The organism is Microbacterium sp. 8M (assembly GCF_902506375.1).
Lineage (GTDB): Bacteria > Actinomycetota > Actinomycetes > Actinomycetales > Microbacteriaceae > Microbacterium.
The window spans coordinates 789,420-843,006 of sequence record NZ_LR733284.1 but is presented as its reverse complement, the minus strand read 5'-3'; the positions used below and the strand labels follow the sequence as shown (position 1 = coordinate 843,006).

The 53,587-nt window shown below is 70.5% G+C and carries 59 protein-coding genes and 3 pseudogenes (1 of these 62 running past the window's edge); 26 read left to right on the top strand and 36 right to left on the bottom strand.

Features of this window, described 5'->3' with window-relative positions; all coding sequences use genetic code 11:
* Positions 1–92: 92 nt before the first annotated feature.
* Together AERO9AM_RS03990 and AERO9AM_RS03985 are read right to left on the bottom strand one after the other, a co-directional pair.
* Positions 93–695 carry a bifunctional 4-hydroxy-2-oxoglutarate aldolase/2-dehydro-3-deoxy-phosphogluconate aldolase gene (locus AERO9AM_RS03990; RefSeq protein ID WP_159574994.1) on the bottom strand — a complete coding sequence of 201 codons (603 nt, stop codon included), beginning with the start codon at positions 693–695 and terminating at the stop codon, positions 93–95.
* A 55-nt stretch (positions 696–750) separates the two neighbouring features.
* Complete coding sequence (locus AERO9AM_RS03985) at positions 751–1,653, bottom strand: sugar kinase (RefSeq protein WP_159574993.1); 903 nt, start codon at positions 1,651–1,653, stop codon at positions 751–753.
* A gap of 80 nt (positions 1,654–1,733) precedes the next feature.
* Between AERO9AM_RS03985 and AERO9AM_RS03980 the strand changes: the two genes are divergently transcribed.
* From AERO9AM_RS03980 to AERO9AM_RS03965, 4 genes are all read left to right on the top strand, one after another.
* A complete protein-coding gene (locus tag AERO9AM_RS03980) occupies positions 1,734–2,987 on the top strand; it encodes an alanine racemase (RefSeq protein WP_159574992.1) in 1,254 nt (417 codons plus the stop codon).
* A 141-nt stretch (positions 2,988–3,128) separates the two neighbouring features.
* Positions 3,129–3,860 (top strand): IclR family transcriptional regulator, encoded by a 732-nt coding sequence (locus AERO9AM_RS03975; RefSeq protein WP_159574991.1) that lies wholly within the window; start codon positions 3,129–3,131, stop codon positions 3,858–3,860.
* A 23-nt stretch (positions 3,861–3,883) separates the two neighbouring features.
* On the top strand, positions 3,884–4,267 hold the full coding sequence (locus AERO9AM_RS03970) for a RidA family protein (protein ID WP_159574990.1): 384 nt from the start codon (positions 3,884–3,886) through the stop codon (positions 4,265–4,267).
* Positions 4,268–4,354: 87 nt separating this feature from the next.
* A complete protein-coding gene (locus AERO9AM_RS03965; protein ID WP_159574989.1) occupies positions 4,355–5,884 on the top strand; it encodes a lipase maturation factor family protein in 1,530 nt (509 codons plus the stop codon).
* An 87-nt stretch (positions 5,885–5,971) separates the two neighbouring features.
* Here the strand turns inward: AERO9AM_RS03965 and AERO9AM_RS03960 are convergent, their stop codons facing one another.
* Entirely contained in the window at positions 5,972–8,194 is a 2,223-nt protein-coding gene (locus AERO9AM_RS03960) for a beta-glucosidase family protein (protein WP_159574988.1), read from the bottom strand.
* Between the two features lie 96 nt (positions 8,195–8,290).
* Here AERO9AM_RS03960 and AERO9AM_RS03955 point away from each other — a divergent pair, with 96 nt between their 5' ends.
* The 6 genes from AERO9AM_RS03955 (at position 8,291) to AERO9AM_RS03930 (ending at position 15,325) form a co-directional block, all read left to right on the top strand.
* A complete protein-coding gene (locus AERO9AM_RS03955) occupies positions 8,291–9,739 on the top strand; it encodes an MFS transporter (protein ID WP_236602468.1) in 1,449 nt (482 codons plus the stop codon).
* Positions 9,740–9,863: 124 nt separating this feature from the next.
* A complete protein-coding gene (locus tag AERO9AM_RS03950) occupies positions 9,864–10,442 on the top strand; it encodes a TetR/AcrR family transcriptional regulator (protein WP_236602467.1) in 579 nt (192 codons plus the stop codon).
* 10 nt (positions 10,443–10,452) lie between these two features.
* Positions 10,453–11,034 (top strand): TetR/AcrR family transcriptional regulator, encoded by a 582-nt coding sequence (locus AERO9AM_RS03945; protein ID WP_159574987.1) that lies wholly within the window; start codon positions 10,453–10,455, stop codon positions 11,032–11,034.
* A 100-nt stretch (positions 11,035–11,134) separates the two neighbouring features.
* Positions 11,135–13,837, top strand: a complete 2,703-nt coding sequence (locus AERO9AM_RS03940; protein ID WP_159574986.1) for a glycoside hydrolase family 3 protein — start codon at positions 11,135–11,137, stop codon at positions 13,835–13,837.
* A 112-nt stretch (positions 13,838–13,949) separates the two neighbouring features.
* Positions 13,950–14,897: a histidine phosphatase family protein gene (locus AERO9AM_RS03935; protein ID WP_159574985.1), complete on the top strand. Its 948-nt coding sequence runs from the start codon at positions 13,950–13,952 to the stop codon at positions 14,895–14,897.
* Positions 14,898–15,082: 185 nt separating this feature from the next.
* Positions 15,083–15,325, top strand: coding sequence for a hypothetical protein (locus tag AERO9AM_RS03930; protein WP_159574984.1), 243 nt, complete (start codon positions 15,083–15,085; stop codon positions 15,323–15,325).
* Positions 15,326–15,338: 13 nt separating this feature from the next.
* Here AERO9AM_RS03930 and AERO9AM_RS03925 read toward each other — a convergent pair whose 3' ends face one another.
* From AERO9AM_RS03925 to purL, 18 genes are all read right to left on the bottom strand, one after another.
* A complete protein-coding gene (locus tag AERO9AM_RS03925) occupies positions 15,339–16,364 on the bottom strand; it encodes a Gfo/Idh/MocA family protein (protein ID WP_159574983.1) in 1,026 nt (341 codons plus the stop codon).
* 4 nt (positions 16,365–16,368) lie between these two features.
* Positions 16,369–17,244 carry a hypothetical protein gene (locus AERO9AM_RS03920; protein ID WP_201298576.1) on the bottom strand — a complete coding sequence of 292 codons (876 nt, stop codon included), beginning with the start codon at positions 17,242–17,244 and terminating at the stop codon, positions 16,369–16,371.
* Positions 17,245–17,321: 77 nt separating this feature from the next.
* Complete coding sequence (locus AERO9AM_RS03915) at positions 17,322–17,669, bottom strand: hypothetical protein (protein WP_159574982.1); 348 nt, start codon at positions 17,667–17,669, stop codon at positions 17,322–17,324.
* The gene (locus tag AERO9AM_RS03910) at positions 17,666–18,286 is read right to left on the bottom strand and encodes an Asp23/Gls24 family envelope stress response protein (RefSeq protein WP_159574981.1); all 621 of its coding nucleotides are present in this window, start codon (positions 18,284–18,286) and stop codon (positions 17,666–17,668) included. Before AERO9AM_RS03910 ends, AERO9AM_RS03915 begins: the two co-directional genes overlap by 4 nt.
* Positions 18,283–18,858, bottom strand: a complete 576-nt coding sequence (locus tag AERO9AM_RS03905) for an RNA polymerase sigma factor (protein ID WP_159574980.1) — start codon at positions 18,856–18,858, stop codon at positions 18,283–18,285. The genes AERO9AM_RS03910 and AERO9AM_RS03905 overlap by 4 nt, the downstream gene beginning before the upstream one ends.
* A gap of 111 nt (positions 18,859–18,969) precedes the next feature.
* On the bottom strand, positions 18,970–19,236 hold the full coding sequence (locus tag AERO9AM_RS03900) for a GlsB/YeaQ/YmgE family stress response membrane protein (protein ID WP_159574979.1): 267 nt from the start codon (positions 19,234–19,236) through the stop codon (positions 18,970–18,972).
* 42 nt (positions 19,237–19,278) lie between these two features.
* Positions 19,279–19,518 carry a CsbD family protein gene (locus AERO9AM_RS03895; RefSeq protein ID WP_201298575.1) on the bottom strand — a complete coding sequence of 80 codons (240 nt, stop codon included), beginning with the start codon at positions 19,516–19,518 and terminating at the stop codon, positions 19,279–19,281.
* Between the two features lie 60 nt (positions 19,519–19,578).
* Positions 19,579–20,190, bottom strand: coding sequence for a hypothetical protein (locus AERO9AM_RS03890; protein ID WP_159574978.1), 612 nt, complete (start codon positions 20,188–20,190; stop codon positions 19,579–19,581).
* A complete protein-coding gene (locus tag AERO9AM_RS03885) occupies positions 20,187–20,753 on the bottom strand; it encodes a hypothetical protein (protein ID WP_159574977.1) in 567 nt (188 codons plus the stop codon). The genes AERO9AM_RS03890 and AERO9AM_RS03885 overlap by 4 nt, the downstream gene beginning before the upstream one ends.
* Positions 20,750–21,097, bottom strand: a complete 348-nt coding sequence (locus tag AERO9AM_RS03880) for a hypothetical protein (protein ID WP_159574976.1) — start codon at positions 21,095–21,097, stop codon at positions 20,750–20,752. Before AERO9AM_RS03880 ends, AERO9AM_RS03885 begins: the two co-directional genes overlap by 4 nt.
* Positions 21,094–21,285, bottom strand: a complete 192-nt coding sequence (locus AERO9AM_RS03875; RefSeq protein WP_159574975.1) for a hypothetical protein — start codon at positions 21,283–21,285, stop codon at positions 21,094–21,096. Before AERO9AM_RS03875 ends, AERO9AM_RS03880 begins: the two co-directional genes overlap by 4 nt.
* Complete coding sequence (locus AERO9AM_RS03870; protein ID WP_159574974.1) at positions 21,282–21,713, bottom strand: Asp23/Gls24 family envelope stress response protein; 432 nt, start codon at positions 21,711–21,713, stop codon at positions 21,282–21,284. Before AERO9AM_RS03870 ends, AERO9AM_RS03875 begins: the two co-directional genes overlap by 4 nt.
* Positions 21,714–21,858: 145 nt before the next feature.
* Positions 21,859–22,209: a TraR/DksA family transcriptional regulator gene (locus tag AERO9AM_RS03865; protein WP_159574973.1), complete on the bottom strand. Its 351-nt coding sequence runs from the start codon at positions 22,207–22,209 to the stop codon at positions 21,859–21,861.
* A 66-nt stretch (positions 22,210–22,275) separates the two neighbouring features.
* Positions 22,276–23,874 carry an amidohydrolase gene (locus AERO9AM_RS03860; protein WP_159574972.1) on the bottom strand — a complete coding sequence of 533 codons (1,599 nt, stop codon included), beginning with the start codon at positions 23,872–23,874 and terminating at the stop codon, positions 22,276–22,278.
* A gap of 2 nt (positions 23,875–23,876) precedes the next feature.
* A complete protein-coding gene (locus tag AERO9AM_RS03855) occupies positions 23,877–25,250 on the bottom strand; it encodes an APC family permease (RefSeq protein ID WP_159574971.1) in 1,374 nt (457 codons plus the stop codon).
* Between the two features lie 139 nt (positions 25,251–25,389).
* Positions 25,390–26,403 (bottom strand): LacI family DNA-binding transcriptional regulator, encoded by a 1,014-nt coding sequence (locus tag AERO9AM_RS03850; protein WP_159574970.1) that lies wholly within the window; start codon positions 26,401–26,403, stop codon positions 25,390–25,392.
* An 87-nt stretch (positions 26,404–26,490) separates the two neighbouring features.
* Entirely contained in the window at positions 26,491–26,655 is a 165-nt protein-coding gene (locus tag AERO9AM_RS03845) for a hypothetical protein (protein ID WP_159574969.1), read from the bottom strand.
* A 17-nt stretch (positions 26,656–26,672) separates the two neighbouring features.
* Complete coding sequence (purL, locus tag AERO9AM_RS03840) at positions 26,673–29,000, bottom strand: phosphoribosylformylglycinamidine synthase subunit PurL (RefSeq protein ID WP_159574968.1); 2,328 nt, start codon at positions 28,998–29,000, stop codon at positions 26,673–26,675.
* Between the two features lie 215 nt (positions 29,001–29,215).
* Between purL and AERO9AM_RS03835 the strand changes: the two genes are divergently transcribed.
* The 7 genes from AERO9AM_RS03835 to AERO9AM_RS03805 all read left to right on the top strand — a co-directional run bounded on the left by AERO9AM_RS03835 (position 29,216) and on the right by AERO9AM_RS03805 (position 35,429).
* Positions 29,216–30,817 (top strand): APC family permease, encoded by a 1,602-nt coding sequence (locus tag AERO9AM_RS03835; protein WP_159574967.1) that lies wholly within the window; start codon positions 29,216–29,218, stop codon positions 30,815–30,817.
* Positions 30,818–30,875: 58 nt separating this feature from the next.
* The gene (locus AERO9AM_RS03830) at positions 30,876–31,910 is read left to right on the top strand and encodes an RNA polymerase subunit sigma-70 (RefSeq protein WP_159574966.1); all 1,035 of its coding nucleotides are present in this window, start codon (positions 30,876–30,878) and stop codon (positions 31,908–31,910) included.
* Positions 31,911–32,035: 125 nt separating this feature from the next.
* A complete protein-coding gene (locus AERO9AM_RS03825) occupies positions 32,036–32,230 on the top strand; it encodes a hypothetical protein (RefSeq protein ID WP_159574965.1) in 195 nt (64 codons plus the stop codon).
* Positions 32,231–32,398: 168 nt separating this feature from the next.
* Complete coding sequence (locus tag AERO9AM_RS03820) at positions 32,399–33,454, top strand: iron-containing redox enzyme family protein (protein ID WP_201298574.1); 1,056 nt, start codon at positions 32,399–32,401, stop codon at positions 33,452–33,454.
* The gene (locus AERO9AM_RS03815; RefSeq protein ID WP_159574964.1) at positions 33,451–33,648 is read left to right on the top strand and encodes a CDGSH iron-sulfur domain-containing protein; all 198 of its coding nucleotides are present in this window, start codon (positions 33,451–33,453) and stop codon (positions 33,646–33,648) included. Before AERO9AM_RS03820 ends, AERO9AM_RS03815 begins: the two co-directional genes overlap by 4 nt.
* The gene (locus tag AERO9AM_RS03810; RefSeq protein ID WP_159574963.1) at positions 33,649–34,710 is read left to right on the top strand and encodes a carboxylate-amine ligase; all 1,062 of its coding nucleotides are present in this window, start codon (positions 33,649–33,651) and stop codon (positions 34,708–34,710) included. It begins immediately after the preceding gene.
* Positions 34,711–34,826: 116 nt separating this feature from the next.
* Positions 34,827–35,429, top strand: coding sequence for a dihydrofolate reductase family protein (locus AERO9AM_RS03805; RefSeq protein ID WP_159574962.1), 603 nt, complete (start codon positions 34,827–34,829; stop codon positions 35,427–35,429).
* Between the two features lie 288 nt (positions 35,430–35,717).
* Here AERO9AM_RS03805 and AERO9AM_RS03800 read toward each other — a convergent pair whose 3' ends face one another.
* Positions 35,718–36,713 (bottom strand): SDR family NAD(P)-dependent oxidoreductase, encoded by a 996-nt coding sequence (locus AERO9AM_RS03800; protein WP_159574961.1) that lies wholly within the window; start codon positions 36,711–36,713, stop codon positions 35,718–35,720.
* A gap of 120 nt (positions 36,714–36,833) precedes the next feature.
* Between AERO9AM_RS03800 and AERO9AM_RS03795 the strand changes: the two genes are divergently transcribed.
* The 3 genes from AERO9AM_RS03795 to AERO9AM_RS03785 all read left to right on the top strand — a co-directional run bounded on the left by AERO9AM_RS03795 (position 36,834) and on the right by AERO9AM_RS03785 (position 38,979).
* Positions 36,834–37,406, top strand: a complete 573-nt coding sequence (locus tag AERO9AM_RS03795; RefSeq protein WP_236602466.1) for a TetR/AcrR family transcriptional regulator — start codon at positions 36,834–36,836, stop codon at positions 37,404–37,406.
* Between the two features lie 137 nt (positions 37,407–37,543).
* Positions 37,544–38,110 (top strand): hypothetical protein, encoded by a 567-nt coding sequence (locus tag AERO9AM_RS03790; protein ID WP_159574960.1) that lies wholly within the window; start codon positions 37,544–37,546, stop codon positions 38,108–38,110.
* Positions 38,111–38,460: 350 nt separating this feature from the next.
* Positions 38,461–38,979: a hypothetical protein gene (locus AERO9AM_RS03785; protein ID WP_159574959.1), complete on the top strand. Its 519-nt coding sequence runs from the start codon at positions 38,461–38,463 to the stop codon at positions 38,977–38,979.
* 20 nt (positions 38,980–38,999) lie between these two features.
* Here AERO9AM_RS03785 and AERO9AM_RS03780 read toward each other — a convergent pair whose 3' ends face one another.
* The 3 genes from AERO9AM_RS03780 to AERO9AM_RS03770 form a co-directional block, all read right to left on the bottom strand.
* Complete coding sequence (locus tag AERO9AM_RS03780) at positions 39,000–40,103, bottom strand: nuclease-related domain-containing protein (protein WP_159574958.1); 1,104 nt, start codon at positions 40,101–40,103, stop codon at positions 39,000–39,002.
* Between the two features lie 83 nt (positions 40,104–40,186).
* On the bottom strand, positions 40,187–41,938 hold the full coding sequence (locus AERO9AM_RS03775) for a DUF2075 domain-containing protein (RefSeq protein WP_236602465.1): 1,752 nt from the start codon (positions 41,936–41,938) through the stop codon (positions 40,187–40,189).
* Positions 41,938–42,324, bottom strand: coding sequence for a nucleotide pyrophosphohydrolase (locus AERO9AM_RS03770; RefSeq protein WP_159574957.1), 387 nt, complete (start codon positions 42,322–42,324; stop codon positions 41,938–41,940). The genes AERO9AM_RS03775 and AERO9AM_RS03770 overlap by 1 nt, the downstream gene beginning before the upstream one ends.
* Before the next feature lie 58 nt (positions 42,325–42,382).
* On the opposite strand from AERO9AM_RS03770, the gene AERO9AM_RS03765 reads away from it, so the two are divergent.
* Complete coding sequence (locus AERO9AM_RS03765) at positions 42,383–43,474, top strand: hypothetical protein (protein WP_159574956.1); 1,092 nt, start codon at positions 42,383–42,385, stop codon at positions 43,472–43,474.
* A 37-nt stretch (positions 43,475–43,511) separates the two neighbouring features.
* Here the strand turns inward: AERO9AM_RS03765 and AERO9AM_RS03760 are convergent, their stop codons facing one another.
* The 3 genes from AERO9AM_RS03760 to AERO9AM_RS03750 all read right to left on the bottom strand — a co-directional run bounded on the left by AERO9AM_RS03760 (position 43,512) and on the right by AERO9AM_RS03750 (position 44,812).
* Entirely contained in the window at positions 43,512–43,919 is a 408-nt protein-coding gene (locus AERO9AM_RS03760) for a (deoxy)nucleoside triphosphate pyrophosphohydrolase (RefSeq protein WP_201298573.1), read from the bottom strand.
* A gap of 273 nt (positions 43,920–44,192) precedes the next feature.
* Complete coding sequence (locus AERO9AM_RS03755; RefSeq protein WP_159574955.1) at positions 44,193–44,585, bottom strand: type II toxin-antitoxin system VapC family toxin; 393 nt, start codon at positions 44,583–44,585, stop codon at positions 44,193–44,195.
* Positions 44,582–44,812: a FitA-like ribbon-helix-helix domain-containing protein gene (locus AERO9AM_RS03750; RefSeq protein WP_201298572.1), complete on the bottom strand. Its 231-nt coding sequence runs from the start codon at positions 44,810–44,812 to the stop codon at positions 44,582–44,584. The genes AERO9AM_RS03755 and AERO9AM_RS03750 overlap by 4 nt, the downstream gene beginning before the upstream one ends.
* 352 nt (positions 44,813–45,164) lie before the next feature.
* Between AERO9AM_RS03750 and AERO9AM_RS03745 the strand changes: the two genes are divergently transcribed.
* The 4 genes and pseudogenes from AERO9AM_RS03745 to panB all read left to right on the top strand — a co-directional run bounded on the left by AERO9AM_RS03745 (position 45,165) and on the right by panB (position 48,296).
* Positions 45,165–46,034 (top strand): DUF2520 domain-containing protein, encoded by an 870-nt coding sequence (locus AERO9AM_RS03745; RefSeq protein ID WP_236602464.1) that lies wholly within the window; start codon positions 45,165–45,167, stop codon positions 46,032–46,034.
* Positions 46,031–46,882, top strand: a complete 852-nt coding sequence (gene panC, locus AERO9AM_RS03740; protein ID WP_159574952.1) for a pantoate--beta-alanine ligase — start codon at positions 46,031–46,033, stop codon at positions 46,880–46,882. The genes AERO9AM_RS03745 and panC overlap by 4 nt, the downstream gene beginning before the upstream one ends.
* A pseudogene (gene panD / locus AERO9AM_RS03735) lies at positions 46,882–47,232 on the top strand (aspartate 1-decarboxylase); the annotation flags it as partial. The gene panC and the pseudogene panD, both read left to right, overlap by 1 nt.
* A gap of 194 nt (positions 47,233–47,426) precedes the next feature.
* Positions 47,427–48,296 carry a 3-methyl-2-oxobutanoate hydroxymethyltransferase gene (panB, locus tag AERO9AM_RS03730; protein ID WP_159574950.1) on the top strand — a complete coding sequence of 290 codons (870 nt, stop codon included), beginning with the start codon at positions 47,427–47,429 and terminating at the stop codon, positions 48,294–48,296.
* A gap of 16 nt (positions 48,297–48,312) precedes the next feature.
* On the opposite strand, the gene AERO9AM_RS03725 is transcribed toward panB, so the two are convergent.
* Positions 48,313–48,954, bottom strand: coding sequence for a LysE family transporter (locus tag AERO9AM_RS03725; protein WP_159574949.1), 642 nt, complete (start codon positions 48,952–48,954; stop codon positions 48,313–48,315).
* Positions 48,955–49,024: 70 nt separating this feature from the next.
* Here AERO9AM_RS03725 and AERO9AM_RS03720 point away from each other — a divergent pair, with 70 nt between their 5' ends.
* On the top strand, positions 49,025–49,450 hold the full coding sequence (locus AERO9AM_RS03720) for an Lrp/AsnC family transcriptional regulator (protein WP_159574948.1): 426 nt from the start codon (positions 49,025–49,027) through the stop codon (positions 49,448–49,450).
* 23 nt (positions 49,451–49,473) lie between these two features.
* On the opposite strand, the gene AERO9AM_RS03715 is transcribed toward AERO9AM_RS03720, so the two are convergent.
* The 7 genes and pseudogenes from AERO9AM_RS03715 to glmS form a co-directional block, all read right to left on the bottom strand.
* Positions 49,474–49,770 (bottom strand): DUF503 domain-containing protein, encoded by a 297-nt coding sequence (locus AERO9AM_RS03715; protein ID WP_159574947.1) that lies wholly within the window; start codon positions 49,768–49,770, stop codon positions 49,474–49,476.
* Between the two features lie 25 nt (positions 49,771–49,795).
* Positions 49,796–50,578: a ribonuclease H family protein gene (locus AERO9AM_RS03710; protein WP_159574946.1), complete on the bottom strand. Its 783-nt coding sequence runs from the start codon at positions 50,576–50,578 to the stop codon at positions 49,796–49,798.
* Between the two features lie 320 nt (positions 50,579–50,898).
* A complete protein-coding gene (locus AERO9AM_RS17455) occupies positions 50,899–51,639 on the bottom strand; it encodes a G5 domain-containing protein (RefSeq protein WP_442923275.1) in 741 nt (246 codons plus the stop codon).
* Between the two features lie 147 nt (positions 51,640–51,786).
* Positions 51,787–51,891, bottom strand: a pseudogene (locus AERO9AM_RS03700) (DUF2510 domain-containing protein); the annotation flags it as partial.
* Positions 51,892–51,966: 75 nt separating this feature from the next.
* On the bottom strand, positions 51,967–52,205 hold a 239-nt coding region (locus AERO9AM_RS03695), incomplete at its 3' end, for a MaoC/PaaZ C-terminal domain-containing protein (RefSeq protein ID WP_268892331.1).
* Positions 52,202–52,408: pseudogene (locus tag AERO9AM_RS03690) on the bottom strand (FAS1-like dehydratase domain-containing protein); the annotation flags it as partial. The pseudogene AERO9AM_RS03690 and the gene AERO9AM_RS03695, both read right to left, overlap by 4 nt.
* A gap of 112 nt (positions 52,409–52,520) precedes the next feature.
* Positions 52,521–53,587, bottom strand: partial view of a glutamine--fructose-6-phosphate transaminase (isomerizing) gene (gene glmS / locus AERO9AM_RS03685; protein WP_159574944.1) — the 3' portion only. Its footprint extends 784 nt past the window's final position; 1,067 of the gene's 1,851 nt are visible here — the last part of the coding sequence; its start codon lies off the right edge, out of view; the stop codon is at positions 52,521–52,523.

The following is a 53,587-nucleotide window of genomic DNA, read 5'->3' as shown; positions in this document are numbered from 1 at the left end:
ACGCCGCCGCCGGCCTCGGTGCGTGACGCCGCCGCCGGCCTCGGTGCGTGACGACGTCGTCGGCCTCGGTGCGGATACGGCTGCGGCTGCGCTCAGCCGAGCAGCTGCGCCAGCGCGGGCAGCTGCTCCTCGTCTTCCAGCGCCGAGCCGACGGCGACGACCCGCACACCGGCGTCGAGGTACGCCCGGGCGTTGGTGGAGTCCATGCCTCCCGTGGCGACGAACTTCGCCTGCGGGAAGGGGCCGCGCATCGCGGGGAACCAGCCGGTGCCCAGCAGCGAGGCCGGGAACGCTTTCAGCCAGGTGAGCCCGCCGCCGAGCGCGCGCTGCACTTCGGAAGCGGTCGAGACGCCCGGCAGGGACGGCATGCCCGCCTCGTGCGAGGCCCGGACCACGTCGAGGTCGAGGCCGGGGCTCACGGTGAACGCGGCTCCCGCCGCTGCCGCCTGGCGCACGTGCTCGAGCGACACGACGGTGCCAGCTCCCACGGTCAGGCCGCGCTCGCGGGCGGCGTCGACGAGCACTCGCAGCGCCTCGACGTCGGTCGGCGTCTGCACGGGGACCTCGACGGCCGTGATGCCGAGATCCCAGGCGCGGGTCGCCGTGGCGAGCGTGCGCTCGACGCCCATGCCACGAAGGATCGCCATGAGCGGCACTTCATGGAAGATCTCGTCGAATGCGGAGTTGTCGGTCATGATCGGGAGCCTTTCGCTTCGTCACGCTGCGGCCGCGCGGCGCAGCAGGGTCTTCTCAGCCGGGCAGGAGGTCGGCGGTGGACTGCAGCACGAGGTGAGCCCGGTGGTGGCCGGCGACGAGGCGCTCCATGGCCCCCGCGCCCTGCAGATGGGCGGCCAGGTAGCCGGCGGCGAACGCGTCGCCCGCGCCGACGGCCTCGACCACCTCGGTCTCGATCGCCGGCACGAACGTGCGCTCATCGCCGCCGTCCGTGCGGTGGAACTCGGTGGCTCCGACGTCGCCGTCCTTGACGACGAGCAGCTGCGGTCCCGGAATCAGCGCGCGCACCGCATCCGCATCGGCCGTGCCCCACAGGCCTTCGGCCTCGTCGAGGCCGACGAACACGAGGTCGGCGCGGCGCGCGAGCGCGAGCAGGGAGGGGGCGGCCACGCCGGGCGCCCACAGTGCCGCGCGATGGTTGACGTCGAAGCTCAGAATGCCGGACCCGGCGCCGACGCGGTCGAACACGGTGTCGATGAGTGCGGCGCAGGAGTGTGAAAGAGCCGGGGTGATTCCCGAGACGTGCACGAAATCCGCCTGCTCGAGCGGGACCGCGGCGATGGTCGCCGGGCTCATCGCGGAGGCGGCCGAGCCGCGGCGGTAGTAGAGCACGCCGTTGCCCGGGTCTTTGAAATACACGCCGGTGGGTGCGGCGGGGTCGGCGAAGACCCAGTCGACATCGACGCCATGGCGGGCGATCTCGTCACGCACCCGCGTGCCGAGGGCGTCCCGGCCCACGGCGCTGATCCAGGCCGTCGGGATTCCGAGATGCGCGGCGTGGATCGCCACGTTCGACTCGGCGCCGCCGATGAGCAGCCGCACCTCCTGCGCCGTCGCCAGAGCCTCCGCGTGGGCAGGGGTGACGAGGGCCATCGTCTCGCCGATGGCGATCAGGCGTGGGACGCGCGTGTCGGGCATGGTCACCATGGTGAAGCAGCATGTGCGTGTGGTGCAACGAGTGTTGTGCTATTTGCACACCCCTCGAGAAGGAGTGCAGAATGGCCCGCATGGACGACGAGCTGCTCACGGCACGCGACAAGGGGATCCCGGAACGCGCGATCGGCATGGCGGTATCCGAGTTCCTCGCGACCGGACCCCGCCTCGACGAGTTCTGGACGCCGCTGATCGTGCTCGACGACGCCGGGATGCGAGCGAATGTCGCGACCATGGCCGCCTGGTGCGCCGAGCGCGGCCTGGAGATCATGCCGCACGGCAAGACCACGATGGCGCCGGAGCTGTGGAAGCGTCAGATCGACGCCGGCGCCCTGGGCATCACTCTCGCGACCATGGGGCAGGTGCGCACCGGCCGCGACCTCGGTCTCGACTCGATCATGCTCGCCAACTCCGCCGTCGACGCCCGTGCATTGACGTGGCTCGCGGGCGAGCTCGCCGACCCCGCATTCCGGTTCGTCTGCTGGGCCGACTCGCTCGCCACCGTCGACGCCATGGAGCGCGGGTTGAGCGGAACGGAGCTGCCGCGCCCGATCGACGTGTGCGTCGAGCTGGGCGCCGAGGGCGGACGCACCGGCGCCCGTTCCGTCGACGAGGCCGTCGCGCTCGCCGAGCGCATCGCGGCATCCGACGTGCTGCGTCTGGCCGGCGTCGCGGGCTATGAGGGCAGCCTCGCGCACGACCGCTCGCCCGAGGGACTCGCTGCAGTGCGCACCTACCTCGAGACCCAGCTCGCGCTGCACCGTGCGATCACGCCGCTCTACGACGACGGCGAGGTGTACGTGACCGCCGGAGGCAGCGCCTACTTCGAGATCGTCGCCGAGGTGTGGTCCGCTGCCGAGCGCGACGGGCGCACCCGCTTCACCCTGCGCTCCGGCGCGTACATCGTGCACGACGACGGGTTCTACCGCGGCATCTCGCCGTTCGACGAGGGCGGCGCGGGCGAGGGACCCCATTTCGTCAACGCGATGCACGGCATCGCCCGCGTCGTGTCGGCTCCCGAGGCCGGCCTCGCGCTGGTCGACGCCGGCAAGCGCGACTTCCCCTACGACGAGGGTCTGCCGATCCCGCGCGCCGTCGCGGCCGACCTCTCCGGGCCCTGGCAGCCGGTCGAGGCCGGCGTCTCGGCCATGAACGACCAGCACGCATACGTACGGCCGGCTGAGCCGCTGCCGATCGGTTCGGTCGTGCGATTCGGCCTCTCGCACCCCTGCACCGCGTTCGACAAGTGGCGCGTGATGCCGGTCGTCGACTCGCTCGAATCCGGTGCGGTCATCGGCCTCGTCCGCACTTACTTCTGAAGACTTCGAGGAGCGTCATGTCCGGTCGTGCAGTCCTGCGCGGTGGTTCGGTGGTCACACCGGCCGGTGCCGTGCGCGTCGACGTCGCCGGCCGCGGCCTGCTTCCCGGCCGCGGCCTGCGCAGAGGAGGTGCGTGAGCCGATGTCGCAGAGCGTCACCCGCGCCGCCGCCATCCTGGCCTCGCTCACCGGCGAGCCCTCGTCGGTGAGCGAGCTCGCCGCGGAGTTCGGGATCCACCGCACGACGATGTTCCGCGAGCTGCAGAGCCTGGAGCACGTCGGCTTCGTGCGGAAGCAGGCCGACGGACGCTACGCGCTGGGCATGCAGCTCGCCGTGCTCGGCGGCGCCGCCCTCGAGCAGCTCGATCTGCGTGGCGCCGCCTTCGCGCACATGCGCCGGCTGCATCGCATCGTCGGCAACACCGTGCATCTGGGTGCGCTGATCGGCGACGAGATCGTGTACGTCGACAAGGTCGAGGATGCAGCCGGTGTGCGGATGTACTCCCGGGTCGGCGCCTCGGTGCCGCCGTACTGCAGCGGCATCGGCAAGGCGGTTCTCGCCGAACTGCCGACCGACCGCCGCGACGCCGTGCTCGCCGGATGCGACTGGCATCGGTACACCGCCAACACCCTGACCACTCGCGCGGCCCTCGACGCCGACCTCGCTGTCACCGCACGACGCGGGTGGGCGCTCGACGACGCCGAGTTCGAGGACTTCGTCGGGTGCGTCGCGGTGCCGATCGTGACGTCCGCCGGCGTCGTCGGCGCGCTGTCGCTCACGGCGCTGCGCGCCGCCCAGAGCCGCGAGCAGCTCGAGCAGCGCGTGCCCATGCTGCGCGAGACCGCCGCAGAGATCTCCCGCCAGCTGGGATGAACCGCACCGAGAAGGAGAAGAAGATGCCCAAGATCGGGTTCTACGCCGAAGGCGCCCCCGCCCCCGCCGGCCCCTACAGCCACGGGGTCGTCGCGAACGGATTCCTGTACACGGCCGGCTTCGGCCCGCAGGACGCGGCGAACGACCACGCCATCGCCGACAATGTGGGCGACCAGACCCGTCAGGTGCTGCGCAACATCCAGAAGGTACTCGCGGTGCACGGCCTGACCATGGACGACGTGGTCAAGTCGACGGTGCACCTGCAGGACCTCGCCGACTTCGCCGAGTTCAACGAGGCCTACCAGGAGTTCTTCACGGCTCCGTATCCCGTGCGCACGACGGTGGGCTCCCAGCTGGCGGGGATCCTCGTCGAGATCGACGTGGTCGCGGCGCTGCCCCAGGTCTGAGGCGGCCCGCATCCGGATGCCGCCCGGGTGCGGCGTCCGGCTGTCAAGGCCCCTCCCACGCGGTCGCGTCGGCCCTAGCCTGGATTCATGGACGGCTTCGCGGCGGTCGACTTCGGGTTCGCGCGAGAGGTGCTCCAGAGGGGCATCGCCGCGCTGTACTTCGTCGCGTTCGTCAGCACCCTGAACCAGTTCCGAGCGCTGCTCGGAGAGCACGGGCTGCTGCCGGCGCCGGAGCTGCTGGCGTGGGTCGGCAACTCCGCCCGCGCCCGCAGGCTCCTGCGCCCGACGTTGTTCCGCCGGGTCCGGTACTCCGACCGTCGCCTTGTGGCGCTCTGCGTCGCCGGCATCGTCGTCTCCGTCGCGCTGGTCGCCGGGATCCCGCAGCTCGCCCCGCCATGGGTGCCGATGGCGTGCTTCCTGCTGCTCTGGCTCGGGTACATGTCGATCTCGTCGATCGGGCAGACCTTCTACGGCTTCGGCTGGGAGATGCTGCTGCTGGAGGCCGGGTTCCTCGCCGCGTTCCTCGGATCCGACTCCGAGCCGCCGCCCACCGTGATCATCGTGCTGTTCTGGTGGCTCGTGATCCGGCTCGAGTTCGGCGCCGGCATGATCAAGATCCGGGGCGGGCGCGAGTGGCGCGACCTCACCGCGCTCATGTACCACCATGAGACCCAGCCGATGCCTGGTCCGCTCAGCAGGCAGGCGCATCTGCTGCCCGCGTGGTTCCACCGGATGGAGGTGATCGGCAACCACGTCGCCCAGCTCGGCGCGCCGTGGCTGCTGCTCGCTCCGATCCTGGGGCTGTGGATCCCCGGCGCTTCGACGGGCTCAGCGACCTGGCCCGCGATCGTCGGTGCGGCGGGTGCGATCGTCGTCATCGCGACGCAGCTGTGGCTCGTGCTCACGGGCAACTTCGCGTGGCTGAACTGGGCGACGATCGTGCTCGCCTTCTCGGCGATCGGGATCCCGTCCGGTGCTCCACGGCAGGCCCCCACAGTGCTGCCGTGGGTCGTCGATGGGCTCTGGCTGCCCTGGCTCGTGGTGACCACGGCGGTGGGCGTGCTGTACGTCTGGCTCTCCGTGCCTGCCGTGCGCAACCTGTTCTCGCGCACCCAGGCGATGAACGCGTCGTTCAACCGCTGGCAGCTCGCCAACGCCTACGGGGCCTTCGGCACGGTCACGAAGGAGCGGATCGAGATCGTCATCGAGGGCACGATGCGGCCCGACGCGGATCCGGATCCGATCGTGGGGGAGTGGCGCGAGTACCACTTCAAGGGCAAGCCGGGCGACCTTCATCGGGTCCCGCGGCAGTTCGCGCCGTATCACCTGCGGCTGGACTGGCTGATGTGGTTCCTGCCGCTGGGGCGGATGTACGAGGACTGGTTCGCGATGCTCCTCGTGCGCCTGCTGGAGGCGGATCCGCCGACGCTGCGGCTGCTGCGGCACGACCCGTTCGCGGGCGAGAGGCCGGCCCAGGTGCGGGCCGTCGCCTACCGATACCGGTTCGCCACCCGCGCCGAGCACCGCGAGAGCGGGCGCGTGTGGGAGCGCGACCGCCGACGCGTCGTCGTGCGGCCGCTCTCGCTCTCCGACGGCGAGGGCGCCGGTCCGAGGTGACCGACGCCCTCCGTCCTCCGTGCCGCGAAGCTGCGTGCCGCGAAGCTGCGTGTCGCGAAGCTCCGTGCCGCGAACCGACGCGGGACGTCACCCGCGCTGCGCGCGCTCCACGAGCTCGACCAGGTCGGTCCGCGGCAGCGGGAAGCCGTCCAGGCGGCCGACCGGGAAGTTGCCGAGCATCTTCAGCAGCTGGTTCTCGCCCGTGCCGTAGCGCTCCTCGATCAGCGCCCGCAGGTCGGCGCCCACGACCGGATCCTGCAGCAGCTCGTCGAAGGACGAGTTCAGCGACACCGGCAGCACGACCTCATCGCCTTCCACGGCGACCCTGGCCGAGGTGCGCAGGTCGCGGCTGGACGCACCCACCTCGATGACGTAGTCGCCGCCCTCCACGATCCAGCGGTCGAGGCGGACATCCCAGTACGCCAGCTCCGACCGGCGGATCCGCAGGGCGACCGACGCGGTCTCGCCCGGTGCCAGCTGCACTGACGCGAACGCCTTGAGCTCGCGCGGAGGACGCTGCACGCTCGACCCGGGCAGCGCGGTGTACGCCTGCACGACCTCACGTCCGGCGACGGTGCCCGTGTTCGTCACCGGCACCAGGACGACGATGTCTCCGTCCTCGCGCACCGCGGCGGTCGCCTCCCCGTAGGCGAAGGTCGTGTACGACAGGCCGTGTCCGAACGGATACCGCACGGCGAGCCGCTTCTCGTCGTACCAGCGGTAGCCGACGAGAAGCCCTTCGCCGTAGCGCACGTGTCCGTGCTCGCCGGGGAAGTTGCCGAACGCCGGGGTGTCCTCGAGGCGCAGCGGGATGGTCTCCGCCAGCCGGCCGGACGGGTTCACGTCGCCGAACAGCACGTCGGCCGTGGCGGATCCGCCGGCCTGGCCGAGCAGCCACGCCTCCACGATCGCCGGCACCTTGTCGGCGAACGGCAGGGCGACCACCCCGCCGTTGGAGAGCACGACGACGACGTTCGGATTCACCTCGACGATGGCGTCGAGGAGTTCGAGCTGCGCCGCCGGGAGGTCGATGTGCTCGCGGTCGTAGCCCTCCGACTCCTCGTGCGAGGGCACGCCGAGGAACAGGAGCACCGTCTCCGCGTCGCGGGCGACGGCGACGGCCTCGTCGCGCAGCCGCGCGGTGTCGGCGTCGGGCACGCCCTCGGGCGTGATGTCGAAACCGGCAGCGAACGGCACGTCGCCGGCGACCGCGCGGATCGCGTCCAGGGCGGCATCCACCCGGGTGGGGTTGATCTGCGAGGAACCGGCGCCCTGGTAGCGCGGCGTGCGCGCGAACTCGCCGATCACCGCGAGGCGAGCGTCGCGTGCCAGGGGCAGCACTCCCTCGTTCTTGAGCAGCACGATCGCCCTCCCGGCGACCTCGCGGGCGAGGGCGTGGTGGGCGTCGACGTCGAGCGGTCCGCGGGCGGCGGGGCGGGCCTGCGCCTTGGCGGCCAGGGCGAGGAGGCGGTCCACGACCACGTCCAGCTCCTTCTCGTCGAGTCGCCCCTCGCGCACCGCCGCGACGATCTCCGCGTCGGTGCGGCCGCCGCTCGACGGCATCTCGAGATCCATCCCGGCGACGATGCCGGCGATGCGGTCGTTCACGGCGCCCCAGTCGGAGACGACGATGCCCTGGTAGCCCCACTCGTCGCGCAGCACCTCTGTGAGCAGCCAGGGATCCTCCGACGCGTACACGCCGTTGATGCGGTTGTACGAGCACATCACGGTCCACGGCTGCGCATCGCGGACCACACGCTCGAAACCGCGCAGGTAGATCTCCCGCAGCGGCCGCGGATCCACGTCGCTGGATACCCGCAGGCGATCGGTCTCCTGGTTGTTGGCAGCGAAGTGCTTGAGCGAGCTGCCGACGCCCTGTGACTGGATCCCCTTCACCAGCCCGGCGCCCATCGCGCCGGAGACGATCGGATCCTCCGACATGTACTCGAAGTTGCGGCCGCATAGCGGCGAACGCTTGATGTTGATGCCGGGGCCGAGGATGACCGCGACGTCCTCGATCGCCGACTCGACGCCGAGGGCGACGCCCACGCGTTCCGCGAGCTCCGGGTCGAACGTCGCGCTCAGGCCGACGGCCGGCGGGAAGCAGGTGGCCGGCACGGATCCGGCGAGGCCGAGGTGGTCGTTGCCTGCGGCCTGCTTGCGCAGACCGTGCGGGCCGTCGGTCAGCATGATCGAGGGGATCCCGACCCGGTCGATCGCCTTCGTGGTCCAGAAGTCGGCCCCGCTTGTGAGCGCCGCCTTCTCTTCGAGCGTGAGGTCTGCGGCGCGCAGATCCGGGGCGTCCGTCATTGCAGGCTCCTTGCCATCGGGGTTCATTGGGAAAACCATAGTGGCGTAGGTTTTTGCAGACAAGCGCTCCAGTGGTCGCCGGCGCGGGCGGCTGAAATGTTCTTGCAACAGAAACTTGAACCGTATAGGTTTTCACGCACGAGGCCCGGAGCTCCCTGGCGGCGCAGCGTGGTGTCCGCTCTCCTCCTCGGCCGGCCAAAGGAGGCAGGTATGAGTTCAGTCAGCGGTTCCGCCGCGGGAGTTCCCTCGGGGATGACGGTCGCCAGCGCAACGCCCCGGGATCATCATTGGTTCCCGGAGCCGACCGAACCCGCGAAGGGCGGCTATGTCGCCTGGTTGCTGATCGCACAGCTTCTCTTCTTCATCGCGCTCCTCGGACCCGCCATTGTCGGGATCGGCATCAAGATCTCGTCCCTCGTGCATGCGGGGGCGATCACGGCGGACGGTGCGACGGGCGCGGGCGCGGTACTTGGCGGTGTTGGCGCCCTCTTCGCGACAATTGCGAACGTCGTGTTCGGCCGCCTCTCGGACCGAACCACCTCGAAATGGGGTCGCCGCCGTATTTGGATTGTGCTCGGCACCGTGATCATGACGATCGCGTTCCTGATCATGGCGGTCGCCCCGAATCTGTTCCTTGCCACGGTGGGCTGGGCTCTCGCGCAACTCGGTGCGAACATGACGCTCGCGCCGTTCATCGCGACGATCGCCGATCAGGTGCCGCGGTTCCAGCGCGGCAAGGTGACTGCCGCTCTCGGCATTGCGCAGAACGTGGGCGTCCTGGGCGGAACTTACGTCGCTCAGTGGTTCATGAACGACCTCGTCATCATGTTCGTCGCTCCTTCGCTCCTCGCGATCGTGGCCATGATCGTGTTCGCATTCGTGCTGCCGGATCAGGTGCTCCCGGTCAAGCCGCCGCGTGCTGATCTCCGCGAATGGTGGGAGACGTTCTGGGTCAGCCCGATGAAGTTCCCCGACTACGCGCTGGCCTGGTGGTCGCGCTTCCTCATCACCTTCGCCAGCTTCGGATTCTCGGCGTTCCGGTACTTCTACCTGATGAATCACGTCGGTCTGAAGGAAGCGGATGTCGTCCCGACGATCTCGCTGAGCGTGCTGATCTACACGATCGTGCTCGTCCCGGTGAGCATGGTCGCCGGCTGGTGGTCGGACCGGATCGGCAAGCGCAAGGTCTTCGTCTGGGGATCGACGGCACTATTCGCGGTGGGAACCGTGGCACTGATCTTCATCCAGGACGTTGGGTCGTTCTTCGTGCTCGAGGCCTTGATGGGCGCGGCGTACGGCATTTACGTCGGCGTCGACCTGGCGTTGGTCGTCGATGTGCTGCCGAACCCGGACAACTCGGGCAAGGACCTGGGCGTGTTCAACATGGCGAATGCGCTCCCGCAGACCTTCGCCCCGATGATCGGCGGCATCATGGTCTATGTCGGGAGCGCGAACGGAAGCAACTACGCGCTCTGGTTCAGCGTCTGCGGCGTGCTGGCTTTGATCGGCGCTCTCGTGATCTTCCCGATCAAGAAGGTCAAGTAGCACAGAGGGCGGGCCGGGGACGGGAGCCTCGGCCCGCTCCTCGACCGAGGCTGCGCTCGGGATCCATCGGGGGGATACCGTGATCGAATCTTCGCGCGGAACGCGCGGCGGGTACACCAAGGGCGTGCTGAAACGGGCTGAGATCCTCGACGCCGCGCTCGAGGTGATCGCCGAGAACGGCAGCCGCGGGGCCCTGATCCGCCACATCGCCGAGCGCGTGGGGCTGACGCAGGCCGGACTCATGCATCATTTCCGATCGCGGGACGAGCTGTTCTGCGCGATCATCCAGGCCCGCGACGAGCGCGACGAGGCCCGGTACGCGCGCGCCCCGGTCGGTATCGACGGGTTCCTCGCCGTCATCGAGCACAACCAGCACGTGCCCGGGCTGGTGCAGCTGTTCGCGGAGTACGCTGCCGAGGTCGCCGGCGATCCGCGTCATCCGTCCCGGGAGTTCTTCCACCGCAGGTACGACGCGCTGCGCGAGGCGCTGGCGGGGGATGTGCGGATCGCCCAGGGCTCGGGTCAGATCAGTCCCGACGCGTGCGCGGCGGACATCGCCGAGCAGATGATCGTGGCCGCCGACGGTCTGCAGGTGCAATGGCTGATGGACAGGAACGTCGACATGGCCGGCCGGCTGCGACAGCTGTGGCGCACGCTGTGCGCGGCATCCTTCCGCGCAGAGGATCGGCACGCGACCACGTAGTCTGGCAAACGTGAAGCGGGGCCCGTACGCCAAGGGAACAGCGAAGCGCGAGGAGATCCTCTCCGTCGCGCTCGACGTCGTGGCCGTGAAGGGCTGCCGGAAGGCGTCGAACCGCGAGATCGCAGGTCGGGTCGGCCTCACCCAGGCCGGACTCATGCACTACTTCGCGTCGCGGGAGGAGCTGTACCAGGAGGTGCTGCGCGCCCGCGATCTCCGCGACCTCGAGACCTACTTCGCGCCGGATCCGACCATCGAGGGGTTCTTCGCCGTCATCGCGCACAACGCCGAGGTGCCGGGTCTGGTGCGGCTCTACGTCGAGTTCTCCGCCGAGGCGAGCATCCCCGAGCACCCTGCGCATGCGTTCTTCCTCGAGCGGTACGCGTGGCTCCGCGACCAGCTCACGGGAGTCATCCATCGCGCCCAGGACGACGGGGCGATCGGCCGCGCCATCGACGTCTCCGCCGCCGTCGATCTGCTCGTGGCCGCCGCGGACGGTCTGCAGCTGCAGTGGCTCAACGACCACACGATCGACATGGTGGCGCGTCTGCGCCGGCTCTGGGACGGGATCGTGGCGGTCTCGCACGCCGAGTGACCAGGCCGTTTCGAATACTTGACTCGTTAAGGTTTTCCGGCCAGACTCGGTGCACTCGCGCACCGCAACGAGGCGGCGCGCCCAGCCCGATGGAGGGTGCATGTCCGAGAAGTCCGGCGCCGACTGGGATTCCGCGGCCACCGATGCGCGCGTCGAGGAGCTCCTCGCGCAGCTGACGCTCGACGAGAAGGTGGCGTTCGTCACCGGCGATCTGAACTGGGACTTCGGCTTCTACGCCGACGGCGTCGAGCGGCTCGGCATCCCGAACATCCAGATGGCGGACGGCCCCGCGGGCGTGCGGATCAACAAGGGCGACGTCCACGAGGGCAGGGCCACGTCGCTGCCCGCGCCGATCGCACTCGCCGCCACCTGGGATCCGGCTCAGGCCGCCGCCTACGGCTCGGTCATCGGCGCGGAGTGCCGGGCGAGCGACCACAACGTGTCGCTGGGCCCCGCCGTCGACATCGCCCGGGTGCCTGTCGGCGGGCGCACGTTCGAGTCGTTCGGGGAGGACCCGCTGCTGCAGTCGGCCATCGGGGTCGCCGTCGTGCGCGGCATCCAGGAGCAGGGCGTGCAGGCCTGCGCCAAGCACTACGCGATCAACAACCAGGAGGACCACCGGTCGAGCGTGGACGCGGTGATCGACGAGCGCACCATGAGGGAGCTGTATCTGCCGCCGTTCGAGGCGCTCGTCAGGGAGGGCGGGGTCGCCTCGATGATGGGCTCGTTCAACCGCGTGAACGGCGCATTCGCGTGCGAGAATCCGCAGCTCCTGCACGACATCCTGCGCCGCGACTTCGGGTTCCGGGGCTGGATCATGAGCGACTACGGCGCAAACCACTCCACTGCGGAGGCGGCGAACGCGGGCCTGGACCAGGAGCAGCCGAACGAGGGCTTCTGGGGCGGTCAGCTGCTGTCCGCGGTGCACGAGGGGCGTGTGTCCGAGGCGGTCATCGATGAGAAGGTGCGCAACATCCTGCGGCCCATGATCGGGCTGGGTCAGCGGGAGAACCCCGTCGGGGTGGCCGACCTCGCCGTCGAGGAGCACCACGCCGTCGCCCAGGCGATCGCCGAGGACGGCATGGTGCTGCTGCGCAACGACGGGATCCTGCCGCTCACCGGCGTGCGGCGGGTCGCGCTGATCGGGCCGGACGTGGACGCGTGGAGCGCGCAGGGCGGGGGCAGCTCCCAGGTGAAGCCGACCCGCGGCGTCTCGCCTGCGGACGGGCTGCGACGAGCCCTGGGCGACGACGTCGAGGTCGTCGTGGAGTACGGCGTCGATCCGGTCACCCCCGGAGCGCTGCTGCCCGGGGCGGACCCGATCGGCTCCGGCTTCTTCCGCACGCCCTCGGGCGAGGTCGGGCTGCACGCCGAGTACTGGGCGAACCCGTCCTTCGACGGGGATCCGCTGGTGAGCCGGGTCGACGGGAAGATCGAGCTGCTGCACGGCTTCCACAACTTCCCCGGGTTCAACGCATCGTCAGCCCGCTATGAGAAGCTCCCCACGGAGCTGAACGCGCAGATGTCCGCGCGGTACACCGGCACCCTGACCGTGCCCGTCACGGGCTCCTACCGGTTCGTGATCACGAGCCTCGGATCCTGCACCTTCGAGCTCGACGGCCGGGTCGTGGTCCGTTCCGGGGCGGACGCCGCCGCGGAGGCGAGCGTCCCGGCCGAGGCTGCCGCGATCGACCTCGCCAAAGGCTCCGCGGTCGATGGCGACGGCTCCGCGGCCGTGGATGGCGGCTCCGCGGTCTCCGATGAGCCGCGACCGTACGGCTGGGGCGGCGACGGGGGACAGCCCGACGTCGCGATCGACGAGGTCGTCGTGCGGCTGCAGGCAGGCCGCACTTACGCGCTCCGGCTGTCGTACGCCGCCGATCACCCCTCGCAGGGCTTCCTGATCGGCGCGAAGCTGCGGCTCGGCTGGGTGCCGCCGGCCGGCGTCGTCGCACCCGACGTGACGCGTGCCGCGACGGCCGCGGCATCCGCGGATGTCGCCGTGGTCGTCGTCCGCAGCTACGAGGCGGAGGCCGACGACCGCCCCGGCATGCAGCTGCCCTCCGGTCAGGACGACCTGATCCGCGCCGTGCTCGCGGCGAACCCGCGCACGGTGGTGGTGCTGATGACCGGCGCCCCCGTCGACGTCACCGGATGGGGCGCGGAGCCCGCCGCGCTGCTGCAGGCGTGGTACCCCGGGCAGGCCCAGGGCGACGCGCTCGCCCGGGTGCTCACCGGTGCCGCCGAGCCCGGCGGGCGGCTGCCGCTGACGCTGCCGGTGGAGCTCGCGCAGACGCCGGCGCGCGACGCCCGCACCTACCCGGGCGTGGACGGACGGGTGCACTACGACGAGGGCGTCTTCGTCGGCTACCGCGCCTTCGACGCGCACGATCTGGAGCCCGCCTATCCGTTCGGGCACGGCCTCGGCTACACCACGTGGGAGCTCGAGGACCTCGTCGTCGCCCCCGCGGAGGGCGACGACGCGGGCATCGCGACCGTCACCGTGCGCAACACCGGCGCACGACCGGGCGCTTGCGTCGTCCAGGTCTACGCGGGCGACGTCACCGCCCCGGTGCCCATGCCGCCGCAGCAGCTCGCCGGGTTCGCGAAGGTGCGGCTGGATCCGGGACGGTCCGAGCGCGTGAGCGTGCGGATCCCGCGGCGGGTGGTGTCGTACTTCGACGTGGTCGCGCACGACTGGCGACCGGCTGCCGGTCCCGCGGAGATCCGCGTCGGGGTCTCGTCGCGCGACATCCGTCTGAGCGCACCCCTCGCCCTCTCGGCGACCGCGCTCGCCCTCTGAACCAGCGGCCGGAGACCGGGGCGCATCGTCGCGCCCGGATTCCCCACGCCCTCGATCCGCCGTCCCCTCGATCCCCCATCCCCTCGATACGCCACCCCGCAAGGAGAGAAGCATGAACAAGCACGTCATCCGCGTCGCGGCGGTCACCGCCGCACTGCTCGCGGCGACCACCCTCACCGCCGTCTCCGCCGCGGCCGCTCCGACGCCGACGACCGTCGCGGCCGGCAACAGCAAGGCGGACCGCACCGTCACGATCTACCTCACGCGCCACGGCCGCACCATCCTGAACCAGACCGACACGGTGCAGGGCTGGTCGGACTCACCGCTGCTCGTCGGCACCAAGCCGGTCGCGACCGCACCGGTCGGCAGGCTCGACGAGGGGCGTCCGCTCGCCGTGGCCGTCGGCGCGAACCTCGGCGCGGCGGTCGGACCCCTCGCCGCGGCGTACTCGGCCGACGGCAAGCGGCACTTCGAGACGGCGACCTACGCCCTGCAGGGCGCGGGCCAGGCGCACCTCACGGTGACGCAGGATGCACGGCTGCGCGAGGTGAACTTCGGCAAGTACGAGGGCAAGGAGAACGAGGAGCTGTGGAGCGCCGCGGTCGAGCACCTCGGCTACACGATCGACCACGACGCGGCCCCGACTGCGCCGGCCGACGCGAACGGCCAGAACGGCGGCTGGCAGACGATGCAGGGCATCGCGATCGCCCAGCACGGCCTGTACGGGATGATGGCCGCGATCAAGGCCGTCGCCGACGCGCCGCAGCTGGGCCTGCCCGCGGAGGACTGCGCGGACGTGGACGCGCGGATGACCGACGCCCTCGCCGAGATCGCCGCGAAGGCCGTGGACAAGAACGAGAAGACGGTCTTCATCGTCTCCAGCGGCCTCTCGATCTCCTGCTTCGCCGGCGCGCCCGACATGCGCGACACCACGGGCGCCGTCCCGGCGATGCCGGCCACGGGCGTGCCGAACCTCGGGGTGACGAAGGTGCTCTACAAGAACGGATCCTTCACGATCGACGGTCCCGTCGGCAGCAAGGCGTACTACCCGCAGCCCTGAGCGGGGATGCTCGACGTGCGCGCTCCTCGAACCGGCGGGGAGCGCCCCCGTCGCGTTCGCGGCGTGGCCGCGCAGCGGGAGCGGATCTGGCCAATGGGGAGTCCTCCCCATTGGCGGCGGCGACGGGATGCGGCAGGCTCCTGCCAGGACGCGGAAGGCGTCCGTTCGGAGGACCGGAGGACATCATGAAGAAGATGGGAATCGGCAGGAAGCTGCTCCTCGCCGGGGCGCTCTCGGGTGCGCTGGTGCTGGGGACGGTCGTTCCTGCCAACGCGTACACGCTCACCTGGGTCGGACCGTTCTCGACCTACACGAAGTGCAAGGCCGTCGAGCGGACCTACAACTCGTCATGGACGAAGGTGCAGAACTCCTGCTACCCGCAGAACGGCGGCTGGTGGTTCACGTACCGCACCCCCTACGGATCCTGATCCCCGGCCGCGGCTAGCCCGTTCCGGCGTCGAACTGCGCCGGGACGGCCGAGCCGCCCGTGGCGAGGGACGCATACGCCGCGTCGACCACGGCCACCGCGGCCACGCCGTCGGCGGGCGTGACGCGAGCGGGGCCGCCGGTGCGCAGCGCCTCCGCGAAGTCGGCGATCTGCGCGCGATAGGGCTGGTCTTCCGTGGGCGGCGGGAGGTAGCCGGGATCCTCGGCGGAAGCTCCGGCGGGGCCGGCGGCGGTGACCCCGCGGGCGGTGTCGGCCTCCGCGGCGCTGTCGTGCGTGAGCACCCCGTCGGCGCCCACCGCCTCGATCGCGGTGCGGAACGGCGCGCCCTCGCCCAGCCAGCCGCCGCCGATCCGGGTGGTGACGCCGTTCTCGTGGCGCAGCTCCACGGTCGCGGTCACAGGGGCGGCGAGCCGGCCGGAGACGCTGGGCGGATCCTGCCGGGCCGCGACCGACGTCACGGGGCCCGCGAGCCAGAGCGCCTGGTCGATGTCGTGGATGAGCAGGTCGCGGATGAGCCCGCCGCCGGCGCCCTCGTCGTAGAACCACCCCGGCGCAGGGCCCGCGCCCGACCGGCTCAGCCTCAGGGTCTGCAGTGCGCCGATGCCGCCCGCCGCGATCTCCTGCTGGATCCGCCGATACGCGGAGAAGTAGCGCACCACGTGCGCCGGGAACAGCCCCACACCGGCGGCCTCGGAGGCGTCCGCGATCCGCTGCGCCTCCACGGCCGACATCGCGAGGGGCTTCTCGCACACCACGTGCCGCCCCCGCGCGATCGCCTGCAGCGCGTATCCGAGGTGCGTCGGCGTCGGCGAGAGCACCCCCACCACGTCGACGAGGCCGATGAGCGCATCCACGTCGTCCGCGATCTCCACGCCGAACCGTGCGGCCAGTGCTTCGGGGCGGGTTCGGGAGAAGAGCGTGCACTCCGCGCCGATCGCCTGCCAGGCGTCGAGGTGCGAGGCGGCGATGCCGCCGGCCCCGATGAGGCCGACGCGCAGCGGCGCTCCCTGTGCCGCCATCGGCTCAGGGCTCCGGGTGCGGCAGCGGGGCAGCGGGCCCGGAGGCAGCGCGCCGGTCCTGCGCCCGGGTCTGTGCGGTTCGCGGAATCGGATCCGGCTCCGCCCTCGGAATCGGATCCGGCTCTGCGGCGGCCGGGTGGTTCGACTCCAGCTGCAGCGCGACCTTCTTCTCGAGGTTCGCGACGGCGGCGTCGGACAGGTCGATGAGGCCGTCCAGCTCCTCCCGCACGCGACGGTAGGCGGTCTGGCGCTCGGCAGCGGTGGCCGACTGGTCGACCGCGACCTTCAGCATGTGCTGTGCGCGCTCGAGGCGCTTGCGCTCGTCGTCGGTGAACGTGGAGTCGCGGAGGCGCCGCGCATCCTTCTCCGCGACCTCGAACGCCACCGCGTAGTCGCCGACCGCGTCGAGGTAGTCGGAGATCTGCTGCTCCGTCACCTTCGCGTCGGCCGAGCTCGGACGCAGCGCGTCGGCGATCTTCTTCGCCCGCAGGAACGCGGCGGTCAGCGGCTGGCGGCCGTCGCTCATGGCGGGGAACGCGATCATCTTCGCGACGTCCAGCTCGTAGTCCAGCCAGCGCGCCGTGATCTCGTCGTGCTCCGCGAACAGGCGCAACAGCAGCTCCTTCGACGCGTTCTCCTGGGGATGAGGCGCGGCCTGCGCCGACGCCTGCGGCGCGATGCGTCCGCGTGCGGCGAGCTGCGCCGCCTTGATCTCGCCCTTGAGGCGCAGCGCCTCCATCCGCCGCTCGTGCCGCCGCTTGGCCCCGCGCTCCAGCGAGCGGCTCACGGTGCCGAAGGCACCACCCACGACCGGGCCGATGATGAAGATGATCCACCAGTGCTCGAAGAACCACTGCAGGGCTTGGTCGAAGGGGTTCATGATGCCCCTCAGCCTATGCCGGTCGGATCCGCGTCGTCATCGGTCGGTGCAGGGCCGCAGGAGCGCGGCGTGATGCGTCAGATCGCCGTCGTGGTGCCGTGCTCGTGCGGGGAGGCGTCGAGGTGCGCCACCGTGAGGCGGATCCGCACCGGGACCGAGGCGGCGCGGCGGATGACCCGCTGCGCCGCCCGCGCCGTCTCGTGCGCGGGCCGGACGTCGTCGACCCCCAGGGCGACCTCGACCTGCGCGACCTCCCCCGGGCGGACGACGACGCGCGCAGGGCCGTCGTCGGCGCCCAGCAGCTTGGCCGCGGCCTCGCGCAGCCTCCCCCCGCCCGACGCCGGATAGACCGCGCGGACACCGGGCTCCGCGAGCAGGTCCTGCTCGATCCGCGCCGCCAGCTCTGCGGCCTCGTCCTCGGTCATCTCGCGTCCCCTCCCCGGGTCGGAAGATCCCTCACATCGTGCACCACGACGTCGATCCCCGTGATGTTCAGCTCGGTGTGCGTGCGCAGGCGCTCGCCGATCGCTTCGCGCAGACGCTCGGCGAGGCGGGCGATGGGGAAACCGTAGGCCACGCTCGCCTCCACCTCGATCCGGACGGGGGCGCCCGGAACGGTCACCTCGCCGTCCAGACGGCTTCGTCCCACGAGCACCCCGGGGACCCCGTCGCCGGCGGCGCGGATGAGCCCGCGCACCGCGCCTTCGGTGATGGCGAGGTCGTCGTCGGGCTCGGCGACCGGGAACGGGATGCGGCGTCCCGCGCGCGCGTCCCGCGCGATGCCGTCGATGATCGACCGCACCCAGTTGTCGTCCGGCTGCGGTTCCACCGCGGTGTCCTGTTCGAGCAGCGCCGGTCCGAGTCGCCGCAGCCGCTCCAGGGCGTCGAGCGCGATCCTGCAGCCCGGTGACGCCTCGATCGTCGGATCCACCGGGATCCGGCCGGCGTCGAGGTAGTCCGACAATTCGTCCATGGTGTGGCCGTCGAGGTCTTCGGGCTCGAAGCCGAGGGCGTTCGCGCCCGTGCTGTCGTCGCGAGTCATCGCCACTCCTCCATTCGCACGATGATGTGCTTGCGGGCGCGGGCGAGCAGGCCGCGCACCGTGCTCACCGGCTGATCCAGCTGCTCCGCGATCTCGTCGTACGAGCAGCCGCCGATCTCGCGCAGCACCCAGGCCTCGCGCTGCGCACCGGGCAGCTCGGCCAGGGCGTCGGCGAGTGCGGTCAGCTCGGCGCGGTGCTCGGCGCGTCGCTCAGGGCCTTCGTCGGGACGGGCGCGGAGCTCGGCGCCTTCCACCGCGTCCAGGTCGAGGTGCGGGCGCACCGCGCGCACCTCGTCGATCGCCTTCCTGCTCACGATCCGCATGAGCCAGCCGCGTACGCGACCGGGGTCGTCGAGCTCCGGCAGACGCTGCCACGCCGTGACGAAGCTCTCCTGGACGATGTCGTCCAGGCTCGCCGTCCCGCTGAGGATGCGGCGGGCGTATGCGCGCAGGAGCGGGGTGTAGCGGCGCACCAGCACCGCGAACGCCTCCACGTCCCCGTCCGCCGCACGCCCCGCAAGCGTGCGGTCGTCGGCGCCGTCGAGGGCCGGTCGGCCATCAGGGCCGGTCATCGATCACTCTCCCTTCGAGGCGACGTTCCTGTCGTCACCATGGGGCCGGCGCCGCAGCACCGACCCCATGGTGACCCGCCCCGCCTCGTGCGGCGGGCACGACACGACGGGTCAGGCGTCGCCTCGTCGGCCGACGATGAGGCCGTAGATCAGCAGGACGACCACCGAGCCGCCGATCGCCAGCAGCCAGGTCGAGAGGCTGAAGAAGGACTCCAGGCCGACGTGGAAGATCAGCCCGCCGAGCCATCCGCCCAGGAGGGCGCCGACGACACCCAGCAGCAGAGTCACGAACCAGCCGCCGCCCTGCTTGCCGGGCAGGATCAGCTTGGCGATCGCCCCGGCGATGAGGCCGAGGAGGAGGAATCCGAGGAATCCCATGGGTTGTTTCCTTTCGTCGGCTCCGGCCTTGCCGGAGCGGGTTCACTTCTTGAAGAGTCGTCCTACTCGATCGGCCGCGTCCTGCGCGACGTCCTTGACCTTGTCCGCCGCATCCGCAACGGTCTCGGTGACGTCGGCGACGGCCTCCTTCAGGCGTCCCTCCGCCTGGTGCTCGCGGCCCCGTTCGGCGATCCGCTCGTTCCCCGTGGCGTCGCCCACCTTCTCCTGCGCCGATCCGAGGATCTGCTGGCCCTTCGCCTCGGCCTTGTCCTTGAGGCTCATGTTCGTTCCTTTCTCTCACCCGGCGCGCTCTGTCGCCGGTCGTTCGTGGTCGCGCGGACGTCAGCGCACCTTCGCCGCGGACCGCAGCCGGTCGAATCCGCCGCGGTCGGCGAGGTGCACCACCACGGGCGTCTGCGCGCCGCTCAGCGCATCCCAGTCCGACACCCTGCGCTGCGCGTCGGCGAGGAGCCCGGCCAGGTCGGCGCCGGAGCGGGGCACGACGGCGACGCGCAGTGCGGTCCTGCCCGCCATCCGGTACGCCCTGGTCCGCGAGGAGAGCACATCGGCACGCGTGCGCAGCGGGTCCGCGAGCACCGCGTCGGCGATCGACTCGTCCACTGCCGTGGTGCCGTCGCGGTCGGCGAACGCGAGCACCGTGCGGGTGCGGCGGCGACGACGGGTGGCCAGGAACGCGCCGAGCAGCACCGCGATCGCCAGGCCGATCGCGCCGAGCACCACCGCGCGTCCGTCGACCACCTCGGCGCCGAGGCGGATCCGCCAGCGCCCGGCGGCGTCCACGAGGTCGCCGGTCGTGCGATGCAGAGGCTCCCACCACGGTGCGATCAGCCGCGGAGGCAGCAGCGGCCGCGCGGCCAGGAGCGCACCGGCCAGGGCAAGGGCTCCGGCGAGGAGCAGCAGCGTCCGGTTCAGGATCCGGGATCTCGTCCTCATGCCAGCACCCCCTTCGACGACACGGTCACGATCGGACGCAGCGCGAAGCCGAGCCGTTCCAGCTCGCGCCGCGCCGCGCCCGCGGCCGCGCTCTCGTCGACGGGCACGCCGCTGATCGGGCGGATCCGCACGCGCGCGCGTCGCGCCGTCACGGTCACCGAGACCTGCGACGGAGGCAGCGCGCAGCGCTCCGCCACCGCGTGTGCCGCGGAGTCGGCGAGCAGTCCGTCGTCGACGATCAGCTCGACCCGTCCCGCCGCACGTCCATGGCGGGCGCGCCGGCCGGGGACGAGCGCCAGCCCCAGGAGGATCAGCCCGACGACGGCCGCGGCCAGCGCCGCGGCCGCGCGCACGGCCGGCTCCTCCCATGCCGACCGTGCGAACGCGACCGCGTCGCCGACCGCTGCCCCCACCCGCGGGTCCCCCGTGGTCCACAGGCACACGGCGGCGGTCGCGACGATCGCTGTCAGAAGCGCGATCGCGACCACGGCCGCAGGCGCCGTGCGCGAGGCGCGGAGCTCGCGGCGCAGAAGACGCCGCGACGTGGCCAGCTGCGTGCTCATCGGACCCTCCTGCTCTGGATGCGGCGGACTCCCGTGTAACGGAGATCGACCCCGCCCACCCGGCGTCCCGCTCGCTCGGCCATACCCGCCATCAGGGCCGAGCGGAGATCGGCTCCCCGGTCGGCCAGCGTTCGCTCCGCGGCATCGCCGAGCATCAGCGGCACGGACACCGCGGCGTGCAGACCGCCCCGGTCGTCCGTCCAGCGCACGGAGATCTCGCGCGCGGGGGCTCCCGACGCCTCCGCGACCAGGGCCACGGCGAGGTGCCGCAGCGCCTGACCGGTCAGGATCGTGCGTCCCCGCTGCGCGACAGGCTCGGCGGGCGCCGTAGCCTCCGCAGTCATGACGACGTGCGCCGCCCCCGCAGCGCCTGGGCGAGCCCGCGCAGGTCGATCTCGCCGTTCGCGACCCGGGCCACGCCCAGGCCGGCGAGCATCGCCAGACCCACGAACAGGAAGGCCCAGAAGCCGAAGGCGACCCAGGTCAGTGCCAGCACCGCACCGACGGCGGCGCCGATGGTGCTCGCGGTCACTGGACTCGCGCCTCCTGGGCGTCGTCACCCTCGTCGTCGGACGGGATGTGCACGTCGTTGACGGTGACGTTGACCTCGGTCACCTCGAGGCCCACGAGCTGCTCCATCGCGGTGTACACCGCCGCCCGCACCGCGGACGCGAGATCCTGCAGCGAGACCGGATACTCGGCGACGAGCGTCACGTCGACCGCGACCTGTCGTTCGCCGACCTCGACACCGATGCCCTGGGCGAGATCGGTGGAGTTCAGGGCATCGCGGATCGCTCCGACGACGCGCGCGGCGCCGCCGCCGAGCGCGTGCACACCCGGGACCTCGCGCGCCGCGATGCCGGCGATCTTCGCGACGACCGCATCCTCGATCGTGGTCTTGCCGGTCTGGGCCCCGGTCGCCTGAGCGGCCTGCTTGCCGGTGGTGATGTCGTTCGCCATGTGCTTCTCCCCTTCGGCCTCGCGCACCCTCCGTGCGCGTCCCGTGAGCGCCGCTCTTGCGACGTCATCTCTTTGACGGGGGCGCGAGCGGATTCGTCACAAAAAAGTCCGGAACGGTTCTGGGAGCGGTCTGCCGCAGAGCGGATCAGCGGCCGAGCTTCTCCGCGCAGGCGACGCAGTACTCGGCGAACGGGCGCACCTCCAGACGGCCCGGCGGGATGGGCCCGCCGCAGGATGCGCAGATGCCGTAGGTGCCGGCGTCGAGGCGCGCGATCGCGTCGTCGACCTGCTGCAGCTTCTCCGTGGCGGCCTCGGCGAGCCCGGCGAGGCGGGACCACTCGGACGAGAGCGTCACGCCCTCCGGGTCGTGCTCGTCGTCGTCGTGGGATCCCTCCCGATCGTGCAGCAGATCCTGCAGGGCAGCGCTCGCCGCATCGGCCTGCGCTGCGGCGTCGGCGCGGAGCTCTTCGAGCAGGGTGCGGCTGTCGACCGTCATGCGGGCCACTCTAGGCGCACCGTCGCGGCAGAGGGCCGGAGGGCGCCCGGGCCTCGGCCCCGGGTCTCAGCCGTGCGTCGGCACGCCGTCGACGAGGGTGAGCAGAACGCGCGCGCCGAGGATCTCCTCGGGCGAGGCCGCCAGCGGGTCGCGGTCGACGACGACCAGGTCCGCCGGTGCGCCGGGCACGAGCCGCCCGCCGTCGGACCCCGCTGCCCGGTGGGCGTGCGTCGTGTACCCCTCCAGGGCCTCACGCGCGGTGAGCGCCTGGTCCGGCCGGACGGGCGCGGACCCGGGAGCGGCGACGCGCCGGCGCCCCTGAGCGTCGGCCATGATCTCCCACGGGTCGAAGGCGGCCACGGGCCAGTCCGAGCCCAGGGCGAGCACGGCTCCGCTGCGGCGCACGTCGGCGGTGCGCCAGGCGCGCGCCGCCCGCTCCGCGCCGAGCCGGCGCGACCAGTCATCGGATCCGTCCTGGCGCACGTGATGCGTGCAGTGCGTGGGCTGCATGCTGGCGACGATCCCGCTCGCGCCGATCAGGGCGATCACGTCGTCCTCGACCGATTCGATGTGCTCGATGCGGTGCGGCACCCCGCCGCGCGGCAGGGCCGCCAGCGTCTCCGCCACGAACCGGATCCCCTGCTCGCCGATGGCGTGCGTCGCGGTGGGCACCCCGGCGTGGTCGAACTGACGCACCCGTTCCGCGTAGGCCTCCGCGGGCGTCCACGCGGACGCCAGGCCCTCGCCCTCCGCATCGGGGCGCGACAGCCACGCGGTGCCGCCCTCGACCGTGCCGTCGATGAAGAACTTCACCCCTTCGATCCGGTAGCGGCGGCCGCCACGGCCCTGCATCGCGATGAGCTCGGCGACCTCCTCATCCGTCGTCTCCGGCGTGACCCACGGGGAGATCCGCAGGCGCACGGGCAGCTCACCCGTGGCCTCGATGGCCGCGAGCAGGTCGAGGGCGTCGGCGTCCTGCAGATCCATGACGTGCGCCGCGGTGATGCCGACGGCGGCCATGTCGGACAGCACCCGCTGCAGCTGTGCGACCCGGTCGGCGAAGCCGAGCGCAGGGAGCACCCGTTCGACGATCTCCATGGTGGGGAACTCGATCAGGTGCCCGGTGAGCTCGCCCTGCTCATCGCCCGCGGCACCGGATCCGTCCGGATGCGTCACCGGGGTGTCGATGCCGGCACGCGCGAGGGCGGCCGCCGAGGCGATGCCGGAATGCGCGTCGAACATCGTGATGTAGGCGGGGCGGTCGGCGCCGAGCACCTCGTGCAGCGCGGCGTTGCTGATCGGACGCCCCTCGAACGCGGTCGGATCCAGACCCCACGCCAGGAACCACTCCTCGTCCGACTGATCGTCCCGGCCCCGTTCCAGGGCGGCGACGAGCTCGGCATAGGTGTGCACGCCGGTCAGCGACAGCCCCCGGGTGATGCCCAGGCTGTAGATCGGGTGGCTGTGCGCGTCGACGAGCCCGGGGATGATCGTCGCCGTCGGGTGGGTGATGAGCTCGGTCCCGGCGTCCGCGAGAGGCAGGATCTCCGATCGCGGCCCTACGGCGCTGATCCGGCCGGCGGTGATCGCGACGGCGTCCGCGCCCTCGGGGGTCTCGGGGGCGAGCGCGTGCACGCGCGCCCCGATCACGATCGTGTCGACCAACGTCACTCCTTCAGATCCAGGGTCGGGGTGGGGCGGCGGAAGAACCGCGTGACGATGAGCAGCAGCACGAAGCCGACCGCGAGCCAGGAGAGGCCGACGAGGAAGGTCATGCCGGTGAGGTTGGTCCACAGCCACACGGTGAGGGCGAACCCGATGCCGGGCAGCACCAGGTTGTCGACCGCGTGCCATCCGCCGCGCTCGCCGCGGTCGACGAAGTAGTGCTTGATCGTGGACAGGTTCACGCAGGAGAACGCGATGAGCGCACCGAAGCTGATCATGTTCGACACGGTGAGCAGATCGGCGAACAGGGCGTACAGGGACACGGCCGAGACGATGAGGATCGGGATCACCGGGGTGCCGAAGCGCTTGTTCAGGTGCCCGAACACGGCGCGCGGCAGTACGCCGTCGCGTCCCATGGCGAAGAGGATGCGGGCGACGGAGGCCTGTGAGGTGAGCGCGGATCCGATGCTGCCGGCGATGAAGCCGGCGATGAACAGGACCGAGAGCCACTGCTGCCCGAGCGAGGCGACGACCTCGATGCTCGCCGTGTCGGCCGAGGTGAAGTGGTTCGACGGGTACGCGATCTGCGCCACGTAGGTCAGCAGGATGAAGAGCAGGCCGGCGGCGATCGTGACGATCATGATGGCGCGCGGCACGGTGCGCCGGGAGTCCTTCGCCTCCTCCGAGAGCGTCGAGACCGAGTCGAAGCCCAGGAACGACAGGCAGAGGATCGCGGCGCCCTGGAACAGCGGGAAGAAGCTGCCGACGGTGCCGTCGCCGGTGAAGGGAGCGAGCGGGTCTGCGCCGTGGCCGGCCGCTGCGCCCACCGACAGCGCGATGAAGGCGACGATGAACACCGCCTGCACCGCGATGATGACGAAGTTCGCGCGGGCGACCGAGACGATGCCGATGATGTTGAGCACCGTGACGAGGGCGATCGCGAGGAGGATCCAGATCCACGAGGGCACTCCCGGGAAGCTGCTGCCCATGTACAGCCCGATGATGAGGTAGTTGATCATCGGCAGGAACAGGTAGTCGAGCAGCAGCGCCCAGCCGGCGAGGAAGCCGATGGCGCCGCCGAAGGACTGCTGCGTGTAGACGTAGGCGGATCCGGAGTACGGGTAGGCGACGGACATCCGCGCGTAGGACCGGGCGGTGAACACCATCGCCACGAGGGTGATGACGTACGTCATCGCGACGCGGCCTCCGGTGAGCTGCGTCACGATGCCGTACGTCGTGAACGCGGTCAGCGGAACCATGTAGACGAGGCCGAACAGCACGAGCGAGGGCACGCCGAGCACGCGCCGGAACCGCCCTTCGGTGACCTGTGCGGTGAGTTCGGTCGGTGAGGCGAGGGATTCGTCGGAGGTGGACATGATGCTCCTGGAAGGCGGACGCGACATCGTCGTCGGCCGCAGAGGTCGATGGTTCGGGGTTCAAGAAGAATAGCAATATCGATAAAGCAGTGCAAGACACTCCCGGGATGCACGCCGCGCAGCGGCGACCCGTGCGGGGTCAGACGTCGCCGCGGGTGGACGCCCGGAAGTGCACGGTGATCGGCACGACCTCGCTGATCGGGGCGGAGTCGCCGTCCTCATCGAGCACGGCGATGGCGGCGCGGACGCAGCGACGCCCGAACTCCCGAGCATGCAGGTCGATCGCCGTGATGGACGGGCGCGTCAGCGACAGCACCTCGGTGTCGACGAGGGCGGCCACGAGCAGATCCGCCCCGACGCGGCGGCCCAGCTGCTGCGCGCTCGTGACCACGCTGAGCACGGTGCCGTCGGAGACCGACACGATCGCGTCGACCGGATCCTCGTCGTCCCCGGTGAGGAGCTCCGCGACCGCCGCGTGGATGACCTCGGGCGGGGCGGGGTGCTCCACCTGGGTGATGCGCGGCCGGATGTCGTGCTCGGCGCACCACGTCTCGAAGGCCTCGCGCACGGTGAGCGCCCAGTATCCGGTGAGCTCGGGGAAGAGCATCGCCGGGCGGCGCACGCCTCGCTCGAGGAGGTGGTCCATGAGCTCGCGGACGGCGGGAGCGTGCTCGCTGGTGACCCAGGCGCGGGGCTCCGGCAGGCCGGCGGGCACGGGCTCGCCGGTGATCACCGGCAGGCGTCCGGCGAGCAGCGTGTGCACGACCGGGTCGTTGAGGTCGGGGTCGAGCAGGATCACGGCGTCGGCGGTGAGCTGGTCGGCGCGATCGGCGCTCTGCTCGGTGGGCAGCATGATCACCGTCATGCCGGCGCGGTTGGCCTCCTCCACGATGCCGAACGTCGCCTCCATGTAGTACGACATGGTGGTGCTGTCCGGCGGCAGTCGCAGCGCGAGCATGCCGGTGCGCGAGCCCTTGAGGTGACGCGCGACGGTGTTGGGGCGGTACCCGAGCTCTTCGGCGACCTCGTGCACCCGGCGCCGCATCTCCTCCGACACGCGGCCCCGGCCGGTGATCGCGAAGGACGCGGTCGAGCGGGACACGCCGAGCCGGTCGGCGATGTCCTGCAGTGTCACCGCACGCTCGGGTCGCATGCTGTCGAACCTACCGGGTGCGAAGGGCCGTGGATCCCCGCGGGGTGCCGGGGCTCGCGCACCCCGCGCGCGGCTCTCAGCCGGCTCTCAGCCGAGCAGCACCGTGAGCACCGTGGATCCGCCGCCCACGAGGATGAGGGCGACGATCACGACCCAGGCCGTGATGCGGATCCGGCGCTGCCGCCGCGCCGAGTAGATCGACAGATCCTCGTCGGTACCTGAGCCCGTCGAAGGGTCCGGTGCGCTGTCCATGTCGTCCGCTCGTGGTCTCAGGCGCCGACGGGCTCTGCGACGGTCGGGCCGAACGCGGCCGGCAGCGTGGCCTGCGACGTGGCGCGCAGCTCGTCGACCGAGATCGTGAACACGTCCTGCACCTCGAGCTGAGGGGCACTGTCGGTCACGCCGATGCGCAGCACCGGGTAGCCGCGGCCCTCGCAGAGGCCCTGGAACTTCACGTCGTCCTCGCGCGGCACGGTCACGATCACGCGGCCGGTCGACTCGGAGAACAGGGCCGTCGCGGCGTCCACGCCGTCGCGCTCCATGAGCTCGGTCAGCCACACCCGGGCGCCGACGCCGAAGCGCATGACGCCCTCGGCGAGGGCCTGCCCGAGGCCGCCCTCGCTCAGGTCGTGCGCCGAGGAGATCAGCCACTCGTCGCGGGCGGCGGCGATGAGGCCGGCGAGACGCTTCTCGGCCGCGAGGTCGACCTTGGGCGGCAGGCCGCCGAGGTGGTCGTGGATGACGTCGGCCCAGGCGGATCCGGACAGCTCCGTCGAGGTGGTGCCGAGCAGGTAGATGTTCTGCCCCTCGTCCTGCCAGCCGGACGGGATCCTGCGGGAGACGTCGTCGATGATGCCGAGCACGCCGACCAGCGGGGTCGGGTGGATCGGCACGTCGCCGGTCTGGTTGTAGAACGAGACGTTGCCGCCGGTGACCGGGGTGCCCAGCTCGTAGCAGCCGTCGGCGAGGCCGTCGACGGTCTGGCCGAACTGCCACATGACCTCGGGGTTCTCCGGGGAGCCGAAGTTGAGGCAGTCGGTGATCGCGGTGGGCTCGGCGCCGGTGACGGCGACGTTGCGGTACGCCTCGGCGAGGGCGAGCTGCGCGCCCGCGTACGGGTCGAGCTGGCTGTAGCGGCCGTTCGCGTCGGTCGAGATCGAGAAGCCGAGCCCCGACTCCTCGTCGACGCGGATCATGCCGGCATCGTCGGGGAACGCGAGGGCGGTGTTGCCGAGCACGTAGTAGTCGTACTGGTTCGTGATCCAGCGGGTGTCGGCGAGGTTCGGGCTCTCCAGCAGCGCCAGGAACTGCTGCTTGAGCGCCTCCGGGTCGTTGTCACGGGGGAGCAGCTCGGCCGCGTCGGCCTGCAGCGCGTCGATCCAGGCGGGGTAGGCGACCGGGCGGTCGTAGACCGGGCCGTCGACCGCGACCGTGGAGGGATCCACGTCGACGATCCGCTCGCCCTGCCAGTCGATGACGAGGCGGCCGTCGCCGGTGACCTCGCCGAGGACCGAGGTCTCCACGTCCCACTTCTTCACGACCGCGAGGAAGGCGTCGAGCTTCTCGGGCGCGACGATCGCCATCATGCGCTCCTGCGACTCCGACATGAGGATCTCCTCAGCCGTCAGGCTGGGATCGCGCAGCAGCACGTTGTCGAGCGACACGTGCATGCCGGAGTTGCCGTTCGCGGCGAGCTCGCTCGTGGCGCAGGAGATGCCGGCGGCGCCGAGGTCCTGGATCGCCTCGACGAGTTCCTCCCGATACAGCTCGAGGCAGCACTCGATGAGCACCTTCTCGGCGAACGGGTCGCCGACCTGCACCGCGGGGCGCTTGGTGGGGCCGCCATCGGCGAAGGTGTCGGAGGCGAGGATGGACGCGCCGCCGATGCCGTCGCCGCCGGTGCGGGCGCCGAAGAGCACCACCTTGTTGCCGACGCCGGTGGCGTTCGCGAGCTTGAGGTCCTCGTGGCGGAGCACGCCGACCGCGAGGGCGTTCACGAGCGGGTTCGCCTGGTAGACCGCGTCGAACACGGTCTCGCCGCCGATGTTCGGCAGGCCCAGGCAGTTGCCGTAGAAGCTGATGCCGGCGGTGACGCCGTGCACCACGCGGGCCGTGTCGGGGTCGTCGATGGCGCCGAAGCGGAGGGCGTCCATGACGGCGACAGGACGGGCGCCCATCGAGATGATGTCGCGGACGATGCCGCCGACCCCGGTCGCGGCGCCCTGGAACGGCTCGATGAACGACGGGTGGTTGTGCGACTCGGCCTTGAAGGTGACGGCCCAGCCCTCGCCCACGTCGATGACGCCGGCGTTCTGGCCCATGCCGACCATGAGGCGCTTGCGCATCTCGTCGGAGACCTTCTGGCCGAACCGGCGCAGGTAGTTCTTGGAGGACTTGTACGAGCAGTGCTCGCTCCACATCACCGAGTACATCGCCAGCTCGCCCGAGGTGGGGCGGCGGCCGAGGATCTCGCGGATCCGCGCGTACTCGTCGTCCTTGAGGCCGAGCGCCGCGTACGGCTGCTCCTTCTCCGGGGTCGCGGCGGCGTTCGCGACGGAGTCGGGAACGTGTGCGGTGGGGGTGTTCGGGGTGGTCACGCGGGCTCCTGGAGAGAGGGGAGTCGGGGCGGATCCAGTCTACTTTGCGAACAAGCGCCCGAATCCCGGTCGCACTCGCCGCTCCCTGGCGGTCACCCCGCAGGTCCGAGCCGCTTTCAGGCCACGCATAGAATCGAAGGCGGGGCGCAGCGTCGCCAGGCCACAGCGTCGTCACCGGGGCGACCGTGCGATGACGCGCAGGAAGCAGGATCGGCATGAGCGTGACGTATGACCAGGGAGCGCCGGATCCGGCCACGCGGACCCTCGACTCGGTCACGGGCATCAGCAAGAAGGGCCTCCCCACCGGCACCGTGGGCGTGCTCGGCTGTCTGGTGATCGGGATCTCGACGTGCGCGCCCGCGTACACGCTGACCGCCGCCGTGGGGCCGGCGGCGAGCGAGGTCGGCTACCAGACGCCGGCGATCTTCCTCATGGGCTTCATCCCCATGCTCCTCGTGGCGCTCGGGTACCGCGCGCTGAACTCCGCGATGCCCGACTCCGGCACGTCGTTCACCTGGGCGACCCGCGCCTTCGGCCCGTGGGTCGGCTGGATGGCCGGCTGGGGCCTCATCGCCGCGACCGTGCTCGTGCTCTCCAACCTCGCCGGCATCGCGGTGGAGTTCCTCTTCCAGTCGATCAGCATCCTCGTCGGGGATCCGTCGATCGCCGATCTCGCGGCGAACAAGTTCATCAACATCGCCGTGTGCCTCGGGTTCATGGCTCTCGCGACGTTCATCTCCTACCGCGGCATGACCTCGACCAAGGTGTTCCAGTACGTCACCGTGATCTTCCAGATGGCGGTCATGGTGTGGTTCGTCGTGGCGATGTTCGTGGGCGCCGGCGACCCGGCCAACAAGGAGGCGAAGCTTCCGGAGCTGAGCTGGTTCAACCCGTTCGAGGTGTCGAGCTTCAGTGCGTTCGCCGCCGGCATCGCGGTGTCGATCTTCGTCTACTGGGGCTGGGACACCGTGCTCACGATGGGCGAGGAGACCAAGCCCTCGAAGGGGCGCCTGTCCACCGAGAGCAAGGCGGCGATGATCCTCGTCGCGATCCTCGTGATCCTCTACGTCGGCACGGCGACCGCCACGGTCGCGTACGCGGGTCTCGGCGACGGCCCGACCGGGCTCGGCAACTCCGACATCATCGAGAACGTGTTCGCGGCCCTCGCGCACCCCGTGATGGGGCCGGCCGCGATCCTGCTCTCGCTTGCGATCCTGGTCAGCGCCATGGCGTCGATCAACTCCACCGCCATCTCGCCGGCGCGCACGCTGCTCGCGATGTCGCACTACGGCGCCCTGCCGGCGTCGCTGAAGAAGGTGCACCCGAAGTACAAGTCGCCGCACGTCGCGCTGCTGCTGTCGTCGATCGTCGCGTCGGTGTTCTACGCGGTGATGCGCTTCATCAGTGAGGACGTGCTGTGGGACACGATCACCGCGCTCGGCATGATGGTGTGCTTCTACTACGGCGTCACGGCGCTCGCGAGCCCGTGGTACTTCCGCAAGTCGGCGCTGCGCGAGGGCCTCGGGTCGATCCTGATGAAGATCGTGCTGCCCGGGCTCGGCGGGATCCTGCTGCTGATCGTGTTCGTGAAGACGACGATCGACGCCATGGATCCGGAAGCCGGATCCGGCAGCAACATCGGCGGCGTCGGTCTGGTGGGAATCATCGGCGTGACGGTGCTGGGCCTCGGCGTGGTCCTGATGCTCCTCCAGGCGAAGGCCTCGCCCGGCTTCTTCCGCGGGGAGCGCCTGGCGCGCACCGACGCCACCAACGACACCTCCGCGCTGCAGGTCTTCGACGACGGCCTCGGCGGCTGACGACCGCTCCTCGGATCGGGGTCCGGGGGTACCCTCTCGGCATGACGGGGGAGTGCGCATGACCGACGCGACGCTGCTGCTGGATCGCGCTCGGAGCGGCGACGAGTCGGCGTTCGCGGCGCTGGTCGGCCCGCACCGCCGCGAGCTGCAGCGGCACTGCTACCGGATCCTGGGTTCGCTCGCCGACGCGGAGGATGCGACGCAGGACGCGCTGCTCGCCGCGTGGCGCGGCATCGCCGGGTTCGCCGGTCACAGCTCGCTGCGCACGTGGCTGTACCGCATCGCGACGCGCACGAGCCTGCGGGTGGCGGAGCGGCGGCCGGTCCGGGTGCTGTCGTGGGACGCGCACCCCGCGCGTGATCCGCTCGGCGACCTGGGCGCGCCGGACGAGGCGACGGCGTGGCTGGATCCGTGGATCGCCGCAGTCGACGATCCCGCGGAGGCGGCCGTGCGCCGCGACACGATCTCGCTCGCGTTCCTCGCGGCGCTGCAGCAGCTGCCGCCGAGCCAGCGAGCGGCCCTCATCCTGCGCGACGTGCTGGACTTCTCTGCGGCCGAGACCGCTGAGGTCCTCGACGCGACTGTCGCGTCCGTGAACAGCGCGCTGCAGCGAGCTCGCGCGAGCCGGTCCCGGGCGAACTCGCCCCGGGCGACGGAGGACGGCGGGGCGGACGCCGCGCAGAACGCGGTCGCCGAGGGCCCGTCGGTCGAGGGTCCGCCCCTCGAGGCCCCGGACGCGGCGCAGCAGCGCGCCGTGGACGCCTTCGTCGCGGCGTTCGAAGCCGGCGACGTGGCCGGCATCGTCCGACTGCTGGCCGACGACGTGCGCCTCACGATGCCGCCCCTGCCGGCCTGGTTCGACGGCATCGCCGACGTCACGGCGTTCTTCGCCGAGCGCTCCCTGGTCACCCCGTGGCGCGTGCGCGCGCGGGCCGTGGTCAACGGCATGCCCGCGCTCATCGCCGAGCAGTTCGCTGAGGGCGCCTGGCGGCCCGGTGCGATCATGGCGCTCGGCTTCCGCGGATCCGAGATCTCCTGGATCGCCTCGTTCCTGGATCCGGCTCTGCTCGAGCGGGCGGGATCCGCGAGCTAGCACGCCGGCGTCGCGGTGACAAGACCGCAGACGCGGCGCCGTCGGCCGCCTAGCGTGTGCCGTGCGGCCGGTGCGGCGTCCCACGCGGACGCCCGAGCCGGACGCCGGACGCGAAGGAGCGCACCATGACGAACAACCCGCAGATGCCGCTGAGCCCCGAGGACCCCGAGCAGGAGCTCTTCGAACCGCCCCTCGTGGAGGACGCCGACGGCGACGAGAAGCTCGACCCGGATCGGAACGACGACCAGATCGACAGCGCCGAAGCCGACCGCGTCGCCGCCGAGACCGACGACCCCGACGACGAGGCGCGGGAGAGCTGATTCCCCGCAGTTGTGCCCGGCGCGCCCGCTCACGCGCGGCGCGACCGGCTCCGGGCCTCTCGCACCGCCCGGGCGCTCGTTCCGCGCCCGCGCGTGGCGCCGTGAGCCGCGCCCGGTGACGACCGCGCACCGCAACGCCCCTCTCGACGAACCCCGCAAGGAGATCCCATGAACCCGACGCTCACCGCATCCCCGACCGCGAGCACCTTCGCCGTCCGCGGCCCTCTGAGCGGTGCGCTGCAGGACGCCCTCACCCGAGCCGGCGCCGCCGCGGACCCCGAGGACGTGGTCGCGCTCGCCGAGGAGGCGGTCGCGGGGGCTGACGACCTCCTCCGCGATGACGACGTGCAGCTCTCCCTTTTCCTCCTCTACGCGTCGGCCTATGGATCCGTCCCCGAGTTCGATCCGGATCGTGAGTGGGATCCGCAGCTGCTCGAGGCGAGGCGCGTGCTGGAGGACGCGTTCGAGGCAGCGCTGCGCGAGGTCGTGCCGGTGGATCCGCTGCCCGAGTGCTCGCAGGGCGAGGTCGCCGCAGCGCTGTTCGCGCTCACCTCCGCCGACGCCGGCCCGAGCCTTTCCCGCTACGTGGCGAAGAAGGCGACCCGGGCGCAGGCGCTGGAGTTCCTGGTGCAGCGCTCGATCTACACGCTCCGCGAGGCGGATCCGCATTCCTGGGCGATCCCACGGCTGCACGGACGTGCGAAGGCGGCGCTCGTGGAGATCCAGGCCGACGAGTACGGCGGCGGACGTCCGGACCGGGTGCACGCCGAGATCTTCGCGAAGGCCATGCGCGGCGCGGGCCTCGACGACCGCTACGGCGGCTACGTCGACGCGGTGCCGGCGATCACGCTGTGCTCCCTGAACGCGATGTCGCTGTTCGGCCTGAACCGGCGGCTGCTCGGCGCGATCGTCGGGCACCTGGCGGCGTTCGAGATGACGTCGTCGATCCCGAACCGGCTCTACGGCGACGGGCTGCGCCGGCTCGGCTTCGGCGACGACGTGACCGACTACTTCGACGAGCACGTCGAAGCGGATGCAGTGCACGAGCAGATCGCCGGCCGTGATCTCGCGGGCGCGCTCGCCGAGGACCAGCCCGAGCTGCTCCCTGACATCATGTTCGGCGCCTCCGCCTGCCTGACCGTGGACGGTCTCGTCGGCGCCCACATGCTGGAGAAGTGGCAGAGCGGCGAGTCCTCGCTGCGGCTGCCGGAGGTCGTCGGATGAAGGGGCGGCCGGCGACGATCAGCCCGTACCCCGACGGGCCGCTGATCGTGCGCGGAGATGTGGAACTGCTCAGCGCCGACGGCACGCCCATCCCGACGCGACGGCGCACGGTCGCGCTCTGCCGCTGCGGACTGTCGTCGATCAAGCCGTTCTGCGACGGGACACACAAAGCGGCCGGATTCAGGACCGAGTGAATGGTCACCACCTTCGGCATCGAAGAGGAGTTCGTGCTCCTCGACCCCGAGACCCTGACGCCGGTCGAATGCGCGGCGCAGGCGGTCGCGGTGCTCGCCGACGGCCGGTGCGACGGCTCGGTGGCCCGGGAGTTCCTCTGCGCCCAGGTGGAATACGCGACCCCCGTGTGCGGCAGCACGAGCGAGGCCCGCGACGCGCTGCTCGGCTTCCGTCGTCGTCTCGCCGACTGGGCCGCGGACGCGGGCGTGATCGCCGCGGGCACCGGCACGCCGTTCCGTGGACACGCGCTCCCCACGATCAGCCCGGGCGAGCGGTACGCCGAGATCTCGTCCGAGGTCACGGCGCTCACGGGCGACCACCAGATCGGCGGCCTGCACGTGCACGTCGGGGTGGACCGCGAGGCCGGCGTCCGCGCGTCGAACGCGCTGCGCGGGTGGCTGCCCATCCTGCTCGCGCTCTCCGGCAACTCGCCCTTCTGGGCCGGCCGGGACACGGGATACGACAGCTGGCGCGCCATCCACTCCCGCCGCTGGACGACCTACGGGATCCCGCCGCTCTTCCGGGACGCCGACGACTACGACGAGGTCGCCGCTGCTCTGGTCGGCATCGGCGCGACCACCGATCCCCGCGGGGTCAACTGGAACATGCGCCTCTCCACCCGGTACCCGACGCTGGAGGTGCGGGTCTGCGACGTGCAGCTCGATGCGGAGAGCTCGATCGCGCTGGCGGTCGTCATCCGCGCGCTCGTCGAGTCGGCGCTCGAGCCCGACTCCCCGCCGACGCTGGACCGGGCGCCGTGGGACGCGGCGCTCTGGCACGCGGCCCGGCACGGCCTGCGTGGCACGCTCGTCCACCCCCACACCGGCCGACTGGTACCCGCGGCCGAGGTGCTGTCCGCGCTGCACGACCGGATCGCGCCTCATCTCCGCGGCGACGACGAGGTCCGTGTCGCGGAGGGCCTGCTCGAGCGGCCTCGGAGCGGCGCCGTCCGGCAGCGGGAGGCGCACCGGGCGGGGATCCCGGCGCTCGCCCGGCTCTACCGGGAGTCGCTGGCGCGCTGAGCGGGCATCGGCGACACCTCTGATTCGCGCGAGGATTTTCGCGACGACCGATGAGTTTCGCGGATCCGGCGTATCTGCACCTGTGTACGCATTCTTCTGCCAGGAAAGGAACGCTCATGCGCTCTCTCATCGTCTCCAACGCCATCACCCTCGACGGCTTCTTCGCCGGTGTCGGAGGGAACCCGATGGTTCTGAACCTCGACGCGGGCTTCGACGCGCACAACCTCGAGCTCATGCGGGGCGCGGGCACCGTGCTGCTCGGCCGCACGTCGTTCGAACTGTTCAGCTCGTTCTGGCCGATGATCGCCGATGCGCCGGAGGATCCGTCGAACCCCGCCCTGAGCGCCGTCAACCGCGAGTTCAGCCGCCTGTACCGCGACATCCCGAAGATCGTGGTCAGCGACGGGTTCGTCGTGCCGGAGGACAATCCGTGGCACGACACCACGCGGGTCGTCGGCAGCGGCGAGCTCGCTGCGACGCTGGCCCAGGAGAAGCTCGGCGACGGCGGCGACATCGTCGTGTTCGCCAGCGCGACCCTGTGGAACGGCCTGCTGGCGGACGACGCCGTCGACCGCCTCGACCTCATCATGGGGCCTGACGCGATCGGCGAGGGCGTGCCCGCATTCCGTGCTCCGGTGCGGCTGCGCACGCTCGGCGCAGCCCCGATCCCGGGGTCGTCGAACGTGCTGCTGCAGTACGCGCCGGCTCACGCGGAGTGAATCCCTGACGCACCGTCGACCGTGCGCCGGAATCGAAGCCGGCGCCTTCTGCGGCGTGGGCTTGGGGGGGGCATGGACGCCACCGCCCGAGCGCCTGTCGGAGACTTCGTCGCGCTGTTCATCGTGCCGGTGGTGCAGCGCCGGAGGTCGCCGCGCAGGGGGTCGGTTTCGCACGCTGCGTGACACCTGCAGGACCCCGCGACGCGTGCAGGAGCGAACCGGCGATCGGATCCTGCATGCGTCGCGAAGTCCTGCAGGCGTCGCCGGATCGACCCTGCCGAGGTCGGGTTACTGCACCGACCAGCCGCCGTCCGAGGCGAGGATCGCGCCATTGATGTTCACCGCGTCGTCCGAGAGCAGGAACGTGATCGACGCCGCGAGGTGCTCGGCTGTCGCGACCGTCGGCATGGCCTGCTGGAACGGGGCGAGCCGGGCGGATCCGTATTCGGACATGTGCGGCGGCATCGGGATCCCCGTGGCGACACCGCCCGGGGCGACCGAGTTCACGCGGATCCCCTTCGGGCCGTACATGAACGCCGCCGACTTCGTCACGCCGATGATGCCGTGCTTGCTGGCCGTGTAGGCGTTGCCCGATGCGTTGCCGCGAAGGCCCGCCTCGCTCGAGACGTTGAGGATGGATCCGCGTCCGGCCGCCTCCATGATCGGCAGAACCGCGCGCATGAGCTTGAACGGTGCGGTGAGGTTGATCGCGATGACGCGATCCCAGACAGCGTCGGGGGTCTCCCCGGCGGGCGAGAAGTCGTCGTTGATGCCCGCGACGTTGGCGAGTCCGTCGATACGGTCGCCCGCCGCGGCGACGACGCGGTCGATCGCATCCTGCTGTGTGAGGTCGCCCGTCACGGTGACGATGCCGGGCAACTCGGCGGCGAGGGCGTCGAGCTTGTCCGCCGCGATGTCGCACGCGATGACACGGCCGCCCTCGCGCGCGATGCGGGAGGCGGTGGCCTTGCCGATGCCCGACGCGGCGCCGGTGACGATGACGGTCTTTCCGGCGAAGCGTCCCGGGGTGACCTGCTCGGTCGAGCCGTGAGGTGCGGCGTCTTCGGGTATCTCGCCGCCGTTCGCCGCGCGCACGAGGTCGTCGACCACGGACTGCGGCATCGCGCCCTGGCTCATCACGACGAGCTGCTGCAGCGGCAGACCGAGCACAGGGGTGAGCGAGTCGACGTTCGCTCCCGACTGCGCGAGCAGGCCCCGGATGAGCTCTCCGCCGGTCGGATCGGCCAGCCAGTCTCCGATGGAGGAATTCGCGGTCAGGGCCATGGGTGTCTCCTTCGTTCACTGTGGATCCGGTCCGCTGCGACGCGACGGACTCGAGCCGCGATCTATTTCGCAACGGTGCGTCCACTTATTGGTGAGCGTACACCTCGATACGCTCGGAGGATGCCCCGTCCACGCAGCGAGAACGCCCGCCAGTCCGTGCTGGCCGCGATGCGGCGCGCTCTCGCCGCGGACGGCTACGAGGCGGCGACCATCGAGGGTCTCGCAACCGAGGCGGGCGTTTCGAAGCAGACGATCTACCGGTGGTGGCCGTCGAAGGCGGCGATCCTCGGTGAGGCTCTGCTGGAGGGCTCGCTCCCGGGCGCCGAGGTCGTGCTGCCGTTCTCCGACGATTTGGCGGCGGATCTCCGCGGCTGGTTCGCGATGGCCGGAGCACATCTGTCGCGTCCCGAGAACGTCGCGCTCGCACGCGCGCTCATCGCGGTGACGGCAACGGATCCGGAGCTGGGTGCGGCCCTGAACCATCGGCTTGCAGACCCGATCGTGTCGTGGATCGTGGCGCGCGTGACGCGTGCGCAGGAGGAGGGCGCAGTGCGTGCCGACGTGGATCCCGCGGCGGTCGCGGACCAGTTCTTGGCGGCGACGTCATACGCGGCGCTGCTCGGCCGGCCGCTCACCGGATCCCGCGTGGACGGGCTTGTGGAACTCCTCATGCGCGGCATCGCGACGAGCTAGCCAGCCACGGCGGCGTACCTCGGGGTCGTTGAGCGAGCACGGCCGGAGGCCGAGCGAGACGAAACGCGGCGCCCGTCCAGACCCGGGGCTGTGGATAACTCCCTCTGCGGCGCGGCGGATCCGGTTACGGTGTGGGGATGAACCCTCGGCGCAGCGCACTCCACGCCCGTCCCGCGCGTGGCGGCCGTCCGGCGCTCCGCGCGGTCGTCGCGGCCGCGCTTGTCGCGGCCGCTGTCGGTCTCGCCGGGTGCACTCTTGGCCCCGCGCCGAAGCCCACGCCCACCCCGCTGTTCACGAGCGAGGCCGACGCGTTCAAGGCCGCGGAGCAGGTGTTTCGGCGTTTCGTTGACGCCAAGAATTCGGCTCAGAACGGCGAAAAGGCTGAGGACCCGCAGGATTTCCTTGCTGGTGCGGCTCTCGAAGATGACATTCAGTCTCTGCGAGAGGATGAGAAGAGCGGCACCAGAATTGAAGGAACCTCGACGGTGCTCAGTTTTGTTCTAAAGAAGTTCGACGCTGAGTCTCGAACCGTCGAGAGTGTCGCGTGTCTCGATATATCCAAGAGTCGCCTAATCGCAGCAGACGGCACTGACGCTACTCCGCCCAACCGTCAACCAATAGCGGCGCTAACGATCAAGACGATGCCCGTGCGAGATGAGATGCGGATCTTCCAGATCTCCGGGAGCGCCGACGCGTGCAAATGATCGCACCGAGTCGGCGCGGGATCCGGGCGATTACTTATGCGCTCTTGGCCTGTCTGGCGCTGCTCGCGGTGACACTTCCTACTCGAGCATTGGCCGCCGTCGTGGTTCACGCCGGTTGCAATTGGAAGCAGGTGCAAGAGGGCATTTGCCCAGCGGATGGCGAGAGCGTAACGATCGGTGATAGTCAGACCACTGGAGATAGCGGTGCCGTAGGAGAAGGCGAAGAAGACAACCTGGAGGGAACGACCAACTCGGATGGCGTCGGCACCGCAGAGCCCTCACCGTGGGAGATTTGCGCGGCAACGCCCGGGCCGCCCAGCGACTTCTGCCGGTCCCTGCCGCCCATAGGCGTGCCCGTCGGACAACCATCGCCCGGCACCCCCGGTTGGAGCGTCACAATCTCCGACCTCGCCCGCTTCGCCCCCTCCACGACGACCGTCGCCGGCGAACCGGACAACATCGCCGTCGTCGGTCTACCCGCGAACTTCCTCAGCAGCGCCAAGACCGAGACGGTCCCGGGCACGATCCTCGGCCGCGCACTGACCGTCCGGTTCACCCCGGTGAATTACACGTTCGACTACGGCGACGGAGAGACCCGCACGACGACCACGCCCGGCACCGCCTGGGACGCGAGTGGCCAGGCACAGTTCACGCCGACCGAGACGAGCCACGTCTACACGGAACCCGGCACGTACACGGCGACCGCGACCGTCACTTACACGGCCGATGTCGACCTCGGCGCCGGCTGGATCCCGATCAACGGCACGCTGAACGGCCCGCCTGCGAGCCAGCAGATCCGCGTAGTGAAGGCGCACACCGCCCTCGTTCAGGGCACCTGCACCGAGCGCCCTGACGCTCCCGGCTGCTGACCTGTTCGACAGACCTCGGCTCAGGCCCGAACGCTGCGACGCTCTCGGATCCGCGGGCCGTCCGTTGCCGTCCCTGACAGCGCCCCATGCGCCGGCATGCGGAAGTTCAGCGGCACGGGGCTGCGGAACTCCGAGGCGAAGCGGCCCGTTCCGTGCAGGTCGGCGCCGAGGTCGCGGACCGTCGCGACGAGCTGCGTCACCTGGTGCGACGTGGGGCCCGCAGGACCGCCGGACTGCGCGTCGAGGAGCGCCTTCTGGATCGTGCGCACCGAGGCGATGTGCGTCGGCTGGGCGCGCTCCGTCTCGTCGAGGCCGCCGGTCCAGACGCGCGCGTCGGGGTGCGAGTAGAACACGCAGGTCTGAAGGTAGGGCGCGGATCCGTGCTGCGCGGCGAGGTGCGCGTGGAAGCGGCGCGCCTGCCGCCGCACCCGCGCGGCGGGCGATTCCGTTCCGAGCAGCGTGCGCACATCGAGGCGCTCCCCGCCACCGCGCGACACCGCGATCGCGAACGACGCCGGCAGGGCGCTCTCGTCGAACAGCACTCCGAGCGCGCCGGCGAGCGTCGACGGCTTCTTGCCGTCGAGGATGAGGCCCTTCCAGTACTTGCTGTCGACCAGCACCACGGCCTTCTCGGTGATGACCAGATGATCGAGCTGTGCGCAGTACGGCGCGGTGGATCCCTCGTCGCGCGGCGAGAAGACGATGTTCGTCGCGATGATCGCGTCCAGCCCGGCTGCCTCGCAGGCGTCGACGAGCACCTCGCGTGACGCCAGTTCCCAGCGCAGTCCGCGGCCGGCGAGCAACCGTGATCCCTCTTCGTTCGCGATCGCGGCGTCGCGTTCGGCGACGAGCGCCCGCACCTGCTCCTCATGCGCCTCGAGCCGCAGCTTGGTCTCGGCGTCATGGCGTGCCGTCAGGGTCGCGACGGTCTCACTGTGCGCGTTCTGCAGCTCGCGCGTCGCGCTCTCCTGCCGCTCCATGAGAGAGGTCTCGTCCTCGGCATAGCGGCGCTGCAGCTCCTCCCGGACCCGCCGGTTGCGCCGGGCCAGCGTCCACACCGTGACCGCGAACGCGACCAGCAGCAGGGCGACGGCGATGAGCAGGACGACGGTGGAGATCTCCATCCCCCCAGCCAATCAGCGCCCGCCGACTTTCCCGGCGCGTCGCCCGCGCGTGGCGCGGACCGGACCGAGCGAAGTGCGGTTGGTCAGGTCCCGAATACCCGCCGAAGCCGCTCCCGGAGAGGCGGATCGCACACGTACACGTACGTGCCGAGCATGCCCCGAGTGAGCAGCACGCCGTAGATGTTCCGGATGAAGACCAGCAGCTGCTCGTCGGTGAAGCCGCCGGCGAAGGATCCGGTGTTCTCCTTGCCTTTCTTGTCGCGGTAGTTCTCGCGATCGGCGGCGATCTCGCCGGTAGCCGGATTCAGTCGCAGGTCTGGGCCCATGATCACGCCGGCGTAGTTGAGGTCGTAGCCCTGCACTGTGTGGATCGATCCGACCTCGTCGGGTGCACCCGGGGAGTTGATCCAGTCCTTATCGGTCGTGTTCCAGAGCATCCGCTCGCCGTCGATCTCGATGTCGAAGTCGGCGAGGCGCTTGTTGTTCTTCCGTGGCTTCGTCACCCAATCCCAGGCGAACCCCGCGACCAGGCGGGACAGTCCGACGCGCTGCTCCGCGGCACGGATCGCGGCCCGCATCTCACGGATGTCGTCGAAGAAGCGCAGATCGTAGTCGCCGAGGTCGGGGCGTTCGGGGTCCTCGCCGCGCAGTGCCGCGCGCACGAATCCGACGTAGTCGGCGCCGGCTCTCACCCGCATCTGCGTCATGAGGTGGAAATGGCGATCGCTCTCCTTCGCGGTGCGCACGACGTGCTGCATGGTCGCCGGAGCGAGGTCGTGCGGGCGCACGCTCTGGAGCTCGTCGACGAGCAGGATCTGGTGACGGCTTCGCTGACGGATCCAGTCGAGTTGAGTCAGGGAAGGATCGTCTCGGCCGAACAGCCGCTCATTGATGTCGCGGAACTTCTTGTTCTGCCCGCCGGAGGCCTGGTTGGCGCGCTGCCCGAGCCGGTGAGCCTCGTCGACGAACACGAGGTCGAACTTGGCGTGCGACTCCGCGAACTGGAACGGACTCAGTACGGTCTTCGGATCGAGTCTCGGTGTCTTGCTGAACACACGCTGCACGGATTTGCGCAAGGACTGCTGCGGGATGACGAGCGCTATCCGGAGACCTGCAAGCAACTCGCGGTTCCCCTCGAAGAAGTAATCGGCGAACAGCGAGTCCTGTTCGATCTCGTCGCCGTTCTCGTGAGCGGCGATGTCCGCGAGCAGCTTCATGAGGAAGATCGCGACGATCGTCTTGCCCGTCCCCGGTCCGCCCTGCACGACGAGCGTCGAACCCCTCTCGTCCCCGCGTAGATCCGCGAGCAGAGCCTTGAGGATGTTGTCGACGGCGATGGTCTGATCATGGTTGAGCGTCTTGAACGGCGACAGTTTGAACATGTCGCTGTTCTCGATGGCCGCGATGCTCTGGTCGAACAGACCGCCGGCGCGCAGCTTGTCGAAGACCTCGCGGAACGACTCGCGATAACGAGCACGGTCGAAGTATTGCGCATCGGACGCGAGCCCTGCGTTGCTGTTCAGCACCTGAAATCGGGCATCGCCCGAGAACCACCGGATCAGGTGTGCCTCGAGATCGAGGCAGGCCGACTTGTTGAAGCGCTCGTCGATGACAACGTGGATCCTGTCGAGCCGCGCTCCACGCTTCGGCCCCTTCAAATGCTGGATCATGCGCTTGTGCGCGTTGACTGTTTCACCGACGTATAAATCTGGTGCGACGCGGCTCCGCGGGGCGCCATCGATCACGTAGACGACAGGCCAGTTCGTCAGCTGCGGATCAGCGAGCGCTTTGGCATCGACGGCGTCTCGCCGAAACGGCACATGTTCGATGCGCATCACGATGCGTCTGGCTCCGAGCTCCCCGCAGAGCCCGATTCCGTGGGTCGTTCTTGTCTCTCCGCCGCGAGCTGCGTGTACTTCACCATCCTGCCCTTGGCCTGTTCGGCGGGGTACTTGGCGCGCGTCGACTCGAGTTTGCGCAGCACGATGTCGTCGAGATCGACGCCGATGCGATTCGCCAGATGGACGCAGTAGGTGACGACATCGGCGAGCTCCCCCTCGACGCGCGTCTGATCGAACTCGCCGCCCCACTGGAAGCACTCGAGCAGCTCCCCGGACTCGATCGCGATGCTCTTGGCGAGGTTCTCGGGAGTGTGGAACTGATCCCAATCCCGCTCCTCGACGAAGGCGCGGAGGGCGGCGAGAGTTGCGGCAGACGGCATGGGAGTGACGGTAGCAGGGGTGCTGGCGGCGAGGTGATCTGACCGATACGCTCGCGCCATGGATCCCGTAACGCCCGCCTTGCTCGCGTTGGAGGCGGGTCTGAGTCAGAAGCGAGTTCGCGAAGTTCTTAGGGAGCTGTACGGCGTCCTGCCCGAGGATCAGACGCGGTGGGTGCTGGACGACGTGCAGGCCGCCGAAGTCCGGTCGAGATTGGCACGCGACGGCAGTAGAAGTTCGGATTGGGCGCTGGAGATCGGGGATCGCGTTCGTCGCCGACTCGTGCACCAGCAATATGGCGGTGGGCAGCAAGGTGGGATATCAACTTCAACGCGAACGTCGGACATCTTCATCTTCACGGACCCTTCGCGGGGTGCGCGCTACGGATATGACCTCTTTGAAGGGCTGCAGCCGGATGGAAGCTTCGCTTACACCGGAGAAGGGCGATCCGGTCATCAGGAATTCACGCGTGGCAATTTGGCAATTCTGAATTCGGCTGATGAGGCCCGCACGATCCGAGTCTTTAGTGCAGAGTCACCCTACGTGACGTATGTGGGGGCATTCACGACGGGAGATCCGGTTTGCTCAATCCACGAGATCCCCGGCGAAGACGGCCACCTCCGCCGCGCGATCATCTTCAATTTGGTGCCCGTTGATGCAAGGCCAAAATTGCTCGCGCATGATCCGGGGCAACTTCGGCTTCTCAAGCCGCAGGTCGTACGCTGGGACCCACCCGACGCGTCCGACATCGCTGTGATCGCGGACGCGTCACAAACTCCGCCGGGTGACAGGGTAGTTTCTCGCGTCGAGTTCCAACTTCAGGCCGATTTCGGTAGTTGGCTGCACAGCCGGGGGACGCCACCGAGCCGCCTGAGGCTGCCCGTCGGGGGCGCGGTCATCGAGCCGGACATGTACGTCGAGTCCGAAGGGTGGGTGGTTGAGGCGAAGAAATCGACTGCGCGTGAATACGTGCGGATGGCGATTGGACAGGTGCTCGATTATGCCCATAACGCCCGCTCATTGAGCCCTGATATCACTCCCATGGTTCTGTTGCCTGGGCGTGTTGAGCCAGATCTCCGCGAACTGTCCGCGGATCTCGGGATCGTCATCGCGTCCCGGGTCGGTGATTCGTTTGAGTTGGCCAAACCTTGACTCCCGTTCACCTCAGACTCTGGTTAGGCCTAGCAAGCTAGGCGTGCGGGCTTTGAGAGATCCTGCGAACGGCCGGGACGTCCGCCGGAGCCCAGGCGAGGTCGGGAAGATGCGATGGGTCAAGCCACCGGAGCTCGGCATGCTCCGTAGCCGCGGGGTTTCCAGCGACGAGGGTTGCGTAGAAGGTCGTTAGTTCGACGGTCGCGAAATCGTAGATATGCACGGTGGTCTCGATGAGATCCCCGACCTCGATCGTGCAACCGAGCTCCTCGGCGATTTCACGTCGCAGCGCAGATTCGGGGCTCTCGCCGACCTCGATCTTCCCGCCAGGGAACTCCCAAAGGCCGGCAAGCACCTGTTCGGCACCCCGGCGCGCAGCCAGCACCCGACCGTCGGCGATGATGGCCGCTCCGACCACGCGAACCCGCCGGCGCTCGTTGATCACCGTGTCAGCGTATCTGCGTTCGATCTCCTTCGTTGGCTCATCGCGCGGTAGGGGCGGGGGCACTAAGCAGCGAACGGGGCAGAACGAATGGGAACGAACCTCGAATTCGTGCGCGCGGGCGCACCGGCACCGCCGGCATAAGGGTCGTGAGCATGCCCGCGGTGATGATGAGGGGGACGCTCACCTCGAGCCTGACCAGCGGTCTTTGATGCCCGTCTCGGCCATTTCGTACGCCGACGAAGCGCAATCGCCGGCGCGCCGAAATGGGCCTGGTCAGGTCTCGAGAGTCTCGACCGAGCACAATGTCCGCGCCGCTCCGGCCAACCGCTGATCCAGGGTGAGCAACGGGCACCGGAAGGCCTCGGCCAGTGCCACGTAGCTTGCGTCGTAAGCCGAGATGTTCGACCGCAAGGCCAGTATTCGTGGCACGAGCGGCAGGGACGGGTGCAGGTCGACGGGCAGACGCATGAGGTCATCGACCGCGAGGTCGAGTGCGGCGTCGTCGAGATGGCCGCCCAGGTTCAGCCCGCGCAACGCTGAAGCCACCTCGACCGGGAGGAGATCGGGGGCGATGAGCGACTCGTCGGCAAGCCGCACATGCAGGCGAGTCCTGGCTCCAAGGTCAGTCAGCAGCTCGACGACGATGGACGCGTCGACGACGATCATCGCGCTCGTCGGCCGTCATGAATCGCCTTCAGGATCGCTTCGCGGGGGACGCGCCGAGGTGCACGTTGCTCCAACTCCGCCAGCATCTCAGTCAGCGTCGGCCGTCCTGCAAGCTGCGTGAGCTCCGTCGTCAGATACTGCTGCAGCGACTGTCCACGCGCCTCGGCGCGCGCCGACAGCACCGAATGCACTGCCGGATCCAGGTCGCGAATGAGGACGTTGGGCATGCTTACAGTATGCATGCACATCCGGCGTTCGGGCACAAGCCGTAACTGATTCCCATCGGTCCACATTGCTCTGCGTCGCGGACTTCGAGGTGGGTCAGGACGGGAACCGTGGGAAGCTCGACGCCGGAGCGCCATGTATGGAATCAAGCCGGATGCCTCGGCTGTTGGACAGCCTCGAAGTCGAAGTGGTGTCTGAGTGTGCCTTCTGAGGTTCAATTGGCGCAGTAGAACAGCCTGTCTCGTTTGCAGATTGATCCGCGATTTGGTGCGGATCCCGACGCGGGCGGATACTCGACCCAGTCCGGCTGCCGATTCCGGCCGGGGTCCAACAATGAATGCATCCTCTTCCCCCGTGTCTGCTGCGCGCCCTCGCAGCGTCGCCGTCGTCGGTGCCGGACGCCTCGGCAGCGTGCTCGCGCGAGCACTGGAGGAGGCCGGATCCGCGGTGCACGGACCGCTTCGCCGAGGCGACTCCGTCCCGGTCGTCGACGTCGCGCTCCTGTGCGTACCGGATGCCGCGATCCACGACGCCGCGGCTGCGGTCCGCCCGCACGCGCGGCTCGTCGGGCACGTGTCGGGCGCGACAGGACTCGACGACGTCGACTTCAACATCCACCCGCTCCAGACCTTCACCGGATCCGAGTCGCCGGCCGTCTTCCACGGCATCGGCGCGGCGATCGACGGCCGCACCGCCGAGGCACGCGCTACAGCGGAGGGGCTGGCGCGCGCGCTCGGCGCCCGCCCGTTCCGTGTCGACGAGGCGCAGCGTGCGGGCTACCACGCCTCCGCATCGATCGCGTCGAACCTGCTCCTCGCCGTGCTGGACGCGGCTGAGCGTGTGGCGGGATCCGCGGGGATCGCGCCGGACGACGCGCGTGCGCTCCTCGCTCCGCTCGTTCACCAGACGGCGACGAACTGGGCCGAACGCGGCGCCGCGGATGCGCTCACCGGGCCGATCGCCCGTGGGGATGAGGGCACGGTCGCACGCCAGCGCACTGCCGTCGCGGAGGGGAACTCTGAGATGCTCGCGCTCGTCGATGCGCTGACTGCGCAGACGCGGGTGCTCGCCGAGAGCGCGGGCGGGCGTCCTTCGTCTCGCTTCGCGGATCCTGAGCGTCCTTCGTCTCGCTCCGCGGATCCTGAGCGAGGAGCGGAGCGACGAGACGAAGGGCGCTCAGGAACCGGCGCAGGCGACGCCGTCGATCGAAAGGACCGCGCATGAGGATCATCCGCACGATCGCCGAGCTCCGCGAAGCCGTGAAGGCCGCGAAGCAGGACCGGCGGAGCGTCGGGCTCGTCCCGACCATGGGCGCGTTCCACGAAGGGCACCTCTCGCTCATGCGCGAGGCCCGCGCGCACAACGACCTCGTCGTGGTGTCGCTGTTCGTGAACCCCACCCAGTTCGGGCCGAACGAGGACCTCAGCCGCTACCCGCGCGACGAGGCGCGCGACGCGGCGCTCGCCGAGGGCGAGGGCGTCGACATCCTGTTCGCGCCCGAACCCGCCGAGATCTACCCCGACGGCTTCGCGACGACGATCCACATCTCCGGGATCACCGACGTCCTCGACGGCGCGAGCCGCGGCGCGCACCACTTCGACGGCGTCGCCACGGTCGTCGCCAAGCTCCTCGGCATCGTCGCCCCCGACGTCGCCTACTTCGGGCAGAAGGACGCCCAGCAGGTGCTCGTGGTGCGCCGGCTCGTGCGCGACCTGAATCTCGACGTGCAGATCGTGGCCTGCCCGATCGTGCGCGAGCCGGACGGCCTCGCCATGAGCTCGCGCAATGTCTACCTCGACCCCGCGGCGCGGCAGCAGGCGACCGCGCTCAACCGCGCGCTCGAAGCCGCAGCCGAAGCCGTCGAGCAGGGCGAGCGCGACGGCGCCGCCATCGAAGACGCGGCCCGGCGGATCCTGGACGACGCCGGCATCGTCCCCGAGTACCTCGAGCTGCGCACGGCCGACGACCTGCAGCCCGTGACCCGCCTCGACGGCGAGGCGCTGCTCGCGGTCGCCGCGCACGTCGGCGCCGCCCGCCTCATCGACAACCGCCTCCTGAGAGTGAGCGCCTGATGCGACGCACCATGCTGAAGTCGAAGATCCACCGCGCGACGATCACCGGATCCGATCTGCACTACGTCGGATCCATCACGGTCGATCCCGATCTGCTCGACGCCGCCGACATCCTCCCGCACGAGCAGGTGCACGTCGTCGACGTCGACAACGGATCCCGCTTCGAGACCTACACGATCGCGGGAGAGCGCGGATCCGGCGTCATCCAGGTGAACGGCGCCGCCGCCCGCCTCGTGCACACGGGCGACACGGTGATCGTGATCTCCTATGCCGACTACTCGCGGGAAGACCTCGCGGACTACGCGCCGACGGTGGTGCACGTGGACCGGTCGAACGCGATCATCCAGGTCGACGACGCGGTGGATGTGCTGCTGACCGAAGCCCGGGTGCCGGGCGCTTCGACAGGCTCAGCGATCGGGGGCGCTTCGACGGGCTCAGCGACCGGGGGCGCTTCGACGGGCTCAGCGACCGGGGGCGCTTCGACAGGCTCAGCGACCGGGGGCGCTTCGACGGGCTCCGCGACCGGCGGGGTGGAGGCGTTCGCATGAGTGCGCATGCCGCTCCTACCCGTCGCCTCGGGCTCGGCGACCTCGCCGCGAAGAAGGCGGCGGGCGAGCCGATCGTCATGGTCACCGCGTACGACCACCCCGGCGCGCAGATCGTCGAGGCCGCGGGCGTCGACATGGTGCTCGTCGGCGACTCCGCCGCGATGACGGTGCTCGGCTACGACAGCACGGTGCCCGTGTCGGTCGACGAGATGATCATGCTCACCAAGGCCGTGCGGCGCGGGCTCACGGCGCCGCTGCTCGTCGCCGACCTGCCGTTCGGCTCCTACGAGACCTCCGACGCGCAGGCCCTCGCGACGGCGCAGCGCTTCATCAAGGAGACCGGCTGCGACCTCGTCAAGATCGAGCGCGGCGGCACCTCGGTGCAGCGCGCGCGAGCGCTGGTCGAGGCCGGCATCCCCGTCGTCGGGCACGTGGGCCTTACCCCGCAGACCGCGACGTCGCTCGGCGGCTACCGCGCGCAGGGGCGCACCGCCGATGCCGCGCTGTCGCTCATCGACGACGCCCTCGCCCTGCAGGACGCGGGCTGCGCGCTGCTCGTCGTCGAGGCGGTGCCGAGCGAGGTGACGGCCGCCCTCATGCCGTTGATCGACATCCCGGTGATCGGGATCGGCGCCGGATCCGCGACCGACGGCCAGGTGCTCGTGTTCCACGACCTGCTCGGCATCTACGACGGCCCCGCCGCCAAGTTCGTCAAGCGCTACGCCGACCTGCGCACCGCCGCGGTCGAGGGCGTCACCGCCTACGCCGACGAGGTGCGCGAACGGGTGTACCCCGCGCCCGAGCACACCTACTCCATGCCGGCCGAGGAGGCCGCCCGGCTGCGGGAGCTGCTCGCGGCACGGTGACGGCCCCGCGACAGGGTCACCGTTCCAGAAGCGCACCCGCGCCCTGCGCCAGCACGATCGCACCGAGCGCAACCACGATGAGCGACGCGAGGACGCCGATCACCCGCGTCGCGCGCCGGCCGATCAGGTGGCCGAACAGCGCGCCGGCGCCCGCGAGCATCAGCTGCCAGGCGAGTGAGGCGAGCCCCGCGGCCACGACGAAGACGACGGGCCCTGCCGGTGAGGCGCTGCGCGCGGTCACCGCGCCGCCGAGCGCGATGAAATAGATGAGCGTCATCGGGTTGATCGCGGTCAGTCCGACGAAGCGGGCATAGGCGCGGAGGGCTGAGATGCGGTCGACTGCGGCTCCGTCGGATCCGGGTGGGCGACGGATCCGGAACAGCTGCAGGATCCCGATCGCGATGACGAGGATCCCGGAGGCGATCAGGAACGGGCCGCGGACGCCGTCGATCGCTGCGGCGAGGAGCGCGCCCGTCGCAGTGGCGACCGCGCAGTAGAGCAGATCGACGGTGGCGACGCCGCCCGCTGCCGCCGCGCCGACGCGGAAGCCGTTCACGATGCTCTCGCGCAGCAGGAGCGCGCCGATCGCGCCGAGCGGCATCGCGACACCGAGCCCGGCCAGCACGCCGGCCAGCGCCGCCACCCAGAAGCCGTCCATGCGGACCAGTGTCGCGCGCCCCGGTGATCCGCACTGCGAATCCGTCGGTGGAACGGCTACTCTGAGCGCCGTGGACGCCATCGACGAGCAGATTCTCGGCCTGTTGCGGGAGAACGCGCGCCGTTCGTTCAGTGAGCTCGGACGCGCCGTCGGGCTCAGCACCAACGCCACGGCGGCCCGCGTCCGGCGCCTCGAGGCCGACGGCATCATCCTCGGCTACACGATCCGCACCGGCGTAGACGCCCCGGATCCGCACGGCGGACTGGAGGTGTTCATCGACGTGCGGCTCGACGCCAGCACCGACTTCGACGCCTTCGCCGAGCGCGTCGCGGAGATCGGCGAGATCGTCGACGCGGTGCACATGACCGGCCCGTACGACGGCCTCGTGCGCGCGTTCACGCGCGACACCGCGTCGCTCGACCGGCTGCTGCGCCGCCTCAAGAAGGAGTGCGGGGCCGCGCAGACGCAGACCCGGGTCGCGCTGCGGTCGCACTGACCCTGGCGTGCGGGGCGCCGCCGTCAGTCCTCGCTGCTGTGCAGCCCGCGGCGCTCTGAGAGCACCGTGATCTCAGGATGCTGCTCCGTGAGCAGACGCTCCGCCTGATCCAGAACATCGCGCACGTGCGACGCATGCGCCGCCACGACCGAGACACCGAGCATCGTGCGGCGGTGCAGATCCTGCGCGCCGACCTCGGCGACCGCCGCCTCGGTGCGCCGGCCGAGGTCCGCGAGCAGAGGCCGGATCACGCTCCGCTTCTCCTTCAGGGAGTGCACGTCGCCGAGCAGGATGTCGAACTCGATCCATCCGATCCACATCCCGACAGTGTGGCACCGGATCCGGTCAGATCAGACGCCGCAGCGCCTCCTCCAGGCTCACGCCCTGGGCGTCGGCGCGGTCGCGCAGCCGGGCGTGCTCCTCGGCGCTGAGGGCGATGCGCAGGTCGATCGGGGGCGTCGCCGCGGGCACCTCGAGCCCGTCGAGCAGGTCCGACGCCTCCGCCCACAGCGCCGGAGCCTCTGTTCGGGCCGGGGCCACGGGGGCCTCTGTTCGGGCTGGGGCGGGGGCAGCCGCACCGGAACCACCGCCGGCGGCGGTCGAGTGCGTGGGTCCCGCGGGTTCGGGGAGGCTCGCCGAGGCCCCGGCGATGACCGGAGCGGCGGCGGTGAACCCGGGCCCGCGGTCGGGCTCCTGCTTGCGCTGATACGCGGTCGCGGCGGCGTTCGCGCGCTGATCCGCGGCCTCGTTCAGAGGGTGCCCGGCGTGGCCCTTCACCCAGCTGAACGACACGTCGCGTCCGCGCAGCTCGGCGTCGATGCCCTCGAGCAGCTCGCGGTTGAGCACGGGACCGCCGTCGGCCTTGCGCCACCCCTTGCGCTTCCAGCCGGGCATCCACTTCGTCACCGAGTCGATCACGTACCGGCTGTCGCACTCGATCACGAGCTTCTCGCCCGCGACCGCGGAGGTGGCGCGCAGCAGCTCGAGCACGGCCTGCAGCTCGCCCTGGTTGTTCGTGCCGTGGGGGGATCCGCCGGCCGCCCAGTTCGCATCGTCGATGTACCAGGCCCAGCCGCAGGGGCCGGGGTTGCCCAGGGCGGATCCGTCTGCCGCGGCGGTGATCGTCATCCCTCCACCGTAGGGCGTAGCGGGATGCCGCCCGGGCGTGGCGCTATCCGGGGCGCGGCCGTCGCTTCGCAACGCAGGATGGATTCCGCATGAGCCCGTCATCCGGCCGTTTCGTCGGTTCCGAGGAATCCAGCCTGAATTGCGTCCGAGCGAGATCGGCGAGCTCGGTGACCGCGGTGGCGGGGGCGTACGGCGGTGTCGCCGGGCACGTGGTGCGCACAACTCAGGCTGGATCCCCCTGGATCGGCGGTTTCGGCCGGCATTGCGGCGCGGCAGCGCGTTCCAGCCTGAATTGCGTGTGCGCGAGGTCAGCGAGCGGGCTACTCGCAGCCGATGCCGTCGCCGTCGTTGTCGAGACGGTAGATGTCCTGGCCGATCACGCGGACCGGGCCCTGAACATAGGCGGGGCCGTTCCCGCTGCCGCCCGCGCAGTCCACATCGCTGGCGATGGGCACGCACGCGTCGGCGTAGTTCGAGTCGCACTGCCCCGACGGCTCCTCCTGAGCAGTGAACGGAGCAGGAGGCGCGGCCTGCTGCTCGCGCGTGCCGTGCGCCGTCACCTCGGTGACCGGAGGCAGGGTGATGACCTCCTTGACGACGGTCCGGCCGGTCTCCTTGCCGCCCACTTTCGTCACGCGGTACGTCGTGACCTTGGTGCCGTCGACGCCGGCCGTGACGACCTCCGTCGTTCCGAGGTCACGGTCGGCATCGTCGACGGTGGAGCGCTCGAAGGGGATCGTCGTCGTGACGTCGATGTCTTCGAAGGTGGTCGGAATCGGCGTCGGGGTGGGCGTCGGTGCGACGAACGCGTGCGGCGTCGTGGTGGCTGAGACGGCCGTGGCTTCGTTCGCCGGGCGCGTGGCGCCGTTCGCTGCGCCTCCTCCGAACACGAGCAGAGCCGCGGTCCCTAGCGCCAGCAGGCCGGACGCACGGGACCGCATCCGCAGCCGAGGTGCGCTTCCGCGCACGAACACATACACGGCGACGCCGATCGCGGCCACGACTGCGAGAGCGAGCAGCACCGGCGTGGTGCGCGCCAGCACGCCTCCGAGGAGGATCACGCCCACGGCGATCAGAGCTGTAACCCACCAAGGTCGCCGCCGAGCGATCCCGGAGTCCGCCGCCGAGGTGCCCGTCGCCACGGAGCTCGGCGCAGAGGTGCCCGTCGCCGCGGTGCCCGCCGTCGCAAGGGGAACTGACGGGGTGTGGGCGGGAGTCGTGTGCGCGGTCCAGGACGTGCCGTCCCACCAACGCAAAAGGGAGGCGTCCTGGGGGTCGGGGTACCAGGCGGGGGAGGGAGGCAGATCGGGCATCGCAGTCGCCGTTCGGGTCGGTCGGCATCGGGTTCTCGGATCCTATCGATCACCTGAGAGTGCGTCCACGGGTTNACCCAGCCGCGGTCGCCGAGCCACTCGGCCACCGGCTGCACGGCGATCCCCATGGTGAGCATGCCGTGGGCGAGGACGCCGGGCAGACCGACCGAGGCGGCGACGTCGTCGCGGTAGTGGATCGGGTTGAAGTCGCCCGAGGCGCCGGCGTACCGGACGAGCGAATCACGGGTGAGGTGCACGGCACGTTCGGCGACGACGGTGCCGACCTCGAGCGCGGTGGCGGGTGCGGCGGTCATGCGTCGTCTCCTCGGACCACGAGGGTGGAGGTCGCCGTGACGACGTGCTCCCCCTCGGCGTCGTTCATGGTGCTCTGGGCCGTGACCATCGCGTTGCCGCCGAGGGTCTTCACGCTGGTCACCGTCAGGGTCGCGGTGAGCTCGTCACCGGCGACGATCGGACGGTCGTAGGTGAAGGACTGCTCGCCGTGGACGGGGCGGCTCGGCGAATCCCGGGCCGCGAATCCAGGGCCGCGAATCCCGGAGCGCGAATCCCGAATCCCTGAGCCCGGGGCGCCGAACGCGGGCGGAGTACCGGGCCGGGCACCCCGGAGCTCACTCCACGGTGACGGACTTCGCGAGGTTGCGCGGCTGGTCGACGTCGAGGCCCTTCGCCGTGGCGAGGGCCATGGCGAAGATCTGCAGCGGCACGACGGCGAGGATCGGCTCGAACAGGGCTCCGGCGAGCGGGATCCGGATCACCTCGTCGGCGAACGGCAGCACGGCGGCGTCGCCCTCCTCGGCGATCACGATCACGCGGGCGCCGCGGGCGCGGATCTCCTGGATGTTCGACACGACCTTGGCGTGCAGCAGCGAGGAGTGCCGTGGAGACGGCACGAGCACGAACACGGGCTGGCCGGGCTCGATCAGCGCGATCGGACCGTGCTTGAGCTCGCCCGCCGCGAAGCCCTCGGCGTGGATGTAGGAGATCTCCTTGAGCTTGAGCGCGCCCTCCAGCGCGATCGGGTAGCCCACGTGGCGCCCCAGGAACAGCACCGAGCGGGTGTCGGCCATCCACCCCGCGAGCTGGGTCACGTGCGCCTGCTCCTCGGCGAGCACTTCCGCGATCTTGCCCGGGAGCGCCTCGAGCTCGGCGACCGCGGCCGCGCCCTCCGCGGCGGGCAGCGTCTCGCGCACGCGTCCGGCGTGCAGACCGAGCAGCAGCAGCGCCGTGATCTGCGCGACGAAGGCCTTGGTCGAGGCGACGGCGACCTCGGGCCCGGCGTGCGTGTACACCACGGCGTCGGACTCGCGCGGGATCGTCGCGCCCTGGGTGTTGCAGATCGATAGGGTGCGCGCGCCGCGCTCGCGGGCGTACTTGACCGCCATGAGCGTGTCCATGGTCTCGCCCGACTGACTGATCGACACCACGAGCGTGTTCTGGCCGATCACCGGGTCTCGATAGCGGAACTCGTGGGCGAGCTCGACGTCGACAGGCACGCGCGCCCACTGCTCGAGCGCGTACTTGCCGACCATGGCGGCGTACGAGGCCGTGCCGCACGCGGTGATGATGATGCGGTCGATGCCGCGGAACAGCTCGTCGGATCCGTCCAGTTCGGGGATGACCACGGAGCCGTCGTGCACCCGGCCGCGGATCGTGTTCGCGACCGCCTCGGGCTCCT

Bases quoted from the DNA above. Each gene is read 5' to 3' on its own strand.
- AERO9AM_RS03990 (WP_159574994.1), bottom strand. From the start codon at position 695: ATGACCGACAACTCCGCATTCGACGAGATCTTCCATGAAGTGCCGCTC.
- AERO9AM_RS03985 (WP_159574993.1), bottom strand. From the start codon at position 1,653: ATGCCCGACACGCGCGTCCCACGCCTGATCGCCATCGGCGAGACGATG.
- AERO9AM_RS03980 (WP_159574992.1), top strand. From the start codon at position 1,734: ATGGCCCGCATGGACGACGAGCTGCTCACGGCACGCGACAAGGGGATC.
- AERO9AM_RS03975 (WP_159574991.1), top strand. From the start codon at position 3,129: ATGTCGCAGAGCGTCACCCGCGCCGCCGCCATCCTGGCCTCGCTCACC.
- AERO9AM_RS03970 (WP_159574990.1), top strand. From the start codon at position 3,884: ATGCCCAAGATCGGGTTCTACGCCGAAGGCGCCCCCGCCCCCGCCGGC.
- AERO9AM_RS03965 (WP_159574989.1), top strand. From the start codon at position 4,355: ATGGACGGCTTCGCGGCGGTCGACTTCGGGTTCGCGCGAGAGGTGCTC.
- AERO9AM_RS03960 (WP_159574988.1), bottom strand. From the start codon at position 8,194: ATGACGGACGCCCCGGATCTGCGCGCCGCAGACCTCACGCTCGAAGAG.
- AERO9AM_RS03955 (WP_236602468.1), top strand. From the start codon at position 8,291: ATGTTCTTGCAACAGAAACTTGAACCGTATAGGTTTTCACGCACGAGG.
- AERO9AM_RS03940 (WP_159574986.1), top strand. From the start codon at position 11,135: ATGTCCGAGAAGTCCGGCGCCGACTGGGATTCCGCGGCCACCGATGCG.
- AERO9AM_RS03935 (WP_159574985.1), top strand. From the start codon at position 13,950: ATGAACAAGCACGTCATCCGCGTCGCGGCGGTCACCGCCGCACTGCTC.
- AERO9AM_RS03930 (WP_159574984.1), top strand. From the start codon at position 15,083: ATGAAGAAGATGGGAATCGGCAGGAAGCTGCTCCTCGCCGGGGCGCTC.
- AERO9AM_RS03925 (WP_159574983.1), bottom strand. From the start codon at position 16,364: ATGGCGGCACAGGGAGCGCCGCTGCGCGTCGGCCTCATCGGGGCCGGC.
- AERO9AM_RS03920 (WP_201298576.1), bottom strand. From the start codon at position 17,244: ATGAACCCCTTCGACCAAGCCCTGCAGTGGTTCTTCGAGCACTGGTGG.
- AERO9AM_RS03915 (WP_159574982.1), bottom strand. From the start codon at position 17,669: ATGACCGAGGACGAGGCCGCAGAGCTGGCGGCGCGGATCGAGCAGGAC.
- AERO9AM_RS03910 (WP_159574981.1), bottom strand. From the start codon at position 18,286: ATGACTCGCGACGACAGCACGGGCGCGAACGCCCTCGGCTTCGAGCCC.
- AERO9AM_RS03905 (WP_159574980.1), bottom strand. From the start codon at position 18,858: ATGACCGGCCCTGATGGCCGACCGGCCCTCGACGGCGCCGACGACCGC.
- AERO9AM_RS03900 (WP_159574979.1), bottom strand. From the start codon at position 19,236: ATGGGATTCCTCGGATTCCTCCTCCTCGGCCTCATCGCCGGGGCGATC.
- AERO9AM_RS03895 (WP_201298575.1), bottom strand. From the start codon at position 19,518: ATGAGCCTCAAGGACAAGGCCGAGGCGAAGGGCCAGCAGATCCTCGGA.
- AERO9AM_RS03890 (WP_159574978.1), bottom strand. From the start codon at position 20,190: ATGAGGACGAGATCCCGGATCCTGAACCGGACGCTGCTGCTCCTCGCC.
- AERO9AM_RS03885 (WP_159574977.1), bottom strand. From the start codon at position 20,753: ATGAGCACGCAGCTGGCCACGTCGCGGCGTCTTCTGCGCCGCGAGCTC.
- AERO9AM_RS03880 (WP_159574976.1), bottom strand. From the start codon at position 21,097: ATGACTGCGGAGGCTACGGCGCCCGCCGAGCCTGTCGCGCAGCGGGGA.
- AERO9AM_RS03870 (WP_159574974.1), bottom strand. From the start codon at position 21,713: ATGGCGAACGACATCACCACCGGCAAGCAGGCCGCTCAGGCGACCGGG.
- AERO9AM_RS03865 (WP_159574973.1), bottom strand. From the start codon at position 22,209: ATGACGGTCGACAGCCGCACCCTGCTCGAAGAGCTCCGCGCCGACGCC.
- AERO9AM_RS03855 (WP_159574971.1), bottom strand. From the start codon at position 25,250: ATGTCCACCTCCGACGAATCCCTCGCCTCACCGACCGAACTCACCGCA.
- AERO9AM_RS03850 (WP_159574970.1), bottom strand. From the start codon at position 26,403: ATGCGACCCGAGCGTGCGGTGACACTGCAGGACATCGCCGACCGGCTC.
- AERO9AM_RS03845 (WP_159574969.1), bottom strand. From the start codon at position 26,655: ATGGACAGCGCACCGGACCCTTCGACGGGCTCAGGTACCGACGAGGAT.
- AERO9AM_RS03835 (WP_159574967.1), top strand. From the start codon at position 29,216: ATGAGCGTGACGTATGACCAGGGAGCGCCGGATCCGGCCACGCGGACC.
- AERO9AM_RS03830 (WP_159574966.1), top strand. From the start codon at position 30,876: ATGACCGACGCGACGCTGCTGCTGGATCGCGCTCGGAGCGGCGACGAG.
- AERO9AM_RS03825 (WP_159574965.1), top strand. From the start codon at position 32,036: ATGACGAACAACCCGCAGATGCCGCTGAGCCCCGAGGACCCCGAGCAG.
- AERO9AM_RS03820 (WP_201298574.1), top strand. From the start codon at position 32,399: ATGAACCCGACGCTCACCGCATCCCCGACCGCGAGCACCTTCGCCGTC.
- AERO9AM_RS03815 (WP_159574964.1), top strand. From the start codon at position 33,451: ATGAAGGGGCGGCCGGCGACGATCAGCCCGTACCCCGACGGGCCGCTG.
- AERO9AM_RS03810 (WP_159574963.1), top strand. From the start codon at position 33,649: ATGGTCACCACCTTCGGCATCGAAGAGGAGTTCGTGCTCCTCGACCCC.
- AERO9AM_RS03805 (WP_159574962.1), top strand. From the start codon at position 34,827: ATGCGCTCTCTCATCGTCTCCAACGCCATCACCCTCGACGGCTTCTTC.
- AERO9AM_RS03800 (WP_159574961.1), bottom strand. From the start codon at position 36,713: ATGGCCCTGACCGCGAATTCCTCCATCGGAGACTGGCTGGCCGATCCG.
- AERO9AM_RS03795 (WP_236602466.1), top strand. From the start codon at position 36,834: ATGCCCCGTCCACGCAGCGAGAACGCCCGCCAGTCCGTGCTGGCCGCG.
- AERO9AM_RS03790 (WP_159574960.1), top strand. From the start codon at position 37,544: ATGAACCCTCGGCGCAGCGCACTCCACGCCCGTCCCGCGCGTGGCGGC.
- AERO9AM_RS03780 (WP_159574958.1), bottom strand. From the start codon at position 40,103: ATGGAGATCTCCACCGTCGTCCTGCTCATCGCCGTCGCCCTGCTGCTG.
- AERO9AM_RS03775 (WP_236602465.1), bottom strand. From the start codon at position 41,938: ATGCGCATCGAACATGTGCCGTTTCGGCGAGACGCCGTCGATGCCAAA.
- AERO9AM_RS03770 (WP_159574957.1), bottom strand. From the start codon at position 42,324: ATGCCGTCTGCCGCAACTCTCGCCGCCCTCCGCGCCTTCGTCGAGGAG.
- AERO9AM_RS03765 (WP_159574956.1), top strand. From the start codon at position 42,383: ATGGATCCCGTAACGCCCGCCTTGCTCGCGTTGGAGGCGGGTCTGAGT.
- AERO9AM_RS03755 (WP_159574955.1), bottom strand. From the start codon at position 44,585: ATGATCGTCGTCGACGCGTCCATCGTCGTCGAGCTGCTGACTGACCTT.
- AERO9AM_RS03750 (WP_201298572.1), bottom strand. From the start codon at position 44,812: ATGCCCAACGTCCTCATTCGCGACCTGGATCCGGCAGTGCATTCGGTG.
- panC (WP_159574952.1), top strand. From the start codon at position 46,031: ATGAGGATCATCCGCACGATCGCCGAGCTCCGCGAAGCCGTGAAGGCC.
- panB (WP_159574950.1), top strand. From the start codon at position 47,427: ATGAGTGCGCATGCCGCTCCTACCCGTCGCCTCGGGCTCGGCGACCTC.
- AERO9AM_RS03725 (WP_159574949.1), bottom strand. From the start codon at position 48,954: ATGGACGGCTTCTGGGTGGCGGCGCTGGCCGGCGTGCTGGCCGGGCTC.
- AERO9AM_RS03715 (WP_159574947.1), bottom strand. From the start codon at position 49,770: ATGTGGATCGGATGGATCGAGTTCGACATCCTGCTCGGCGACGTGCAC.
- AERO9AM_RS03710 (WP_159574946.1), bottom strand. From the start codon at position 50,578: ATGACGATCACCGCCGCGGCAGACGGATCCGCCCTGGGCAACCCCGGC.